Raw genomic sequence first — 57671 nt, 5'->3', positions numbered from 1 at the left:
TTGGCTCTTGAACTGGGGTAGAATAATCGTAATAACTAAAAGGGTTAGAACCGCTACGCGAATCAAAGACTCTTTTTTTAAAGTTGTCATCTGGCAGTTCAATTAGGGAATGGTGCTGTGCAACAGTAACTAAGCTAGCGTTTGGAGCTACCGAACGAATATAGCTACCCTTAGGTTCGCCTTTAAACGTAAGCGTTACATCAAACTCTATATTTTTAGGAAAGGCCTTTGTTCTTTCAAAAGCAAAAGCGCTTTTTGATTTATCTAAACTGTATGAACCTTGTTGCGTTCGTTTTAACCTTCCAGAAACTCCATGCGCATCTCGCATTAGAAAATCAGTCATGTCAATAAGGTAGCTTCCTTTTGATTCTTCTTTGATAGAAAAACCATGTAAAACAGATTTAGCAAATGCTTGTTCTACTGACTTACGCTCTAATTCATTATTGGTTAAAGCTCTAAACTTAAGATTAGGTTGAACTAACAGTAATTTATTTCCTGCTTTTTTAAAAAATACAACTTGCTCATTTCCCAATTGTCCTCGATCTAAACCAATATCATTACTTCCTATTCCACTACTTAACGAATAGACGTATAGAAAGTCTTTGTCTAATTCATCAACTTGTAGGTAAATTTTATCATTTGCATCATCGTAATAGTAATTAAAGTAGCCATTGAATTTTTGAAAGTCCTTGGTCATTTCAAAGTCCTGAGCATTTGCGTAAATAAAAGAGAATAGAGATAAAAAAAGGAGTCTTAGTTTCACAGTCATGATTGGTATATTGAATTCTAAATTTATACAAATTTGGTTGTTCAACAAAAGTGAAACCTTATTTTTGCCCGAAATACTTTGAATGATAACTACAGATCAACATAAAGGTCTTATAGATCGCCTTGGCGCGTTAAGGAGGTATCTTTGACATTGATGCCAAACTTATCGAAATAGAGAATGAAGAAGAAAAAACCTTAGAGCCTGGATTTTGGGATAACCCGCAAGAAGCTCAAAAACAAATGCAATCTATTAAATCGAAAAAAAGATGGGTTGAAGACTTTAATTCGGCACAAACTTTGGTTAATGATTTAGAGGTTTTACTTGAATTTCAGCAAGAAGGAGAAGTCGAAGAAGATGAAGTTACATTGAAGCATAACAATGCGGTTGAATTAATTGAGAATCTTGAGTTTAAAAACATGCTCTCAGATGAAGGAGATGAGCTCACCGCAGTACTGCAAATAACTGCGGGTGCAGGCGGAACCGAGAGTTGTGATTGGGCCGCAATGCTAATGCGAATGTATTTGATGTGGAGTGAAAAAAAGGGTTACAAGGTAAAAGAACTCAATTATCAAGAAGGTGATGTAGCTGGAATAAAAACGGTTACTTTAGAGATTGAGGGTGAATATGCCTTTGGGTGGTTAAAAGGCGAAAATGGGGTACACCGATTGGTACGTATTTCTCCTTTTGATAGTAATGCAAAAAGACATACCTCTTTTGCCTCTGTTTATGTTTATCCGCTTGTAGATGATACTATTGAAATTGATGTAAACCCTTCAGATATTGAAATAACCACCGCTCGATCAAGTGGGGCTGGAGGACAAAATGTGAATAAAGTAGAAACGAAAGTTCAATTGGTCCATAAGCCAAGTGGTATTCAGATTTCATGCTCTGATTCACGTTCACAACATGATAATAGGGCCACGGCTATGAAAATGTTGAAATCGCAGTTATATGAAATTGAGCTTAGAAAAAAACAGGAAGCTCGACAAGAAATAGAATCATCAAAAATGAAAATTGAATGGGGTTCGCAAATAAGAAATTATGTCATGCACCCCTATAAACTGGTAAAAGACGTTCGAACGGCTCAAGAAACTGGCAATGTAGATGCTGTTATGGATGGAGATATTAGTCAGTTTTTAAAAGCATTTTTGATGATGATGGGACAGCAGGAGTCCTAAAAAGTTAATCATATCTTAATTTGTTTAAGAAAAATATCTATTTAACAAACTATTAACCAACAAGGCTTAAACCTTGGGGTAATTTTGAAATCTTAAGAAATCATGAAGGTAATTATTCAAGTCATTTTTTTAATACTTTTTTTGAATGCTACAACTATTGCGGCGCAATACGGTTATGGCAATCAGTACGGACGTCAACGGCAAAGAAGTGCTATTCCACAAACACCGACTCCAACTGAAGAACCTAAACCAAAGACTGCAGAAGAGCTAGTTGATGACCAAATGCCAAGAATATCAGAAACTTTAGAATTAGATCCTTTTGAACAGGCGGTTGTTCGTTCTACGTTAGTAAAATATGTTACAAAACGAATAGAACTTCAAATTTTAAAGCTTGAACCGAAGAAAATGCAGGAAGAGTATGAAAAACTTGCTGACCTGCAAACTGCTGAGCTTAAAGCTGGATTACCTGAAGATAAATTCAACGCATTTGTAGAACTACAAGAGAAACGTTTTCAGACCAAGAAAAAAAAGAAGAAAAAAAAGAAGAAAAAAAACATAGAATAATATGAATAAACTGTTACCAGTAATTTTATTGTTGTCATTAAGTTTTGTACAAGCCCAAAGACCACAAAATCTTAGCCCAATTAAAATCACAGGAACAGTTATTGATAAAGATACTGGCGATCCTTTAGAGTACGCGACCTTCATATTACAAAGCGTTAGAGAGCCGGACAAAGTAACAGGAGGGATTACAAACGAGAATGGTCAGTTCAATGTAGAGACATTGCCAGGTATGTACAACATATCTGTAGAGTACATTTCTTATGCTACCTATAAAAAAGAAAGACAGCTACTTAGGGCCAACACAGATTTAGGTAAGATTGAAATGTCAATCGATGTCGCCCAATTAGATGAAGTGGAAGTTATCGCAGAAAGAACTACAGTTGAACTAAGGCTGGACAAAAAGATTTATAATGTAGGTTCTGACCTAACCGTAAGCGGGGGTACCGTTAGTGATGTCCTTGATAATGTTCCTTCAGTTTCTGTAGATGTTGAGGGTAATGTGCAGCTAAGAGGCAATGATGATGTTAGAATTTTAATCAATGGTAAACCATCCGCAATTACTGGTCTTAATAGTGCCGAAGCTCTACAACAACTGCCCGCGGAGTCTATTGAAAAAGTAGAAGTTATCACCTCACCTTCCGCTAGATATGATGCTGAAGGATCCGGTGGAATCATCAATATTATACTTAGAAGAAGTAAATTACAAGGACTTAATGGTGCCATAACAACCAATTTAGGCTACCCAACTAGAGCTGGTATTAATGGGAACATTAATTACAGAACTGGGGACTTAAATATTTTCACCAATGCCGGCTATAACTATAGAAAAGGTCCAGGAAACTCTTTAACAGATACTGATTTTTTTGATGCTAATGGCGTTTTTACCAATGGTATTACTGAGCTGAGAGATTTTGAAAGATTACGAAAAGGCTTTAATGTGAATTTTGGGGTAGAATGGTACGTAAATGAAACTGCCTCTATTACCCAAACTATTTTCATTAGAAACTCAGATAATAGTAGTGAAACCACGAATAACTTTTCTCAAGAAGATGCCTTAGGAAACATCTCATCAGGTTTTCGATTTGATCCCGAAACTGAAGATGACAAAACTTTTCAATACGGCTTAAACTACGACAAGCAATTTAATGGTAACTCTGACCACAAACTCACCTTTGCATTTCAGTTTGAAACTAGTGATGAACTTGAAGAGTCTTTAATTGTTCAGAATGGATTTGATAGTGAAAGTGTAAGAACTGATGAAGATCAGCAACGGATATTTCTACAAACAGATTATGTGGTTCCAGTTGGCAAATCAGGTCAATTTGAAATGGGTTATAGGGGTGATTTTAATAGACTAGATACTGATTATGATGTCGCTTTTATACAACCTACTATTGACGAGCTTGGCATTACCAATCCAAGTAATGTTCTGAATTTTAAAGAAACTATTAATGCCTTCTATACTCAGTTCGGAACCAAAATCAATAAATTCTCATTTTTGAGTGGTTTACGTTATGAAGCAACGAGATTAATCATCAACCAAATTGAAACTGGTGATTTTAATCGTAACAATTTTGATGGCCTATTCCCAACATTAAACCTAAACTATGAGATAAGCGAAAGAGAAAGTTTTCAATTAGGTTATAATAGAAGAATACGAAGACCACGTTCCTTTTTTCTTAACCCGTTTCCATCAAGATCAAGTCCAACGAACCTTTTTCAAGGCAACCCTAACTTGACACCTTCTTTTTCAAATCAAATTGATTTAGGCTATTTGAAACGTTTTGAAAAATTAACCCTTAGCAGTTCCGTATACTTTCAAAGAGCAACAGATGTTATCACCTTTATAACGGAGGACACCGGTGAAAACACCATTTTTGATGGAGAAGAAGTTAGTATTTTGAGAAGAACACCCGTTAATTTAGCTAAGAACGACAGATATGGTTTTGAACTTAATTCCAACTACCGTCCTTCAAGAAAGTGGAATATTAATGGAAATATCAACTTATTTCAGTTGGTAACACGAGGCGATTTTAATGGTCAAAATTTTGATGCAGAAAATTTAAGCTGGTTCGTACGCTTAAATAATAAAATTACATTACCCTCAAAAATTGATTGGCAAACAAGATTATTCTACAGAGGACCCACGGAAAATGCACAAACTATAAGTCAAGGTATATTTTCAATGAGCTTAGCCTTTAGTAAAGATTTATTTAAAGACAAAGCCTCTTTAGCCATAAACATTAATGATGTGTTTAATAGCCGTAAAAGAGTCAGTGAAACATCCACATCATTCTTTTTAACGGATAGTGAATTTCAACGTAGAGTCAGAAGTTACAACCTTTCTTTTACCTACAGATTCAACCAGAAGAAAAAACGGAGCCAAGGAAGAGAGAACGATGATGATGGCGGTGGAGAAGAATTTGGAGCATAAAAAAAGGAGCCAAATGGCTCCTTTTTTTTATCTATATATTTTCTATTCGTTGCGCTTAGCTTTTCTTTCAGCTTGACGTTCTTTCCACATTTCAAGCAAGTTTCCACCCAACCAATAAGGCACTACAAACGTCAATAAAAATATCATTAACCAAAATCCTATAGTAAGGATGGTTAAAAAGGCTAAAAATCCGAGATATTGGTCAAACTCTACCATGAATATAATTTTATACAACAAAGATACTTTGAAAAGAGGGAAAATTGCAAATCGATTTAAAAAAATTATCAGAATCCGACAAAATCAAGAATTTTAAAAAGGCTAAACTTTACCTTTGTAAATAGAAAACATGCATTATGGATTATAGAATAGAAAAAGATACTATGGGCGAGGTAAAAGTACCTGCTGATAAGTATTGGGGAGCACAAACAGAACGCTCAAGAAATAACTTTAAAATAGGACCTGTTGGATCTATGCCTCTAGAAGTTGTTTATGGATTTGCCTATTTAAAAAAAGCCGCAGCCTATACCAATCATGAACTTGGAGTATTAACGATTGAAAAAAGAGACCTAATTGCTGCGGTTTGTGATGAAATTTTAGACGGTAAACATGATGAACAATTTCCATTAGTCATCTGGCAAACCGGTTCTGGCACCCAAAGCAATATGAATGTGAATGAAGTTGTAGCCAATAGAGCGCATGAAATGGCCGGTAAAAAAATAGGCGAAGGAGATAAGACTATTCAACCTAATGATGATGTAAATAAATCACAGTCTTCAAACGATACTTTCCCAACAGGCATGCATATTGCTGCCTATAAAAAAATAATTGATGTTACCATACCTGGAGTAGAACAACTGCGTGATACCCTTGAAAGAAAATCAGAAGAATTTAGTGAAGTTGTTAAAATTGGTCGTACCCATTTAATGGATGCTACTCCCCTAACCTTAGGTCAAGAATTTTCAGGCTATGTAGCCCAATTAAATCATGGCTTAAAGGCATTAAAAAACACACTTCTGCATCTTAGTGAACTAGCACTAGGTGGCACGGCTGTTGGCACTGGGCTGAACACTCCGAACGGATATGATGTAGTTGTTGCGAAATATATTGCTGAATTCACCGGTCTACCGTTTATAACCGCAAAAAACAAATTTGAAGCACTTGCCGCTCACGATGCTATTGTTGAAAGTCACGGAGCCTTAAAACAATTAGCTGTCTCTTTAAACAAAATTGCGAATGATATTCGAATGATGGCCTCAGGGCCTCGTTCTGGTATTGGTGAAATAATAATTCCAGCTAACGAACCTGGTAGTTCTATAATGCCTGGTAAAGTGAACCCGACCCAATGTGAAGCGCTGACTATGGTATGTGCACAAGTAATTGGCAATGATGTTGCAATTAGTGTTGGCGGTACACAAGGTCATTATGAATTAAATGTCTTTAAACCAATGATGGCATCAAATATTTTACAGTCTGCACAATTGATTGGTGATGCCTGTTTAAGTTTTGACACTAATTGTGCTTCTGGAATTGAACCTAATCATGAAACTATTAAGACATTATTGAATAACTCTCTAATGCTGGTCACTGCACTGAACACGAAAATAGGGTACTATAAAGCTGCGGAAATTGCCAATACAGCTCATAAGAACGGAACAACCTTAAAAGTAGAAGCAATCAATTTAGGCTACGTAACAGCTGAAGAATATGACGAATGGGTAAAACCTGAGGATATGGTCGGTAGTTTAAAATAAGTTAAAACGTTGTAAATAAAAAAGGGCAATCTGTTTAGATTGCCCTTTTTTGTCATATAGTGTGGATAGTGTTTATGCTTACTTCAAAGTAAATTTTGAAGTACCTAATAATTTTAATCCGTCATCATATACGTTCACCATATAATTTCCTTTTTGGAAATCATCAGCTGGTTTATTGATATAATCACATACGTCTAAAGAGCTGTTTTCGTAGTAGAAGCTTGTTCCTTTAGTATAAGATATAGAACCTCCATTATCATTAGTTGTAGTCATACCTTCACCAAGTGTGTTTCCTTGAGGATCTAACACTTCAATAAAAAATTCTCTATCTCCAGCTTCAGCAATAACGTTATCAGCTACAGTAAAGCATACTTTGAACTTATCTGTTGCTTTAGCTCTAGAAGTTGATACTAATTTACCGCTTGATCTTTCTTTTACAGCGTCAATACTTTGACTTGAAAGGTTAAGAGCAGCACCACGCTCTACAGCGTCAGCTAATTGTGTATTTGAAACTACTAAAGAATCATTAAAAACTGTTTGCTTTTCTAATTCTGTAAAAGTACTATCACGTTGCATTGCTAACATAGAGTTAGACTGCGTTAATGAATCTACTTGTTTCAATAATTGCTCTCTTTCAGCTTTTAGAACACCAACTTGTCTTCTATATCTTGATAAAGAAGCAATATCAGCTTTCATACCTTGAACTGAATCTATGTACTGTGCAATATTATCTCTTGCAGCAACCAATTCTTCGTTTGTTGCATTACTTTCTAAAATAGCTTTGTCATATTCAGATTTTAAGCTATTTAAATCTTCAACAACTAATTCTTTCTCTTGTGTAAGAGCATTAGTTGTTTTCTTCTTGTCTTGATAAAGACTTACGGTATAAATAATAGTACCTAACAGGATAACCCCTAAAAGACCTGCTATCACCTTCAATCCGTTGTTACTTTTTGTCTCAGTCATAATCTTAAAATTTAATATACTTTATCTTAAGTATTTACAGTGTTTGGTATATCTACGTGTTAGTTTTAACTTTAGATGTTTTTGAATTTATCTTACGGTCAAAAATCTCGACAAACCCAATAAAAATGTACCTTTATTAACAAATAAAATTTTCAATGAAATACTTCAAACCTATATTTTTATTAGTTGTTGTTATCCTTTCAGGATGCATAAACAAGGAAAAAAAATCTTCAAAAACAGATACCGATGAAGCTTTAGTTGCAAAAAATAACACCCAAGAAGTGGTGATTATTCCAATTGAACATGCGACAACCGTTGTAGAATGGAATAATACTACAATATATATTGATCCCGTTGGAGGTTCGGCTGCTTTCGATAATCAAAAAGAACCAGATCTAATTCTAATAACAGATATACACGGCGATCATTTTAGTTTAGAAACCTTGGAAGAACTTAATACCGAAAAGGCAAAGATTATGGTACCGCAAGCGGTGGCGGATAAAATACCTGAAAAATTCATTCCACAATTAGATGTTCTAAATAATAGTGATAGTAAAGAACGCTACGGTATTACGGTCGAGGCGGTGCCAATGTATAATTTAAGAGAAGAGGCTTTAAATTTTCATACTAAAGGCCGTGGCAATGGTTATGTTTTAAATATTGGAGGTCAACGAATTTATTTTTCAGGAGACACCGAAGATATACCCGAAATGAGGGCCCTTAAAAATATTGACAAGGCATTTGTATGCATGAATTTACCATATACTATGACAGAAGATAGCGCAGCTAGTGCGGTCTTAGAATTTGAACCTAAACAGGTGTATCCATATCATTACCGAGGACGCCCTGATGTTAGTGATGTCGTAAAATTTAAAAAATTGATTAATAACTCGAATCCCGATATCGAAGTAGTACAACTGGATTGGTATCCAGCGGATGATTTTTAATCAAATCAAGTGTAAAACAGAGTCAAGAAGGTTATAATCATTCTTGACTCTAATCTTACCGACATAAATTGATATTGATTAACGTATCAACTTCTTATATTTAATACGTTTTGGCATTATATCGCCACCCAAACGTTTCTTTTTATTCTCTTCATACTCCGAGAAAGACCCTTCGAAGAAATATACTTGTGAATCTCCTTCAAATGCCAATATATGAGTACAAATACGATCTAAAAACCATCTATCGTGAGATATGATAACAGCGCAGCCGGCAAAATTCTCTAGACCTTCTTCTAAGGCTCTTAAAGTATTCACATCTAAATCGTTGGTAGGCTCATCAAGCAGTAAAACATTACCTTCTTCTTTTAAGGTCATCGCTAAATGAAGACGGTTTCGCTCACCACCAGAAAGCATATTTACTTTTTTGTTTTGTTCACTACCAGAAAAGTTAAAACGACTTAAATAAGCTCTAGAATTTACCTGCTTACCACCCATCATAACCAACTCTTGTCCATCACTAAAATTTTCCCAAATAGATTTTTCAGGGTTAATGTTTGAATGACTTTGATCTACATAGGCTAATTTTGCAGTTTCACCAACGGTAAACTCGCCTTTATCAGCCGTTTCCTCACCCATTATCATTCTGAAAATCGTGGTTTTACCAGCACCATTAGGGCCAATAATACCTACAATACCAGCTTGAGGAAGGTTAAAGTTAAGATCTTCATAGAGTAACTTATCACCATAAGCTTTACTCACCCCTTTAGCTTCTATCACATTAGTTCCTAGTCGAGCGCCATTGGGTATGTATATTTCTAATTTCTCTTCTAATTGTTTTTGGTCTTGACTCATTAACTTATCGTAGTTTTTAAGTCTTGCCTTTTGCTTAGTTTGTCTGCCTTTAGCTCCTTGACGAACCCAATCTAATTCACGTTCAAGGGTTTTTTGGCGTTTAGAAGCTTGTTTACTCTCTTGTGCTAAGCGCTTTGATTTTTGGTCTAACCAACCTGAATAGTTTCCTTTCCATGGAATACCTTCTCCCCTATCTAATTCTAAAATCCAACCGGCAACATTATCTAAGAAATACCTATCATGCGTTACGGCAATAACAGTGCCTTTGTATTGTGCTAAATGATGTTCTAACCAATGAACCGATTCGGCATCTAAGTGGTTAGTTGGTTCATCTAAGAGTAACACATCTGGTTCTTGAAGTAACAATCTACACAAAGCCACACGACGTCGTTCACCACCGGATAAAACTCCTATTTTTTTATCCGAATCAGGAGTTCGCAATGCATCCATTGCAATTTCCAATTTGGTATCAAGCTCCCAAGCGTTCGAGGCGTCAATCTTATCTTGAAGGGCAGCCTGTTTATCCATGAGCTTTTGCATCTTATCTGCATCTTCATAGACCTCCGGCAAGCCAAACATATCGTTGATTTTATTGTATTCATCTAAAACAGCAACAGTTTCGGCAACCCCTTCTTTCACAATCTCTAAAACGGTCTTTTCTTGATCAAGATGCGGTTCTTGTTCCAAATAACCAACAGAATAGCCTGGCGAAAAAACTACGTCACCTTGATAATTTTTGTCAATTCCAGCGATTATTTTAAGTAAAGTTGACTTACCAGAGCCATTGAGACCAAGAATACCAATTTTTGCACCATAGAAAAAACTGAGGTAAATATTTTTTAAAACTGGAGTATTGGCATTTTTATAACTCTTAGTTACTCCCGCCATTGAAAAAATGACTTTTTTATCGTCAGACATGTCAAATAATATGATTAGTTGTTAATTAATTCAGGTTCGATTTCAAACATTCTGAAGCGAAACCCAAGCTAAAGCAGTAAAATAAAATGTTTTATACGCGCCCTTTCAAGGCATTAAAAACCCAAGCAACGGCTAAAAATCCAATCCCCACAGCCGCAAATCCATATCCAGCAACCTCATCATACTTAAAAGCCCCTAAGGCTATCGTACCTATACCAACAAATATCATTATGATTGTTGCCCATGCTAAAACTGTATTTTTATCCTTCACTTTTCTTCGTTTTATGTGTAAAATCAAATATCGTAAAAAATGAACAACCTATGTTGTTTTTTAGTCTTCAAAAGGAAAACTAATGCCGTTTTTAGACCGTATTTCATCTAAAAGAGAAATTAAGGTGATACTATCTTGATGCGACCATAAATCACTTTCTAGTTTATTTTCTTCCAGACATTTATTCACCTCTCTAATTTCGTAAGTATACCCTTTACCTATAGTAGGTAATTCAAGATCTTTAGACTCTTCGTCTACATAAAGCGTAAATCCTTGACTTTCATGAAAACGATGTTTTATACTTACGCTACCTTTTGTCCCAGCTATCTGTGCATCTGATTTAGAATCATTAGCGAAACTGCTAAATAGAATGGCTTGCGCGTCATCGTATTGAAAAATAATTGAAGTTTGAATCTCAGCACCGATTTTATTAAAATTTGAAACTGCTTTAATCTCTTTCGGTTTACCTAAAAATAAATAGGCCAAAAAAACTGGATAAATACCAATATCTAATAAAGTTCCACCAGCCAAAGACGGGTCTAAAAGTCGTGAATCAAGAGGCCTGTCGAGTGCATAAAAAGCAAAATCTGCATGTACATATTTTAAATCACCCAAAACACCTTCGTCAGTCAGTTTTTTGACTTTTTGAATGGTAGGATTAAAACGAGACCACAAAGCTTCCATTAAAAAGACATTATTCTCTTTAGCAACTTTTATCATTTCGCTAACCTCCTTAGTATTTATGCCTAAGGGTTTTTCGCATAAAACATGTTTGCCAGCTTGCATAGCACGTATGGCCAAATCTTTATGAAAGGTATGTGGTGTTGCTATATAAAGAACATCAGCAACATCGCCGTCAAATAAGGCTTGATAACTACTAAAAACATTAGGTATTTGAAAAGTAGTTGCAAATTCTTGCGCCCGTTCTTCGTTTCTTGAAGCCACGGCAGTAAGTTCGGCATCTTCAACTAGCATTAAATCATTAGCAAAGTTCTGAGCTATTTTACCTGGTCCAATAATTCCCCATCTTGTTTTACTTTTCATACTTGATTTATTATTGCTATTAGTGCTTATCTTTAAACTTTAAAACAGTTAAAATTAAGCAACCGATTTATGGACCTAAAGTTCAATAAAAACGAAGACCAAAACAAACTAAAAGTATCAGAACTTCGCACTCGATTTGCGAAGGTAAAATTAGGTGGCGGCAAAAATCGTATTGAAAAGCATCATGCCAAAGGAAAAATGACTGCGAGAGAACGGATAAGCTATTTATTAGATACGGATAAAGATAGTATTGAAATAGGTGGTTTTGCAGGTGAAGGTATGTATGAAGAACATGGCGGTTGCCCTTCTGCTGGTGTTGTAATAAAAATAGGCTATGTTCAAAGTAAGCAATGTATTGTGGTTGCTAATGATGCCACTGTTAAAGCAGGAGCTTGGTTTCCCATAACCGGAAAGAAAAATTTAAGAGCTCAAGAAATTGCCATAGAAAATAAGTTGCCGATAATTTATTTAGTAGATAGTGCTGGAGTTTATTTACCAATGCAAGATGAGATCTTTCCTGATAAAGAACACTTCGGACGAATATTTAGAAATAATGCTGTTATGAGTAGTATGGGTATTACTCAAATTTCTGCAGTAATGGGTAGCTGTGTTGCGGGTGGAGCCTATTTACCTATTATGAGTGATGAAGCTTTAATTGTAGATAAAACAGGAAGTATATTTTTAGCCGGTAGCTATTTGGTCAAAGCAGCGATTGGTGAGAGTATTGATAATGAAACCTTGGGTGGTGCAACCGCGCATTGTGAAATTAGTGGTGTTACTGATTATAAAGCTAAAGATGATGCGGCTGCATTAGACACCATAAAGAATATTATGGGTAAAATTGGTGATTTTGATAAAGCTGGTTTTAACAGGATAAAATCTTCTAAACCAAAAGAAAAGCAAGAAGATATCTATGGTATCCTTCCAGCTTCTCGTTCAGACCAATATGATATGCTTGATATCATTAATCGCTTGGTAGATGATTCTGATTTTGAGCAATATAAAGCGGACTATGGAAAATCTATCTTGACAGGTTACGCCAGAATGGACGGTTGGGCTGTGGGTATTGTTGCTAATCAACGTAAGGTTGTTAAAAACGGAAAAGGAGAAATGCAATTTGGTGGTGTGATATATTCAGACTCTGCAGATAAAGCAACTCGGTTTATAGCGAATTGCAATCAAAAGAAAATTCCTTTAGTGTTTTTACAAGATGTTACCGGTTTTATGGTTGGTAGCAAAAGTGAACACGGAGGTATTATAAAGGACGGTGCCAAAATGGTCAATGCAGTAAGTAATTCAGTCGTACCAAAATTCACCATAGTAATTGGCAACAGCTACGGAGCTGGTAATTATGCCATGTGCGGAAAAGCCTATGACCCAAGGCTAATTGTTGCTTGGCCAAGTGCCGAATTAGCCGTAATGGGTGGAAATTCTGCAGCTAAAGTGCTCTTACAGATTGAGAAAGCTTCTCTTAAGAAAAAGGGTGAGACCATCACACCTGAAAAAGAAAAAGCGATGTTTGATAAAATCAAAAGTCGTTATGATGAGCAGGTTTCTCCGTATTACGCAGCTGCTAGACTTTGGACAGACGCGATTATCGACCCGCTAGACACACGCAAATGGATTTCAATGGGTATTGATGCTGCTAACCATGCACCAATTGAAAAGCAATTTAATATGGGAGTATTGCAGGTGTAAACTATTTTAGTCTCAATACCACATTCTGCGTAATCTTATCGGTAATTTCAAAACTGAAATCTTTATATCCTTCCTTTGAAAAGGTTAAAATATCACCTTTGTCAGCGGGAATAATATAGCGGCCACCATCATCTGAAATCGTATCTGCTTTAGTTCTATTATTTAAGACTGAAACCCCAGAAATCATTTTGCCTTTCATAATTACAAAGCCTGACACGGTGCGTTGTTTCTTTTTCTTTTTTTCTTTTTTACGTTCAAAACGTTGCGCCAGTTTTTCTGAAACCATGAGCTCTGATTGGACGTAATAGGCCATATTTGTATCAGACAACGATTCCCAATTGTCTTGACTAGCATATTTTCGGTATGATCCAAATTGATTTAATGAAGCTAATAAAACTAACCCTAATTCTTCATCACCATAAATCTTTAAAAGTTCTAGAGATATTATAAAGTCATTCATGACATAGATGTCGAAAGGCCTTAAGTCAACCTTTACCATTTTATCATCTGTTTTGACAGTAGTTAGAATATTTTTACTAGACGTATTTAGATTTATTCCGGGTTTGTTAGACCCTCCATTATCATCGTAAATATTTACACGTAACAGTAAACTATCTGAGGGGTTATGCCAAACTTCAAATTCAAAATTATTTAATTTACGTAAACCACTTTTGACAACGATTCTAGTTGCTAGTTCTCCTCCTAAGGCTATATTATCTTTCCAATATCCATAATTTTTAACACCATAATTCCTGTAGCCTACATTATCTGGAATAAAACGCTCGCCTTTATTAGAAACCACGATTTCATTCAACTCAAATAACTTTGGTTTAAGTGCTATCTCTGGGTAGTCGTTATACACCAATTGAATCTCAGAAATAGGTATATATAAAGTTTCATAACCAAGCGAAGAAAATATAATTTGTTCATCAGTTCTAAACTTATCTTGTTCCAAATACATATGAAACAAACCTTCTTCATCACTTACAGTGCCAATACCAGCCTCTTGAATACCAATATTTACATAAGCTAAAGGTTCTTTTGTGGTAGCATCAACGACGCGGCCCTTGTAATCTTTTTGTGCACCAACTAAAATTGTATAAAATGAAAAAATAAAGAATAGATAGTTAGTAAGCTTTTTTTTCATTTAATTAGTTTTATGAAATAGAGTTCAAGGCTAATTTAAAAAATGATTTTATCTAACAGCCACCTTTGAAAAAGACTGTAAACGGAACAATTCTTGATTTACATCTTTAAGACTTAACTTAAATACCTTTACTTCTTTACGTTGGTTTCGAGAGCCGTAAGCATAATATATAGTAGCCTTTAGATAGGTTGGGGTCAAACTTTTGTTGCCCAAATAATTTACATTAACGCTCCAATTGCCTGGCAAAGAGCCATCTATTAGATATTCTGTGATATTATAACCAAAGTTCTTTTCTCTGCTAATAGTTTCCTCATTATCTGCCAAACTGTGATTCCAAGTGTAAAATTGTTTCCCAGGATTTACAAATTGTAAGTCAAACTCAGCTTCACTATCATTCCACTCAAACACTAACCGGGTTCCTGCAAAATCTTCTTCAGCGATGTAAAGCTCATTAGCTTTCTCACTATGAACTACTGCACTTTTATCTAAAGTTAACAAGTTGTTGAATTCTCTTTCTATAATTGGTCCAAAACCAATAGTATCTTGCTGCATAAACCCTTCTTCAAGAAGATATTGATAACGCGCATACATTGATGCCGCCATTTTAGGCTCATTTATATCGCGATAGGTATTCGCCATATCTAAATAACTTTGAGCATAATTAGGTCTTAAAAGAAAAGCTTCTTTATATACCGTGTTTGCCATTTCAAAACGTTCTTGAGCATCAAAATGATACGCCAAAGCCTTTAATAAAACAGCGTTATTTTGAAAAAGAGCATAGTTATTTTTAATAATACCATCAGCATATTTTTGCTGCTTCCATTTCTCCGTAAAATACGTGTAAGCATCTAAATGAAAGTAAGGAGAACCTTTATAAGCTTTAGCATGTTTATCAAAAACACCCTTTGCACCTTCGAATGAAGTTGAGGCCTCTAATTCTTTTAGGTATTGTGGCTTATTTTTATCAATATCTTCTTTTGTGAGTATCCTTCCACTAACAAAGTTGTTTCTTAAAAGCGCTTGATCGACTCCATTATTAGTTTTCAGCGTTCCATTAGTTGTATTGATCACAACCACGCCTCCTCTACCAAAATTACCATATTGAGCTGTTAGACCTAAATTAGATAAGATAGCAATACGTTTAAAACTATTGACATCTAGCCAAATAGGTGCGTTCGTGAAAATTTGACCGTCAACATCAAATATGGCCCCGGTGTTGTTCATTATAGAATTCAGTCCCCTAATGGACACTCCACCTCCACTAAAACAATCGCCAGTAACATTCACTCCTGCAAATTTGCCGCGTAATAAATCTAATATGCATAAGCTAACAGGATTGATTTGTTCTTCATTCAAAAACCTAACATTTCCAGCAGCTCTATCAGCATCTAAATAGCCCCAGGCCGTTTTAATAATATTTTCATTGCTATAGTAATCTTCTTCTAAATCTTTCTGAGAACGACGTTTACTGGCTGTAACCTCCACTTCATCTAATTGGGTTACTTCAGGTATTAAAATTGGGTTTAAAATACGAGTGATATCTTCAACTTTAATATTCACAGTTTTTAACCCTACATACGAGTATGATATGATATCACCTTGACCTGCTCTTATCTTATACTTTCCCTTTTCATTGGTTGTAGTAGCTTCATTTGTATTCGAGACGCTAATATTTACATTCGCTATAGGTGCTCTTCCGTCAGAAACAGTACCAGAAATTACTTTTTGATTTTGTTTTCTACGCTTATTCTCAGCATGATATTGCTCGCTTAGATTAGCTTCTTTTATATAATTATCTCTTAATCTGCCTTTATCTACAACTCCTCTTAAAGCATTTAAATCTGTTGTATTAATGATGACTACCCCATTTAAGGCAGCATCCCCGTAATAATTAGCCCAATACCTTCCTTGCACTATTGCAATTCTCTTTATTTTACGCAGATCTAACCAAAATGGAACGTCTTGAAAAACTTGACCATCAATATCAAAAACAGTTATTGGCGAAGCCTTAATTGAGTTTAAACCAATAAAAATTTTACCATCACCCGCACATGTGCCAATCCGAGAAATATCATCAAGTTGTTCGGTCAATAAATCAAGAATACATTGGCTATTATGCTCCAATCCATCCATATTTATCATTCGAGTTTGACCAACAAATCTTTTTGGTTCAAAATACCTAAACACTGATTTAACAATATCCGGATTGTATCTAAATTCTTTTTCAAGAAGTTCTTGTGATTTGTTCAATTTTTTAGTTACTACTACTTCTTCTAAATCAGTAGTTTCCGAAGACATTTCAAGATTTAAAATTCGGGTAACATCTTCCACCATTATAGTAATGGTTTTCATGCCAATAGAAGAAAACTGTACTTTATCTCCTGTTTCAACAGCAATCTCGTACCACCCGCGTTGATTGGAGGCTGTAACAATTTCTTTGTCTACAACGGTCACTTTAACATCGGGTAAAACTTGATAGTCAGATGAAATAGTGCCTGATAGTTTGCGTTGCTCTTGAGCAAAAATGACTAGCGGTACTGCTAAAAAAAGAAAAAGTAATTTTTTCATAGTTCCTAATTTTGAATTAAACCTTGCGCTATATTTAACCGAAACAACTCTTGATTTACATCCTTTAAATCAAGTTTGAATATCTTGATTTCTTTACGTTGTGACCTTTCTCCATAGTTACTATAAATGGTAGCTTTCAAATAGGTAGGGGTTAAGCTTTTATTACCTAAATAATTAATATTTACCTGCCATGTGCCAGGCAGTGAACCATCAATCAGGTACTCGTTGACGTTGTAGCCAAAATTCTTTTCTCTTTCAATTACATCTACATTGTCAAACATACTGTGCTTCCATTTGTGATACTGATTCTCAGGATTTACAAACTGTAAGTCAAATTCTGCCTCACCATCATTCCACTCAAAAACCAAGCGGGTTCCATTAAAATCTTCTTTGGCTATAAATAGTTTTTGTGCTTTTCCATTTTCGACTAAAGCTCTTTTTTCTAACATCAAGAGGTTATTATATTCTCTTTCGATAATTGGTTCAAATCCAATACTATCTCTATCTAAAAAGCCCTCTTGAATTAAATATTCATATCGCGCGTAGATTGATGCGGCTTGCAGAGGCTCGCTAAGATTGCGATATCCGTTGGCCATATCCATATAACTTTGGGCGTAATTAGGCCGGAGTATAAATACTTCTTTATAAGCTGCATTCGCCTTATCAAAGCGTTCTTGAGATTCATAAGTATAGGCCAGTGCTTTTAAAAGTACCGGGTTATTGGTAAATGGCTCAAAATAGTCAGCAATTATAGCGTCGGCGTATTCTAGTTCTTTATGGTTATTCACAAAATGCGTATAGGCATCTAAAAGAAAATAGGGCGAACTAGCATAAGATTTGCTGTACTTTTCAAATATTGCTTTTGAGCCTTCAAAAGAATCACTGTTTCTAAATTCTTTCAAATAGTTCGGAGCATTTTTAGCTACCCCTTCTAAGGTCAGCGTATTAGCATTGGCGTAATTGTTTTTTAATCTAGCACGGTCAACAAATTGATTGTTTTTAGGGCTTCCACCAATGGTGTTGATTACAACAACTCCACCATTACCAAGATTACCGTAGGAAACGGTAGTTGCTAAATTAGCAAGAATGGCCACACGCTTTATATTATTTATATCAAGCCAAAGTGGAACATCAGTAAAAATTTGACCATCTACATCAAAAACGGCTGGTAATTGACTACTTAAGCTATTTCCAGGTCTGATTCTAACCACACCTCCAACTTGTAATCGTTGGTCTCCGACAACTCCTAAATTAGGTGTAGAGCCACCTGTTGTGCATGAACCCTCAACATAAACCCCGGCAAATTCATTTCTTAGTAAATCTAAAATACATAGTGAGACAGGGTTAATTTGATCTTGTGTTAAAATTCGAATATTACCGGCAGCTCTATCAGCATCTAAATAACCCCAAGCTGTTCTAATAATATTTTTATTAATGGTGTAATCTTCCCTCAAATCATTTTGCGAACGACGTTTACTTGCTGTAACCTCCACTTCATCAAGCTCAGTAACATCTGGTATCATAATGGGGTTCAATACTCGGGTTACATCTTCTATTTTAATACGAACTGGTTTTAAGCCTGTATAGGTAAATTCGATAAAATCATTCGTCCCAGCCATTATTTCATAATTGCCATCTGAATCGGTTATTGTCGATGAGTCATTATTAGCGATTTTTACGTTTACATTGGCAATTACACTTTTACCATCGGAAACCTTTCCAAATATTTTACGCTGCTCCTGAGCAGTAAGAGAAGTCAACAAAAAAAAGGAGAACAGAATAGAAAGAAGATTTTTCATAGACGTTTAATTTTTTAAATTTTGATTTAGTTTTTAGCGGGGAACTAGTACAAACTATTATCTCACTGCGATTTTATTACCAGCCTGCAAATTGAACAACTCTTGGTTTACATTTTTAAGACTCAACTTAAATACCTTAACCTCTTTACGTTGGTTTCGTGAGCCATAATCATAATAAACTGTGGCCTTTAAATAAGTAGGTGACAAACTCTTGTTACCTAAATAATTGACGTTTACTTGCCACGTACCTGGTAGTGAGTCGTCAATAAGGTACTCATTAGCATTATAGCCAAAGCTTTTTTCTCTTTCAATCACCTCCACATTATCGAACATACTGTGCTTCCATTTGTGATACTGATTTTCTGGATTGACAAATTGTAAGTCAAATTCTGCCTCACCATCGTTCCACTCAAAAACCAAGCGGGTTCCTTTAAAATCTTCCTCGGCTACAAATAACTTTTGAGCTTTTCTACCTTTAACTACTGCGCCTTTTTCTAACATCAGAAGGTTATTATATTCTCTTTCAACTATTGGTCCAAAGCCAATGGTATCTTGCTCTAAAAAGCCCTCTTGAATCAAGTATTCGTAGCGTGCATACATTGAGGCTGCTTGCTGAGGCTCGCGAAGGTTACGATAACTGTTGGCCATATCCATATAGCTTTGAGCGTAGTTAGGTCTTAATATAAAAACCTCTTTATAAGCCGCATTGGCTTTTTCAAAACGCTGTTGTGACTCATAGATATAGGCAAGTGCTTTTAAAAGTACAGGATTGTTGGTGTAGGTAGCAAAATGTGATTCAATAATAGAATCGGCATATTCCATTTCATCATACGTGTCTGCAAAATGAGTATACGCATCCAATAAAAAATATGGGGAATTGGAATAAACTTTATGATGCTTTTCAAAAATAGCCTTTGAAGCTTCAAAAGATTCGCTATTCATTAATTCCTTTAAATAGCTAGGAGCATTTTCAGCTGCTTCTGCTCTACTTAGGGTTTTGTCATCAGCATAATTATTTCTTAATCTGGCACGATCTACGAATTGATCAACTTTAGGGTTGCCACCAACTGTATTGATTACAACTACACCGCTTTTCCCAAGACTACCATATGTTGCTGTTGTGGCCAAGTTAGCCAATATTGCTACCCGTTTAATATTATTGATATCAAGCCACCAAGGATAATCTGTGAAAATTTGCCCATCTATATCATAGATTGCAGGGGTAGAATTAGAAATTGAAATTGGGCCTCGTATAGAAACAGCACCACCTAAACCATTACAAGTTCCAGAGACACTAACACCTGCAAATTCACCTGCCAATAAATCTAGTAGGCATAAATGACCTGGAGAAATTTGGTCTTCAGCTAAAATTCGAATATTTCCTGCTGCTCTTTCCGCATCCAATAGGCCCCAAGCCGTTCTGATGATACTTTTGTTTGTTACATAATCTTCTTCCATATCTTTTTGTGAACGACGTTTACTTGCAGTAACCTCAACTTCGTCGAGCTCTGTAACATCTGGAATCATTATAGGATTCAAGATTTTAGTGACATCTTCGACTCTGATGCTCACTGTTCTAAGTCCTGTATATGTGAATTCGAGAATATCTCCCGTACCGGCCATTATTTCATAATTGCCATCTGAATCGGTTATTGTCGATGAGTCATTATTAGCGATTCTTACGTTTACATTGGCAATTGGATTTTTACCATCAGACACCTTACCAAAAATTTTATGTTTTTCTTGGGCTGTTAGAGCGTTTAGTAAAAAGAAAGAGAACAGAATTGAAAGAAGATTTTTCATAGCAGAAGATATTCGAAGAATTAAACATTTCGTTTCTAACAAGTTAGCTTAAAAAATCTTAATAGTTAATTAATTTAACACTCATTAACAGTATAACTGAATTTTTCAATAGTTTTACTATCATTATTCTATAGAGAATAACAAAGAAAGATATAAAAACCATGGTTTCATTGTGTAAAAACCCTAATTCCCTAATTGACTTTTAACTCTTGGAATTAGTAAAAGTTCCGTTTGACGGCCATTGACATAGCGAAATCCATCTTCGCCATAAAAGCCCGCCTCCTCTAACATAATGCGTATATCTCTTTTCCATTCAGGAATGGTTATGGTAGTGTTTAACTCAATAGCATATACTGTGTTTGGATTAAGAGGGTAATTTTCCCCATCGTCTTTCATTACCCCCCCTTGCGAGTCCCACATGCCGATTGTGGTACCTGCGGAATGACCGTAAAGCCCTAGCGGATGTGTATAAATGGAAGGCCTTAATCCAGCAGCTTTGGCTTCTGCTAAAGATTTTGCCAAAATCTCATTCCCAGTTCTACCAGTAATCATGTTGTCCGTTAAAAAGTCTTGTACCCTATTCCCATCTTTTAATCCTTCAATTAAGAAATCGGGCGCCTTGGTTTCTTCTGGCTTTAAAATATAGGCTAACTCTTGACAATCCGTATTCATTCTTAAATAAGTGATACCAAAATCACAATGAAGTAGGTCTCCAGGCATGATAATCATATCATCAGGGCTACCAGAAAAAGAGTATAAGTGACTTACCAACTCTTCGCTGGTACGTTGCACATCTACCGTTGGATGAAACCACGTCTCTATACCTAAATCAGTCACCTTTTGACGCATCCACCAAACTACTTCTGACGTTGTAGTTACACCGGGTGTAATAACCTTTTCTGAGAAGGCCTCTGCAATGATATCATGTGTAATATCAACCAACTGATCATAAATAATCATCTCTCTTCGTGTTCTAGTTTCTATCCACCTGACGGCTAATTGCTCCGCTGAAACAATTTTATTTGTAAATTCCTTTGGTAGATTTTGCATAAACTCATCATAGTCTGTTTTATCTAAGCCGTCTGCGATATTATGGTCTTTTGAGAAATTCAAACCGATCGTCTTTGGATTGCGTTCTTCAATTAATTGCATTAGTCTTTTCCATTGATTTGGCTCCTTTTCTTTATCCCAAGCAGATTCAATGTTTTTACCAACATTATAGCGAGCCACAGCGAGCTTTTCAATGGTGTTCTTTGCTTGGTCTCTATAGAAGACTAAAATGGTTCTCCGTCTTGCATTTAACCACTTGGCCGGGAGCATTGTCTTTAATACAGGGTCTTCATTATATTCTCTTGAAATTAAAACCCACATATCAATTTGGGCTTTATCCATTAGACCTGGTAGCAGGTTATTGAATTTATCAGCCAGAATTTCGTCTACCACTTTTGCACGTTCGTTTTCAGGGAGTATTTGTTGGGCAGTTAAATTAAAAGTGAAGAAAAAAAATAGAACTAGGGAAGTATATTTCATGATAACAATTTTTCTACAATGAAAATACCTAAATAGTAATTACTAAAAAAGCTATTAATAACTCTTTTGAATTAGTTTAAGATTTCTAAAATTGTTTCCTCTCTATTAATTTTTCCATTTTTCGTTTTGATAAAATTATCTACTTGAATGATTTCTTTTGGTGTTTCATATTTAGAAAGAATGCCTGTAAAATCAAATTCATCTTTAATTGAATCTCTATTTTTGGTTCTTTCCAAAACTAAAACAACCTTTTGACCTAAGCTATCATCTGGTATTCCAGCAACAAAAAATCGATTTTTAATAAACGTATTTAGTTTTTTCTCAATTTGTTCAGGAATTAGTTTTACCCCGCCAGAATTGATAATAGTATCGTACCGACCTAACCACTTAAAGCGTTTGCTGTCAATAAGTTCAACCATATCATTTGTGATAATGGTTTTATTCGAAATTTTTGGAGCTTCTATTACTAAACACCCCCTTTCATCTTTTGAAATAGAAATATTGGGCAAGGTGTTAAAGTAGGTTTCATCGCGGTCAGAATTGAACCTATTGGCCCTTTTTACGGCAACATGGGTTATGGTTTCGGTCATGCCATAGGTCTCAAAACAATTGGTTTCTACATTTTGAAGATTTTCACTTAACGCATCCGACAGTGGTGCTCCCCCAATAATTAAGGTATCGATTTGTTTTAAATTTCTTAAGGAGTTTTCAACCTGCATGGGGACCATGGCGCAAAAATCATAGCATTTTGTTGCCTTTGAAAGTGGACTTGAACTGGGTTCAACCACATCCAATTCCAAGCCCAAAACCATTGCCCTGACCAGCATCATTTTACCGGCTATAAAGTCGGCGGAAAGGCATAATAATGCTGTATTTTGAGACTTTAAATTAAAAAAGCTTCCTGTAGCTAACGCAGAGTTAACCATGTGCTTCTTTTTTAAAGTAATTTGTTTGGGAGTACCTGTAGAACCTGAAGTTGTTACGTTAACAACATCAGAATTAATAAACCATTCAATTAAAAAAGAACCTACAGATTTTTCAAAAGCATTTCCTTCTTTAACTAATTCTGTAGAAACTTCTAAAAGTGAAGTTTCGTTATACGCGATTCCGTTAAGCTTGAACTGTGGATGAAGCATCATCTTGTAAAGCTACAAATTGCTCTTTGGTCATTACCCGTCCGGTCAATTTTTCTTTCCAATTGGTCCAATTATACTTTCGACCTAAAATGTACAATAGTATCGGGAAAATCACAAAAACAGGAATCAGAACATCATAACTGAGGCCAGGCTCTGAAATATCTTTAAAAACGGAATTCGTCTGAAAAGCTGTCCAATCTGCAGTTACTAATAATGCTGTTATCAAATTATTAGCTGCATGAAAGCCAAGAGCTAATTCTAAGCCTTCATCCATGAGGGTCATTATACCCAAAAAGAAACCGGTGCCGATATAATAGACCATTATTCCGTACCCCAATTTTTCTACCTCAGGGTTGGCAATATGCATTAATCCAAATAGTACCGATGTTACTACTAAAGGCACCCATCTGTTTTTTGCTAATATTCCTAAGCCTTGCATCATATGCCCTCTAAAAAGATACTCTTCAAAACTTGTTTGCAAAGGCACAAGTAAAATTGCAATTACAGCAAGAGGTAAAAACTTAGCCAAATTAAAATTTATCACATAGTCATCTGGTGATAAATAAACATCAAGCAAAGTGAATCCTATAGTTATTAAACCCCACAAAGCGAAAACGAAGAAAACTCGCTTCCAATCAATTCTTGCGCGAGAGGTTGTAAATGCAGTAAAACTCTGCTTTTGTACGACTAGAACCCAAAAAATCAACACTGCTAACATCACTGCGAATTGCAATAATGACTCGGCTAAAAACCTGTTACTACCTTTCTTTTCAATTTCAGAAGCGATAATTGCATCTGTATCTAGAGCTAATAGATTTAAAAGCACTAATGACACAGCAGTTAGTCCAAGAAACAATAGTGGAATTACGAAAAAACTCCAAATACCAATTCTTTGTTTATATCCTTGCTCTATGTACATAATTCATCAATTAAATTATTTTGCCAAGATAGCTGATTTCTGTAAAATAACTTTCCAGTCGAAACCTCCAAAGGACTTTGGAAATTATTGGTAAATAAACATCCAGTACCTAAACCCTGGGGCATTTTGTTTTTTAAAGTAAATGCCCACTGAGCGATTGCATTTAAACCTATATTGCTTTCTAATGCGCTTGTCACCCACCATTTAATATCATATCTGGTTGCCAATTCAATCCACTCATGACTTCCGTGATACCCCCCAATTAAACTTGGTTTTAAAATCACATATTGTGGTTGTATAGTTTGTAGCATTTTACGCTTTTCCGTTACATCAAACACGCCAATTAATTCTTCATCTAAAGCAATAGGTAATGGCGTTTTTAAACAAAGTTCAGCCATAGTCTCCCAATTTTTAGGTTTGATAGGTTGTTCTATAGAATGCAAGTCATACTTAGCCAAGTTTTCTAACTTTTCTAAAGCAGAGTCTAAAGTAAAAGCGCCGTTCGCATCAACTCTAAGTTCTATCTCATCTTTATTAAAGTTATTTCTAATAGCCCCTATTAGTTTTAATTCAGTCTTAAAGTCAATCGCACCAATCTTCATTTTGATACATTTAAAACCTTGAGCAATCTTATCATCAATCTGTTGAAGCATAAAATCTTCTTTCCCCATCCAAATTAAACCATTAATGGTAATGGGTTCATTTTTATTGGTGAAAGACGAGGGGAAGAGCTGAAATGGACTTTTAGAATGTAAAGATAAAAACGCTTGTTCTATACCAAATTGTATGGAAGGGTATTCTTTTAGCCGCTTTAAAAGTGTCGCTAGGCCAAGCTCAATATTCTTTGCTATCCAACGCAATTTATCTTCATAATCGGGTTTATCATCAATACTCAGGCCTCTTAAAATACCACATTCGCCAATCCCCTTTTTACCACTTTCTTCTAAAATTACAAACCAAGTTTCTTTTTGGTGCATTACTCCTCTTGAGGTTCCACTGGGTATCTTGAAATCAAGAATATACTTTTTATAGCTAAATTTCATCTTCGTCAAAATTAGCTATATTTTACGCTTAAAGTTTTTAAACTAGACAAAATGGAAAGTAAAGTAATTTGGATTACTGGCGCATCATCAGGTATTGGAGAAGAATTAGCTTATCAACTCAGTAAAAAAAATTATAAATTGATTTTGTCGGCGCGACGCAAGGAAGTTCTCGAAGCGGTTAAAAATAACTGCATCAACAAAAATTCAGTTACTGTGCTCCCTCTTGATATCACCGAATTCGAACGGTCGGAAACCACAGTACAAAAAGCTATTTCAATTTTTGGAAAAGTTGATATTCTCATTAATAATGCCGGTGTCAGCCAACGCTCTTTAATTGTTGAGACTAATTTTGAAGTTTATAAGCATATTATGGAGATAGACTATCTTGGAACTGTAGCTTTAAGCAAGGCTATTCTACCGCATTTTATAAAAAATAATTTTGGGCATTATGTTGTTGTAAGCAGCCTTATGGGTAAATTTTCATCACCTTATCGTTCTGGCTATTGCGGCGCAAAGCATGCCTTACATGGCTTTTTTGATGCTATGAGAATGGAACATGAAAAAGATGGCGTCCGAGTAACTATGGTGTGCCCTGGTTTCGTTAACACCAATATTGCGAAGAGCTCTTTAACCGCAGATGGCACTGCACAAGGCAGTAATGATCATGCCACTCAAAATGGATTACCAACTAAAGTTTTTTGTAAGAAGATGATACACGCTATTACTAAAGAAAAATTTGAGGTTTATATAGGTGGTAAAGAAGTAAAAGGGATCTATGTGAAGCGTTTTTTTCCAAAACTTTTACATAAACTAGTTCTCAAAAGTGATGTTCGCTAGCTTACTTGTAGTTAAACCAAAAACGCACCCCTTCTTTAGTTTTATCTACGTTTAATTTTGATTGTAGCTGATTAACAAGTCTATTTATCAATCTTAAACCCATTGACGAATTCGTACGTTCATCAGAATCGTCCGGTAGCCCTACACCATTGTCAGCGTATTCAAAATAACCACCCTCTCCATTTTGCCTTAGGTGAATATAGATTTTTCCATTTTCATCACTTTCCGGAAAGGCATATTTAAAACTATTAGATACTAACTCATTTAGAATAAGCCCAAAAGGAATAGCCCTATCAATATCTAACTCCGTTCCCTCAGCATCAACGGTAATACTAATGTTATGACCACCTTTTTTATAAACAGATTGAACACTATTAATTAAACTTTCAATGTAGCCTTGCATTTCAATAACCGAAAGGTCATCATTCTGATATAACTTCTGATGAATTAAAGCCATGGCCTTCACTCTACTCTTACCTTCTTCTAAGGCTTCAATGGCTGCTTTACTTTTTGTGTTTCTTGTTTGCAGACTGAGTAAGCTTGAAACCATTTGAAGGTTATTTTTAACCCTATGATGAATCTCTTTTAGCAATGATTCCTTTTCTTTTAAAGAATTTTCAATAAAATGCTTTTGTTCTGCAATTAAGCGTTGATTTTTAATACTTTTTAAATAAGCATAGACCAATCCAGCAAAACCTAAAAGTGTGAAAACTAAAGAGATGAATACTAAATTAATACGTTCATCTTTTGCCTGAATTTCACTTCTAAATTTATCGTTGGCTAATTTTTGTTGGTTGATTAACTTTCGTGAATTCTCCAAATCTGAAGTACCTACTATAGCCACAAGTTGTTGCTTAAGAATAGAAAGTTCATTAGCCTTTAATGAATCCGTTATTCTTTCATTACGCTTATAAAACAATGAAGCACTTTTGAAATTTTCTATTTTATCATAATAATAGGCCAGTAGTCTATTTCTCTTTAATTCTTGTTGAGCCGTCATTTCCCCAAAAGAACTTTCCAACAAACGTTTCGCAGTTCTATTATTATCTAATTGTAAATGTGCCTCGGCCAAATAGAGTTTATTATCGATAATTTGATCAGCGTATTCTTCATTATTATACTCTGAAAGCACATCAATACTTTCATTTAAATGCGGAATAGACTCAATATAGTTTTTTAATAAAACATATGACTTGCCAATATTTCCTTCAATTTCTGCTTTTAACGATTCGCTTTCAAAAATTTCTTTTTCGGTTTTTTCATTTGAATTATCGTTTATAAAAACCTTTAAAAAACCAGTAGCCTTATTGTATTCTGTTATTGCTGTTGGTGCCGATTTATCTAATCTTAGATAATCACCAACCACATTGTGATGTCTAGCAAGAGCTAAATAATCATTATCCGGTATTGTAGGTTTTACAGCAAGAATGTATTGTTTCATTGCTTGCCTATACAAGCCCATGTTAGCGTAGATATCGTAAAAGGCAACTCCTTCAGTCAGCCCCAAACTTTTCTTTGCTTCACGTATCTCAATCTGCTTATCATACATTTGAAGCTTTCCGTAGTTTTCGTCTAACAAAGTCAGCACCAAAGCTTTTGTATTCTTATCTAAACTGTCTTTATTCGTATAAATATCTTTCGCAATTGCAACACTTTTATCATAGTCCCCGATGTCTTTATACAATTGAGACTGCATAATGCGATAGGTATTAACCGCTAGAGTATCTCTAGTCTTTTCAGAACTATTCAAATAAACATTAACTACCTCTAACCAGTCATATGCTGAGTTCTGAATATACCGGTTAGGCATATCATAAAACAATTTCATTTTTTGTGGTGCAGACTGAGCGTTTTGAAAGTCGTCTAATAAATTAATTTCAATACTATCTGAGTCTTGAGCATAACTAAGCCCTAACCCTACAAAGAGAAAAATTGATAACACAAAAACTATTTTTTTACTCAACATGAAATTGTTCTATCACTAACCTTATTTAGCTACAAAAAAGATAATTCAATATTAAAATTACCTTGTAACCCTTGTTTGCTTAAATTTTTGTTGTAAAACCAACCCAAATAAGTGGTAAAAAGACTTAAAATTAGTTAATGCCACTTTGCCATTTATCAAAACCTCTCACTTTCATCATTACAATAAAAAAGACCGCACCTTTAATAGTACAGTCTTAATTCAATATTTTGAGTGGAAGATTGGGATTGTTTCAACACGTCGTCAAAAGTAAATTGAATCAAATCTTGTTATTGAAATATGTTGTGAAAGTGCTTTTTTTTGTTGTGAAATGACACCTTACCGTTACCAAAATTCATTTAATCGATGTTTTCGTGCATTTCATAGAATTCAAATTCTAGAAGTCTAGAATTGAAAAATTCTTTATCAGCAATTTAAACTCCATTTCAAAAACCAAAGTCTCTAAAAAAGTTGTTCTTGGTAACCACCTAAAAAAGAAAAAGCATCCTAAATTGGATGCTTTTTCTTTTAATATTTAAAACTTTCAGTTAAGAATTCATAGAAGAAATTATAAACTCTTTGAAATCTTTTGAAATTGGAATCAAAGTATTGTTTATCATGATATCTTTAGAATTGATAGCATCAATGTGATCTACATTTACGATATATGATTTATGTGCTCTATAAAACTTGTTCTTTGGCAACTTCTCCAAATAGTCTTTTAATGGGGAACGTACTAAAAACTTTTTATCAACTGTATTAACTTCAAGGTAAACGTTATCAGCTTTAATAAACTGGATATCTCCAAATTGAATTCTATAATATAGATGTTGTTTTTTAACAAAAATAGAATCTTTTAAAACAGAGTTTGACATGAAGCTATCACCTTCATTAGCGCTACCGCTTCCTATTTCTTTGCTATCAGCCTTTCTAGAATAATTGAAATTTGAAAGTGCTATTTCAATAGAGGTATATAAATCTTGTTGCTCAAATGGTTTCACCAAATATCCATCTGGTTTAACTGTTTTAGCATTTTCAACTGTTGCTTTATCTGAGTTCGAAGTGACAAAAATAAATGGAATGTTGTAAGCGTCTCTAATGTGCTTACCTAAATCTATACCTGTTTTATCAGATGCAAGTATGATATCAATTAATACTAAATCAACATGATTATTTTTGAGGACCTCTACAGCCTGTTCATAAACAATAACATTGTCTACGACTTCATAACCAATCTCTTCCAACATGGACTGCATATCATCAGCGATGATTACATTGTCCTCTACTATCAATATTTTAATGGGGTGTTCCAAAACTAACGTGGTTTTTAGATAAGGTTAACAAAATTACGAAAAATAATTTATCGCTATATAAAACGCTAATGCCATGAAAAAAGTGCTTAGCGCCAGTTTTTTTAATTCTGGGTCCAATTTTCTAGGTTCATTTGTTTGCACAACTTTAACAAAATGAATTACGACAGGAATGAAAAAGATAAGGTAAATAAAAGAATGAAATGACTGAAACGTAATTAGGCTGTAACTCAAAAAACAAATAAAACTTCCGCTTAACAAGACGTAATGATACTTTTTACCATTTTCAAAACCCAACTTCACGACAAGAGTATTTTTTCCATGTTTTTTATCAGATTGTACATCTCGCAGGTTATTCAAATTCAAAACTCCAACACATAAAAATCCAATTGCAATAGCAGGTAAAATATCAATTAAATTTATTTGATTACCATATAAAAATTTAGTTCCGATTACTGAAAGAAGCCCAAAAAAAAGAAATACAAAAACATCGCCTAATCCTTGATAACCATATGGCGAGTCTCCCATTGTATATTTTAGAGCTGCCCAAATACTAAATAGCCCTAAAACTAAAAAGAGCAGAATATAGCCTAGATTTTCTATACCAAAGGAATAATAGACTAGAATCAAGGTTAAAACAAAGCTGATTAAAGCAACAATAATTATTCCCAATTTCAATTCAGCTCTTGTCAACAATCCACTTTGCAATGCCCTTTTAGGGCCAATACGCGTTTCATCATCCGTACCTTTTACACCATCTCCATAATCATTAGCAAAATTTGAAGTTATTTGAAAAGCAATAGTTGTTGCCAAAGCCAAAAATAAAATGGTTACATCATTAAAGCCATCTTGATTGGCTAATGCTGTTCCTAATAAAATACCAGAAATAGAAAGTGGTAGTGTTCTAAGTCGTGCGGCGCTTATCCAAGCTTTAAGTTTATTCAATCAAAAAGCGGTATTAGTTTGCGGCTTCTATTTTAACACGTTTGCCGTCTTTGTAAGAAGCTACAAAAGCATCTGAAAAGCCAATATTCACCAATTGCTTTCTAAAAGTTTGAGCTTCTTCTAAAGTTTCAAAATTGCCGAGTGAATAAGCGTAGAAAGGATTTGTTTTAACAAATAGTGTATTTGTCAAAGCCTCTGAAGCAAGGGTCGCATTATTTTCCACAAAAGATTTTACCTGAACAGAATAAATCGTCTCTTTTTCTAAAAACTCCTTCGCTAAATAAAACTCTTTTACCAAACTTAATTCTTGGTTTTGAATTTTTAAATTGTCGCTTCTCATTTTCATAGCTTCAAGACTATCAATTGATACCAAGAGATTGTTCTGATTACTATTAGAAGTGCTTAAACCTGCTGTGAATGAAGTTATAGCCAAAGTTCCAATTAAAAAAAGCCCTGTGATTGCAACAAAAACATTCCGTTGAATCTTTAACTTTTTTAAATCTTTGTTCTTAAATTTTATCTGGTCGAGCAATCGCTCGTTAATAATCTGAGATTTTTCGACATCCTTATGCAGGTCCAACAAATCATTCTCTTCTATAAAAGGCATAATGCTGAGGATTAGTTTAGCGTTTTACTTTAAACACATAACGGTCAGTAGATTAAATTAGGGACTAATGCAAATGTAAAATTTTTAAGCAAAGAAAAAAATATAGCTAACATGAAAATACAAGAGACCTTTGCGATAGTGAAAAGTGTTTATTTTTGAACAACATATATTCCATCATCTTTAATTAAAATTCTTCTTTCTTTATAAAGAACTCCTATTCCCTTTTTAAAGGCTTTTTTACTTATTTGTAATTGGTTTTTTATTAGCTCTGGATCAGACTTATCATTTAATGGCAAAAAGCCATTATTTGCTAATAACTCCTTATAGATTGTCTCAGAAGTTGAATCGAGCATTTTGCTTCCTATTGGTTGCAATGAAATATCTATCTTATTGTCATCTCTTACCTTTTTAACAAAAGCCTTGAGTTTCATTCCAATTGAAATTGGTTTAAAAACATCGCTAAAAAATAAGAGCCCCTTATATTTATCATCTAGTATCACCTCCCAGCCCAAATCTGTTTTTCTAGTCACTATAGCTGATGTTTCATCATTTACTTTCAGGTCAAGATTATCATTATTTAAAAACTTGTCTATTTTGTTCGAAGCTACGAGCCTAAAACTTTGATCATCTAAATAACAGTATACCACGTACCAATTACCCTCCTGCATCTTTAATCGCTGTTCTCTAAAAGGGACAAGTAGATGTTTCTCTAATCCCCACTGCATAAATGCACCAAATTGATTGACTTCGGCAACTTTTAAAAATCCAAATTTATTTCTTTGAATATCAGGATTTAATGTAGTAGCTATTGGCCTCTCCATATGATCCAAATAACAAAAAACATTGAGCTTATCATCCAATTGAATGTTTTCTGGCACATATTTATTGGGTAGCAAAATCTCGGTTCCGTCTTCATCACCTAAAAAAACACCAACACTAGTACTTCTTAAAACGCTTAATGTATTATAATTACCTAACTCAATCATTTTGCAAAAATACGCCAAATAAAAAACCACAGTTAAAAAAATAACTGCGGTTTCCGTTAAAATAAAAATTCTTTTCTAATTGTAAATAGACTCTTTTCCAAAATGTTTAGCCAATTGATAATAAATAACAGCTCTATGCTTGTTTTTATTTGACTTTCCATATTTTTCAATTACAGCATTTATTGCTTCCATCAATTTTGGACTATCAGCCATACCTAGCTTTTTCATTAGGAAATTCTTCTTAACAGTCTCTAACTCCTTATCATCGCTGCCAGACACTTTTGAAGCGTCAAGGTTATAAATTGCAGGGCCTAAACCAATTGCAACTTTAGTTAGTAAATCCATATCTGGCTTTTCACCAAACTTATCTTTGATATCGGCTGCGTACTTCTCTATTAATTCGTCTCTTTTACTCATAATTGTTAGTGTTCTTTTATAATTAATTAATGTTGCTCTAAGATATGAAATCGAAGTAAGCAAGCAAAATTTTGTTATTCACCTTTCGAGGAGTAAATATTTCTAAAATTTTAGGAGTGGTTGAGGGTTCATAAAACTCTTTTAATTCCTGGACTAAAGAACTAGCGTCGCGAGCATCTTGATAATCAAAACCATATTGTTTACTAATATGATAAGCACTTAACTTATGAGAGGTTTCAAAGAATGTCTCAAATTTTTCAGAATCATCATTCCCAGGTAATATTCTAAAAATACCGCCACCTGAATTATTGATGATAATAATTCTAAAGTCTTTTTTAATGTAATTATTCCATAAAGCATTACTATCATAAAAAAAGCTCAAATCGCCACTAATTAATAAAGTTGGTGTATTACAAACAACTGATGCTCCAACAGCCGTGGAAGTAGAACCATCAATTCCGCTTGTGCCGCGGTTACAAAAAACCGTGACAGATTCATCCATGTCAAATAGTTGAGCATAGCGCACACTTGAACTATTTGCTAAATGCACTTGGTAGTCTTTGGGTATTGTTTTAGCCAACTCATAAAATACTAAAAAATCAGAAAAAGGAACTTTTTTTAAATAGTTATTCCTTTTGTTCTGATAGTTCAATTTTACTGTATTCCATTTTTCAAAATAATCACTAAAAGTATATTGGTTGTTCAATACGGTTTTTAAAAACAAATTTGGCTTTGTTTTAAAATGGTGGGTTAATGAAAAATAAGTGTCATAGGCCTTGACCTCATCAACATGCCAATGAAGCTTAGGTTGGTATTGTCTTAAGAACGCTTTTATTTTTTTAGAAACTATTAACCCCCCAAAAGTGAGTAGAATTTCTGGTTGTAAATCTTTAAATAAGTTTTCAGAAAGATTAGACTTTTCAATTGGAAAAATAATACTGTCAATACTAGGGAAAAAATTAGGGTGATGTAAATTTGAGGTTGTTTCTGTAAAAACTATGACTGATGGGTCTTCAGCTAACAAATCAATTAATTCTTTTTCTATTTCATTAGGGTGGTTAACCCCCACTAAAACCATTTTCTTTTTGGCATTATTCCAAGATTCTTGAAAAGATTGAATAGCGCCTAATTCATCATGAGTCGAAACTTGATTAGTTAAGCTATCCTGCTCTTCAACAGTTATATCTATAAGTTCGTAGAGAGGTTCTTCAAACGGTACGTTGATATGTACAGGCAATTGCTCTTTTTGTGCACAATTCAAAGCCTTTTCTAACTCTTGAGTATTATAACTTATAATACTTTGCTGAGACAGCTCTAAAAAACTAGGTGCATACCTTTTCAAACGGTTTATGGCATGATTAACATCCAATTTTAAATTAGCCGAATAACCAATATGTCTATTAAAAACATTGTCTTGACGAATAGTTTGTCCATCTCCAACATCAATCTTATAAGGAGGTCTATCTGCTGAAACCACGACCAAAGGAATACAACTATAAAAAGCTTCGGCCACGGCTGGGTAATAATTCAAAAGCGCACTTCCTGAGGTACATAAAACCGCAACCGGTTCCTTTTGTTGCATTGCCATACCCAAAGCAAAAAAAGCAGCACTACGTTCGTCAACAATACTATAACATTTGAAAAAAGGGTTTTCTGTAAAACTTATGGTCAGGGGGGCATTTCTTGATCCAGGCGAGATTATAATATGCTTTATTCCTTTTGACTTAAAGGCAGAAACGACGACTCTTGCCGATGGTATACTTGATTGCTTCATGCTATACAAAAATAAGGACTCATTGTATGAAAAGCGAATGTTTTGTTAGAACATCAAAGAAGTGATAACATGGTCTGACATTTATTATTGGTTTCTTGCCATTCCATTTCGGGATTAGACGCTTCTGTTATACCCCCGCCAATAAAAATTGTTGCTTGATTTGCATCAAGACTCATACAACGAAGGTTTACGTATAATGAAGTAGAATGTTCTTGAGTTAAATTTAGTTCTCCTAAAAAGCCGGTATAATAATTTCGCCTATACGATTCGTACTCAAGAATGAACTTTTTGGCCAAATCTTTTGGAACTCCACACACTGCAGGACTTGGATGAATTCTTTTTAGAAGAGGCTTTAATTGATCAAAACTCTTTAAATCAGCCGTGATATTTGTCTTTAGATGCCATAGTTTTCCGGCCTTAACAGAAGATACCTTAGTTGTTTTTATATCATTCACAAATTCAGCTATTTCTACTTTTAAAAAATCAGTAACCATTTGTTGTTCTATAAATTCTTTCTGGCTCCATTCTGGATTATTATTATCAATAACCGGCAATGTTCCAGCTAAAGAAGTGGTATGAATTTGATTACCTTCAACTTTTAATAATTGTTCCGGTGAGGCTCCTATCCAAGTACCTACTTTTGGATGATACCATAAGTATCTCAAAGCAGTTGGATATTTATGTAGGGCACTTTTAAAAATCGAAAGTTCGTTTTTTTCTGTTTCTACTTGTACTTGTCTTGATAACACAACTTTCTTAAGCTTTCCTGACCTAATTTCTTGAATACCTTTTTTGACTAGTTCAAGGTGAAATGCTTCATCATTCGTAACAACTTCCTTTTTTCCAGATTCTATTTGATTAGACACCTCAAAATCTGATATGTAGCTTGTATTTGATTTTAAAACTATGGTTTGTAGAGAATTGTCAAAAGGTGCAAAAACGAACCCTCTTTCTTTAAAGTCTTTAATATGATGTAAAACGTCGTCTTTTTGAAAAAGGGCACGAATTACTGTATCACCAGGTAGGCAATACATTACCAAAGGCAGTTTATCATTTTTATGATTTTCAACCTTTTTAATTAAGCTTTCAAACTCAATTTTTCTTGGGGAGTGCAATAGTTGTGAGTTTACAATTTGAAATTAATTCATGAGCTTCATTGGTTACTTTTATTTCCCATAATTGAGTAGTTCTACCTTTATGGATAATGGTGGCTCGAGCATAAACATAACCTTCACTAATGCTTTTCACATGATTAGCGGCTATTTCAATTCCTCTAACATAAAACTCATTACCATCAAGAAATATATAAGAGGCCGCACTACCGACACTCTCGGCTAAAGCTACCGTAGCACCTCCATGTAAAACACCATCAGGTTGATATACTTTAGAGTTTACTGGCATTCTTGCAATCAAAAAATTCTCACCAACATCTACATACTCAATTGACAAAGTTTCCATTAAAGTTCCTTTGCTAATTTGATTACAAACAGCTAAAATCTTCGCTTTATGTTCTTCCATAATGAGTTTTATGTAAAATTACGTATTCCAAATTCAATAAATAGCCACTACTTTTGAATATGGCATTAAATAAGCATCAAGTATCATACGTACATAAAAACTCGTTTGAAACCTTAAATGAATTAAATGAAGAAACGAAGAATGTTTGGTTCGTTTTTCATGGAATGGGCTATCTCAGCCGTTATTTTCTTAAGCACTTCAAGAATTTAAACCCGAAGGAAAATTTTATTATCTGCCCACAAGCACCTTCAAAATATTATTTAAAAGATGATTTTAAACATGTTGGAGCTAGTTGGTTGACTAAAGAAGATACGACGCAAGAAACAGAAAATCTTCTCTCTTATTTAGATGCCGTATATGATTCCATTAAAATTCCCAGTAATATAAATCTCATACTTTTTGGATTTTCACAAGGGGTGTCCATAGCTATGAGATGGATGATATTTAAACAAATTAATTGTAGTAAACTAGTTCTTTATGCAGGTGGAATTCCAAATGAAATAAATGCTAAACAAGTTGAATTTATTGATGCAAAAAAAACTAGAATTACCTTCATTTATGGTAATACAGATAAATATTTAAATGAAACACGTTTAAAATTTGAGCGTGAGAAAATTGAATTACTTTTTGGTGAAAATGCAGAAATTATAAACTTTGAAGGCGGTCATGAAATTAGACCTGAGCTTTTAAAGAACTTATTAAATTAAATTATTCTGGTTTCTCTTCAGTATTTAGTTCTTTAGGGTAATATGTTATTCTTCTTGTAACATAAGTATTGTCAGGCGTAATAATCTTTTTTACCCAGTTTTTGTGCTCACTATCATCAAATTGAAATATAAATTCTTTAACCGCCTCTGTATTTTTTGTTTTTATTGTCAACTTGGTAAGTACTTGTTCTTCATCATAAGTATAACTTCGATTTTCCGATGGTACAAACTCTTTTTCTTCGATACTATGGAGAAAAATTTGTTCTGAGATTAACTTACCATTTTCACTAAAAACCCGTTCAACAGCCTTATTAGGTTCACCATCAACAAATTCTTTGGTTAAAACTAAATTTAGTTGTTTACCAGTCTTCGTTTTTTTTAAAGATTTTCTAATTGATTTCTCAATAACTCCATTTTCAAAAACAGTCTGTGTTGACTCATTTTTATATTCTGAGTAATCGATTAAGACTTCATCAACGGCATTTTCATGTGATGTGATAATTTTTTCTAGAACATCTGTATCATTAAAATAATACTCTTGCTGCTCAAAAAACTCTTTATCAAAAGAGATAATTTTCTCCTTAATATATTTATTATTTGTAGTATCAACTTCATAAAAATTGACCATTGAGGTTGCCTTATCTAGCTCGTTGTCTTTATAACTTTCCATTCTTTTTTCAATCAACTCTCCAGCTTCATAAGTATAGAGAACAATATCTTTATCTAGCTCATTATATTGGGTAGTCGATTTGGCCAAAAAACCATTTTCATTGAATTCGAAAATCTCTTGCCCATAATCTTTTATCACAGTACAAGTTTTTACATTCCCATTCAGATCAAAATCTGAAACAGAAAAAATCTTTATTTCTTGTGCCAGAAGAACGTGAAAAGAAACTAATAACATTAAAAAAGTGAAGCTGTAATTTTTTAACATAGCACGAAATTACGGTGTTATCCTACAACTGAAAAACAAATGGAGTGCCAAACAACGAAAAATAACAAAATAATTAACTATTAAAATCGTCGTTCAGGGTCAAAAGGAGTAATATCCATCACTAAGTCCTTGTCGCAAATTAACTCACTAATGAGTTTACCAGTAACCGGACCAAGACTCCAACCCATCATTGCATGACCAGTTGCAATGGTAAGATTTTTATGTTTTTTTGATTTTCCGATGTAAGGAAGCCCGTCAGGAGTAACCGGTCTTAGTCCGCATTGGGCATTATTTTTATCTTCAGCAGAAATACTTAATCCATCATAAAAATCTACTGCACCTTTTGCAATAGCGTTCACACGTTCTTTTCTTATGTCATGATTAATTCCAGAAAATTCCATCGTACCCGCAAAGCGTGTAAAACCTTTCATTGGAGTTACGGCCATTTTTGCTTCCATTAAAATGGCGGGCATTTTAATATTTGTTTCTTTTTGAACGTTAATTCGGTATCCCTTGCCCGCTTCAATCGATAGTTTCAATCCTAGTTTTTTAGCTAGTTTTCCTGACCATGAACCGGCGGCTAATACTATTTCGTCTGCGTCATAACTTGAAGTTAAAGTTTTTACTTCGCACGGCTTTTTATAGTTCATTATAACATCTGTAACCTCTTGATTCTTTATTAGATGAACTCCAATATTTTCAAGATATGCTTTCATTCGGGCCATAAATTCGGACGGTGTACTATGACCGTCACATTCATAATGAATAGCGCCTTTCGCATTAATATTTATATTTGGTTCAACCCTTGAAATACCTTCTTTATCCAGCTCTTTAACTTCAAGACCCAAAAACTTAGCTTTTTCAGATACGATTAGCTCATGGTCCCGCTCTTTATCAGTCTGATATAACATTAATAAACCTTTTCTCTCCAAATGAAAAGACCCCAAATCTCCTGAATTCTTTATTGCAGTAAAAAGTTCTCTGCTCAAAACATTTACTTCCTTTATAACCGGAATAGCTAAATCCACGTTTTTTTGTGTAGCCGATTTTTTAAAATTCCATGCCCATTTGATAAAGTTGGGATCCAACCTTGGCTTCATGTAAAAAGGACTTGAAGAATTAAACATGTATCGAAGACCTGTGGTTATCATACCAGGGGCGGCCATAGGTATAATATGACTAGGTGTTAAATAACCAGCATTCACGTACGAAGCACCAGCATTCATTGGGGATTTATCAATTACGGTAACCTTACAACCTTCCTTTTGAAGATAATATGCAGAGCATAAACCAACAACACCGCCACCTATTATAACTACTGATTTAGACATATCAAATTACTTGAAAACCATGAGCATAAGGGTCATCATCTGGGTCAATATTAATCGTATTCCTTCCATAAACTTTTGCCCAACCTTTAACACTTGGAATAACTGCTAAATTACCATCAATTTCTACCTCAGTTTCTACTCTACCAATGAAAGTTGAACCAATAAAACTTTCATGAATGTAATCTTCTTCTAAGCTTAATTTGCCTTTAGCATATAGCTGTGCTAAACGTGCTGAAGTACCCGTTCCGCATGGTGAACGGTCAATTGCTTTATCCCCATAAAAAACTGCATTACGGCCGGAAGATTTTTCATCTAAAGGTTTACCTGTCCATAATATATGAGTTACATAATTTATTGCCGGATTTTCAGGATGAACAAATTTATTAGGATACTTTTCATTAATTCTTGTTCGTAATTCTTTTGAAATTTGAACAAGTCGGGTCGCTGAAAAATTGTGCATTCCAGAAAAATTCTTTTGAGGGTCAAATATGGCATAATAATTACCTCCGTAAGAAACATCAAAAACGAGTTCTCCAAGTTCAGGACAATCAATTGTCAAATCAGATGCTGCCAAATAACTCTTGACATTATTTAGTTTCACCCATTCTACTTTGTCATTGGGCTGACTGTATTCAATCTTTACTAGCCCAGCAGGGGTTTCCAGACGAACAAATCCCTTCTTTTTTGGTCGTATCAAATTGTTTTCAATAGCAATAGTAATAGTGCCAATGGTACCATGACCGCACATAGGTAAACAACCACTGGTTTCTATAAAAAGAACAGCAATATCATTTTCGGGGTTATGAGGTGGGTAAAGTATACTGCCGCTCATCATATCATGACCTCTAGGTTCAAACATTAAACCAGTTCTTATCCAATCAAAGTCCCTAAGAAAATGCAGTCGTTTTTCACCTATGGTTTCACCTTTAAGATTTGGTCCCCCTTTGACCACTAACCTCACAGGATTTCCACAAGTGTGACCGTCAATACATTCAAAAGTAGAAATATCCATTATTTAAATTGCTCTTTTAGTCAGTTCACCATTTATAAGTCGTTCAATTTTTAGAGGGTTCTCGTTCATTAGAGCGTTTGGCAGTAAATGATTTGGCCAATTTTGGAAACTAATTGGTCTAACCCACCTGTCTATGGCATGAATACCAACGGCGGTGAAACGACTATCTGTAGAAGCAGGGTAAGGCCCACCATGTTGCATTGAAGGGCATACTTCTACACCTGTCGGAACGCCATTGAATATTAATCTGCCGACTTTGCTTTGTAAAGTGTTAACCAATACTGAGCTATTGTCAACCTCTCCGTTCTCAGAAATAATAGTTCCGGTCAATTGTCCTTCCATTGATTGAATTGCTTTGACCAACTCTTCTTCATCTTTACAACTTACAATCATCGAGAAAGGACCAAATACTTCTTGATGTAATTTCGTGTTCGAAATAAATTTTTCGCCTGAAACTTTCACGACTGCTTGTTTCGCAAAATTTGGTGGAGTATTCGTTTTTAAATCCGCAGTAATACTTAACCCGTCTTGCTCCATCATCTCCGATTTATTTTTACTATAATTCGATTGAATAGTTGGGTGAAGCATACATGAAGCATCAATTTTTAAAAGCTCTTCGGATAAAACAGTAGTGAAATTTTCAAGGCTATCATGTTTTATTGCGAATAACAGACCTGGGTTAGTGCAAAATTGACCTGTTCCTAAGGTTATTGAGCCCGCATAAGTCTTGGCCCAAGCTTCTCCTTTTAATTGAAGTGCTTGCGGTAAAATTATTACCGGATTAACGCTTCCCATCTCAGCAAATACAGGGATTGGCTCTTTACGCCTTGAAGCCATATCAAATAGTGCTCTGCCACCTTGAATACTGCCAGTAAAACCTACAGCCTTTGTTAGTGGATGATTAACTAATTTTTGACCCACTTCAATACCACTACTATTTAAATTAGAAAATACCCCATCTGGCATATTCGTTTTTTTAGCAGCAATATTGATTGCATGAGCTACCAATTCTCCTGTTCCTGCATGCATTGGATGACTTTTTACTACTACTGGACATCCAGCTGCAAAGGCACTCGCTGTATCACCACCAGCTGTGGAATAAGCTAGTGGAAAGTTACTTGCTCCAAAGACAACAACTGTCCCAAGTGGGGCCATCATTTTTCTAATATCAATCTTAGGAAAGGGCTGTCTTTCCGGAATTGCTGTATCAATTGAGGCTTTTACCCATGAACCTTCTTCTACAAGTTTTGCGAAAGATCTTAGTTGACCCATGGTACGCCCACGCTCTCCTTTTGCTCTTCCTTCAGGTAAGCCAGTCTCCGCACAATATGTTGTGATTAAAACATCATCTAAAGCTTCAATTTCATCAGCAATAGTGTTTAAAAAAAGTGCTCTGGATGCACCAGATGCTTTTTGAAAGGTCTCAAAAGCACGGTCCGCAAGCTTGAGGGCCGTCTCAATCTCGGTCTCGTTAGCTTCAAAAAAGTTCCATTCGTTTTCCTTATTTTGTTGAGGATTAAATGTTTTAAAGCTCTTGGTTCCTAAATTTGAAAGTGAATTTCCTAATTGGTTTTTTCCAGTAATCATAAACTAAAGTGATTTGTATTCAGGGAGCACAGGTCTTGTCGCAACACCTTCTTTAATTATTTTTAATACTCTTTCTCTCTCATTGCCTTGCAAAGGTAATCTAGGTGCGCGAACATTCTCAGTTCCTATTTTTGTAGCTACTTCGGCTAATTTAATATTTTGAACCAATTGTGGGTTAATATCTAATTCAAGTAATGGTAAAAACCATCGATAAATGGCAATAGCCTCTTCTGCCCTGCCAGCTTTTGCTAGTTTATAAATAGCAACAGTCTCTGCCGGAAATGCACAAACCAAACCTGCTACCCAACCATCTGCACCCATAAAAACACTTTCTAGACCAAGAGTATCTACTCCAGTAAAAACTTTTAACCTATCACCAAATCTAGATTTAATTCTAGTAATATTTGAAATATCTCTAGTAGACTCTTTTACGGCTTGAATATTATCACAATCTAAAAGTTCTTCTAACATATCTAAAGTAACTTCAATACCATAATCAATAGGATTGTTATAAATCATTATAGGTAGTTCAGTACTATTTGCAACAGCCCTGAAATAAGTAACTGTCTCATAACTATTCGCTTTGTATCGCATTGGAGGCAACATCATCAAACCTTTTGCTCCGCATTCTTTAGCCACTTGAGCAGCCTCGATTGCTCCTTTTGTCGTTTGTTCAGCAATATTGATAATCACAGGTATTTTACCTTCTACAATACGCACAGTTTCAATAATCAGTGTTTTCTTTTCTTCAAAGGACAAGGTGCTTGCTTCACCTAAAGTTCCTCCTAAGATAAGGGCAGAGACTCCTGCATCCATTTGTGCTTTTACATTAACTTCAAACATCTCTAAATCTAACTGATCATCTGAAGTGAATTTAGTTGTTATAGCAGGCATTACGCCTTCCCAATTTATTTGCATTATGATTGATTTTAATATGTGGTATAAAATTAAACCACTCATTTGGTTTTGTTTTATCCATTTTTAGCTATATTTTCCACTATTTTACCTATTTTTTATAGATTTGGCGTAAATACTGTTAATTATTAACTAAATGAAAGTATTCCCTTTTACCATTCCAAAAAAACCAAAAGAGAATATAATTGTTCAAGAGGATATCACTAAAACCTTTTTTGACCGTTTACATCAACATTCAGAAATACAGATAAGCCACATCATTTCGGGAAAAGGAAAACTTGTTGTGGGAAACACTATCTCTAGATATAGCAAAGGAGACACTTTTGCAATTGGAAGTAACGTTCCTCACCTTTTTCAAAGCACTGAAAGTCCAAAGAAGTCGCACATGATTTCCGTATTCTTTTTACCAAACGCTTTTGGTCATAACTTCTTTGATTTACCAGAAATGGAAGATTTAACCGGTCTATTTGAAGTTTTAAATTTTGGTGTTTCTATTAAACAAATTGAACCAGAACTATTTAAAAAAGTTTCAAAAATAAAAAATACGAATAGGTTTTTCTTATTTATGAATTTTCTCGAATTGCTAAAAACAATAGCAACTAAAGAAAAAGAATTGTTAAGTCAAAAGCAGTATCAAAAACCTATCTCCAACAATCAAGGGACAAGACTTCAGGTCATATTTGATTTTGTTATAAAAAATTTCAACCAAAATATCACACTTACGAAAGTAGCTGCTATGGCTCATATGAGTCCGAATGCATTTTGCAGATTCTTCAAACAACGCTGTAATAAGTCCTTTTTCACCTTTGTCACCGAAGTCAGGGTTGCTCATGCTTGTCAACTACTACTCGATGAAAATGATTTTAGTATTGGAGAAATAGCACTTAAATCAGGGTTTAATTCAATATCAAATTTCAATAAACAATTCAAGGCAATTCAGGGACTAAGTCCTTTAAAATATGTTAAGAGTATCTCAGAACCTTAATTTTTTTTACTACAAATTTTGTTTACTTATTTTTGGACAACTACAAAAAACAAAATGAAAAAATTATTTATAATAATCTTTGGATTCGCAATTGCTTGTAATTCGTCACAAAAAACTATCGTTGAAAAAACTGAATCTCAACCTGTTGAAGATTTCTCAATCACTTATGCTTCAACAATTACGGAAGAAGAATTAAAAGAGCATTTATACATTTATGCTTCTGATGAATTTGAAGGCCGTGAGACTGGTCAGCCTGGGCAAAAAAAGGCAGTAGATTACTTAAAAAAAGAATATGAGGCTTTAGGTCTAAATCCTGCAAAAACAAACGGTGATTATCTACAAAAAGTTCCGCTTGAAATTAGCAAAGTACCCAAAGGCACAATGGATGTCAATGGAAAATCATTAATGGTTGGTGAAGATATTTTGACCTTTTCGCGTGCTGCTGGAAATTTTGATAATATCGTTTATGTTGGTTACGGTATTGAAGAAGAGAACTATTCAGATTACAGTAATATTGATGTGTCGGGGAAATTAGTGCTAATGAAATCTGGTGAGCCTAAAAATGATGATGGGACTTATGTTATCTCTGGTAGTTCGGAAAAATCTGTTTGGAGCAATATGTCAGAGGCCTTGGGTAAAAGGGATCAATTGGCAACCAGTAAAGGTGCAATTGGAGTTCTGTATTATGACGCTGATAATTTTGCAAGGTACAATCGGTACTTCGAGTATATGAAAAGTAATGATAGCGGAAGAATGCAATTAAAAGCGCAAGTAAGTGATGAATTTAATATTCTTCTGAACAAAAATGCTGCAATAGCTTTATTTGAAAACATAGAAACCGACGCTACACCAAGAATTTTGGATTCGACTGTTAAACTAGAAATAGTAAGCGATAATAATCAAGTAGATTCAGAAAATGTTGCTGCAATTATCAAAGGAAGCACCAAACCAAACGAGTACCTTATTATATCTTCTCATTTAGATCATATTGGTGTAACTGCTGATGGTCAAATTAATAATGGAGCTGATGATGATGGTTCTGGTACAGTTGCCTTATTAGAAATTGCAGAAGCCTTTAAAAAAGCTGCAGATGAAGGTCAAGGACCTGAACGATCAATAATATTTTTACATGTAACTGGAGAAGAAAAAGGCCTACTTGGCTCACAATTTTATACAGATTATGAACCAATTGTTCCATTAGCGAATACCGTGGCAAATCTTAATATTGATATGATAGGTCGTATTGACCCAAAAAGAGAAGGAGACAGAAATTATATTTATTTGATTGGTTCTGACAAGTTAAGCACGGAACTTCATGAACTTTCAGAAGCAGTAAATACGAAATATTTGAATATTGAATTGGATTACACCTATAACGATGAAAATGACCCTAATAGGTTTTATTACAGAAGTGATCATTATAATTTTGCAAAGAATAATATTCCTATAATTTTTTATTTTAATGGAACTCATGATGACTACCATAGACCAGGTGATACTCCTGATAAAATAAATTATGATTTATTGAAAAACAGAACTCAATTGGTATTCCATACAGCTTGGGAAGTCGTTAACAGATCAGAAAAAGTAATTGTTGATAAGGCTGCAAAATAGTTCGAAAATCCAGCTAAATAACGCAAGTTAAATACTTTAAAAATAATTTAAGTCCATACTTAAAATGAAAAAAGTCCTAACAAATTGTTAGGACTTTTATTTTTCACTTAGGGTGGAAGACCGGGTTCGAACCGGCGACCCTCGGTACCACAAACCGATGCTCTAACCAGCTGAGCTACAACCACCATTTAAAGCGGTTGCAAAGATAATTTTTTTTACCCATCAAACAAAAATCTATGTACAATTCTTCAAGTGTTATTTTTTGCTTATTTTTCTATTTACTATTTTCCTAATAATACTCCATTTTGATTTACATGAAATCATATTGTATAAGCAACAACATTACAAAAAAGTTGACCTTATCAATATTTGTTTTGTTTTCTTTTATTCAATTAACCCATTCACAACAACTGCTTATTGATAGTCTTTTACAGAAAAGAAAGTTCTACGAAGAGAATTTGAAAAATTATGAAATTGACACCAACTACATAAAAAACCTTTACACTTTAGCTAGAACATATGTATACCTTGACCATGACAGCACAAATACAATTGCTCAAAGAGCACTTGGCTATAGTGAAAATATTAAATTTAAGAAAGGAATCGCAGGATCAAAATTAGCATTAGGGGTATCTAAAATTTTCGAAGGTAATTTTGAAGAAGGTTTTAAAGATGCAGAAGAGGCAAGAGAAATTGCATCATTAATTCGTGCTGATACTATTCACTTAAAAAGTTTGAATGCTATTGGTATGGGGCATTTTATGAAATCAGATTATGCTGAAGGATATAAATACTGCCAATTAGGAAGAGAAAAAGCCAAGAAACTCAATAACCTTGAAATGTCAGTCATGTTTAATATGAACTTGGCAACCTCTTTCGCCATAGTGAATGATCCAGAGCAAGCATTACCTTATTACGAGGAATGTTTAAGACTCCTTGAAATAAAGAAAGACCTTGGAGGCCTGGCCCAAGTGAAAAGTAACATGGGCTACATGTTCATTAAAACCAACGAAATACAAAAAGCAAAAAAGTATCTAAAAGAATCTATTGAAGAATTTAAAAAAGTTCAAAATACTCCATGGCAGGCATTCGCTCAAATAAACTTAGGCGAGGTATCACTTATTGAGAAAGAGCTTGATTCTGCCATTCAACAATTTAAAGATTCAAAAAAACTACTTAAAAATATTTATGACCCACAACGTAAAGCCGAAGCTTGCTTAGGTCTTTCTGAAGCTTATTTGTTAAAAAATGATTTAGTCAAAAGTGAACAAAGTGCTTTAATGGGGGATAGTATTTCTAAATCAATAAAATTCTATGACGGTATTATAAGAGCCAATAATCTTTTATATAGAATAAACAAATCGCAAAATAACACAGAGAAAGCCATTGCACATCTAGAAACTTCTAGAAGCCTTTCAGATTCTATTGAAATAGCTGAAAACAAAACAAAATTTTTAATGTTAGATGCTCAAAATAATTATGAAAACGAGCAAGCTAAAATAGCTAATCAGAATATCAAAGAAATTGAAACCCAAAAAATTATTACCTATTTAGCCATTATTTTGTTGATTTCTGCTGCAATAATTTTGTTTTTAATTAGAAGAAATATTCAAACTCAAAAAAGAGCTAACTCTGAACTACTTAAAATTAACGCAGCAAAAGACAAAGTCTTTTCTATAGTAGGTCATGATCTTAAAACACCAATAAGTACGCTTCAAGAATTATTAGAACTTTACAAAAGCGAAGCAATTACTGAGGAGCAAATAGCCGAGATTACTCCAAGACTAAAGAACAACGTGGACCATAGTGCATTTACTCTAAATAACCTTTTGCTATGGGCACAAAATCAAATGAACGGGGTTTCAATAGTAAAACCAGAAACTATAAATATTAAAGAAAAGGGCAAGGAAATTGTTGCGCTCTACCAAGAGCAAATTCAAGCTAAAAATATTACTGTTGAATGTAATTGCTCGGAATCAATGACTGTATTTATGGCTGAAGAGCATTTGAATATCATTTTAAGAAACATTACCTTAAACGCTATAAAGTATTCAATCAAAGGAGGTAAAATAAGTTTTAATAGCCGAGATAGTACTGAAAATCAGATTATTTTTAGCGTTTGTGATAATGGTGTCGGGATGAGTAAATTATTCATAAATCAAATTTTAAATAATCATAGCACCGTTTCAAAACCAGGCACTTTAAATGAAAAAGGAACCGGACTTGGTTTGAAAATTTGTCAAGATTTGCTAGTCGCCAACAATGGAGGTTTAACTATTGAAAGTACTCTTGGTAGGGGTAGTTGTTTTGAAATGAAATTACCTAAGTAAAATTTAAAATTGTTTTTAAGTCTAAAAAGGGATTAAGCTTTTGAAAAATATATTACTCTTTCTAACCTCTTTTTTATTTTGTGTGAGCTCAATTGCACAATTGAAACAAAAGGACAGCCTTTTAAGAAAAATAATCAAACATGAACTCGATAATGACTTAAGCCAAGAATATATAGATGATTTAGTACTTCTCTCTTATGAATATAGGTACAAAAAACCTGATAGCTTAAAATTATTTGCACTAAGGGCCTTAAAAAACAGCAAGGATATAGAATATGATAAAGGAGAAGCCGGGGCATTACTTCGGTTAGGTGATTACTATTCTGATATAGGTGAACTAAATGTTGCAGTAGAATATTTTGAAAAAGCTAAAGAAATTGCTGAAAAGGAAAATTATTTTTCTTTACAAGTAGATATTTTTAAAAGTAAAGCTTCACAAGAACTTTTTAGTGGAAAATATAGAGAGGCTGTTTTGAGCTATTATCAAGGCATTACCCTTGCTCAAGAAAAAAATCTATTTGAACAAGAAGGACTTCTTAGGCACAATTTAGGCTTCTTTTACTGGTCCAACGGACTTTATGATGACGCCGAGAAGGAATATTTAATTGCAGATAGCCTCTGGGTATTACTGGGCGACCAAAGGCACAAAGCCGCTACTATGTCAAATATTGCTTTAAACGCAATTGACAAAAAAGACTATGAATTGGCCAAAAGATATGCTGACATGTCCCTAGCAATTTTTAAAAAAAATCAGCCTTTGTGGTATTCTAGAGCTCAAAGGGTTCAGTCTAGGTGGTATTTGTACCAAGGATTATATGACGAGGCGATATCAAGAAATAAAGAATCTGAAAAGATTTTGAAAAGCTTAAATAACTCTAGAGATCAATTAGAAATTGATATCCTTTTTACACGTATTTACCTTGAAATCAAAGATCTAAAAAATGCATCAATTAGAGTTTCAAATGCCTTTAATATAGCTCAAGAAGTTAATGATGTAAGTAGCATTTTAAAGTGTTATGAATATTTAGAGAAAATCGAAAATCAAAAATCAAATACTCAACAAGCACTGTTTTATTTGGAGCAATACACATATTTAAAAGATTCTTTAAATTCAAAAATTGCCAATAATAGTATAAGATTAGCAAAAGCTAAGCTCGATTTTGAAAGAAGCCAAAATAAATTACTTCTAGAAAATCGAAAAAAACTTGAAAAACAAAAAATCATCGCAGGAACATCTGTGGGACTTGTTGGCCTAATTCTATTAATTTTATTTTTAATAGTTCGAAATTTTAAAACTGAAAAAAACTTGAATTTTGAATTAGTAAAATTAAATAATTCAAAGAATAAAGTTTTTTCAACTATCGGTAATGATTTGAAAACACCAATTGGAACATTACAAGAACTATTAAACCTGTACAAGGATAAAAGTATCAGTCTTGATGAACTTAAAAACATAACTCCTAGGCTCAAAGAGAATGTTGATTACAGCGCTTTTTCACTTAATAATTTATTATTTTGGGCTCAAACAGAGATGAATATAATCGAAGTAAACCCTGAAACTATTGCCCTTAAGGAAGCAGCGGCAAAAGTTTGCGATCTTTATCAACACCAGATACAAGAAAAGAAGATTAAGGTTGAATGTAATATACCTATTGATGCTAAAGTATTTATGGATGTTGATCACTTAAGTATAATCCTTAGAAATGTGATTTCTAATGCGATAAAATACTCTCACCCAGAGCATAAACTCACCTTTAATACTTTAAAAAGTTTACGCACTATTAAAATAGTAATCTGCGATAATGGAATAGGCATGAGTTCGAAGCTCATAAAAGAGATTTTTGATGGACAAAATATTACATCAAAACTTGGAACAAATCAAGAAAAGGGTACTGGTCTCGGAATAAGTATCTGCAGAAAATTATTAGGTATAAATGGCGGTGAATTAGAAATTGAAAGTGAACTTCATAAAGGTACCTGTATTCATATCAATCTGCCGAGTTACCCTCTAAATATTGAGAATTAGGACCCAGAAATGTCTAAAAATATTTTTATTTTTTTTATTCTTCTTACATCGTCTGTTGAATCACAATCTATAACTGTTGCCTCATTAGAAGAAAAGAAAAATAAACTAGAACAAAATTCTCAATTTAAATCAGATACGGCTTATATCAACACCTTAAATGAGATAGCCTTTAAAGTTGCTTATTCTGATACCAAAAAAATGTTTTTATATGCCACTCAGGCTAAGGAACTAAGTGAAAATATAAACTACAATAAAGGTTTTCTAGAAGGAAAAAATAATCTTGCAGATTATTCCATGTTTAAAGGTGAGCTAGATAAAGCATTGTTACAACATGATGAAATACTCAAAAGAGTAAATAATGAAAAACTAATTGCTTTAAGAAGTTTAAATTCTAAAGCCTTTATTTACGAGCAAAAATCTGATTACCCTTCTTCCTATAAAACCTTACAAGAAGGTCTTATAATTGCTGAAGACTTAGAAAATCAATTATATAGGCTTAGGGTTAAAATGAACTTAGGAAATTTAATGGCATACCTTGGTTCGACCGAGGAAGCTTTAAATTATTATCGAGAGAGTCTCGATTTTGAACTGGGAGAATCCTCCTCTTTTGCTAGGGCTGAGGTACTTGCAAATATGGGTTATTCGTATTTAGTTATTAATGAATTAGAATCTTCAATAAAGCATATTTCGGAAGCAATTCTAATTTTTGAAAAAGAAAATATTGAAGACTGGCTGGCCTATTGTTATTCAATTCTTGGGAGAAACTATTTAAAAAAAAATGATCTTAAAACAGCATACTCTTTTCTACAAAAGAGTGATTCCATATATGTCAAAATAGATGATCCAAGAGGTAAATCAGACTTAAACATTACTTATGCTGAGTATCATCTAAAGCAAAATGAAATTAAACAAGCAGAGCGTACAGCAATTACAGCTTACGATACTTCAAAACAACTGTCTTATTTTGATGGTCAAATTTTAAGTGCTGAGGTATTATCAACTATTTATCAAAAAAATAGAAACAATAAAAAGGCATTAGAGTTTAAACTCTTAGCTAACAAATTAAATGACTCCATAGAGCGAGAAAACAATAAAAATAAACTTGCAATTCTCAAAGTAAAAAATGATTTAGAAATAGAAAAAGAGCGAGAAATTTATGACTATAAAGACAAATTATTTCGTCAAAAAACGGTGATTTTCATTACTATTTTGATTATTTCTTTTTTGCTGATAATTATAGTTCTGGTCAAAAGAAATAATAAAATTCAATCTCAAAATAATAGTGAACTTCAAAAAATAAATATTTTAAAGGATAAAGTATTTACCATTATTGGACACGATTTAAAAGCACCAATTGGAACATTACAAGAACTTTTAAGTTTATACGGAAAAGACAATATTACCGCTGAAGAATTCAAAAAAATTACTCCAAGACTTAAAGAGAATGTAGATCACAGCTCTTTCTCTCTTAATAATCTATTAGTATGGGCCCAAACTCAGATGAAGGGAATTTATTCAAACCCTGAGCATATTAACTTAAAAAGTGCTTTAGACAACACTATCTCGCTTTACAAAGAACGATTACTTAAAAAAAATATATCATTAAGTTACGATATTTCTGATTCAATAGCGGTTCATGTAGACAAAGAACATTTAAACATAATCTTAAGAAATATTATCTCAAATGCCATTAAATATTCCTTTCCAAATGAAATAATAAGTTTAAGCGCTTTCGAACAAAATAATGAAATTACAATTGATATATGTGACAAAGGCGTCGGAATGGATTCATTGGTTTTAGATAAAATATTTAAAGGAGGCCACCCGCAATCAACATTAGGAACAGAAAAAGAAAAAGGAACTGGTTTGGGGTTGAATATTTGCCTGGAATTGTTAGCCAAAAACAATGGGAAGTTAAATATCAAAAGTGAAGCCCAGGTCGGCAGCTGTTTTTACATCACCCTGCCTAGTAGTCAAAACATCGGTGAAATACCTATTTTTAACGATAAAACACACAAAAAAACGTAGTTCACAACATTAATTGGTTCTTAGATTTCTTGTAATCTAATTTTACTCCAATTATTTAGGCAAAACGCCATTAATGTGTACCTACAATAAACAAACACTAAAACCATACAAAGTAAATAGTATCATTTTGATATTGTTTATGCTATGCTTTCCTATTATGTACGGGCAACAGTCATCTATTGACAGTATCAAAAGAAAGATAGTTAAGCTTCAAAAAAAAACGCCAAACTTTGAAAAAGATACCTCCTACATCAATCTGATAAACAATTTGGCAGGTAATTATCGCTTTATAAAATCAGATAGTCTGTTATTTTTATCAAAAGAAGCATTGGCACTTAGTAAACAATTGAATTACATCCATGGGGAGACCAAGGCCTTAAATTCTTTAGGAGATTACTTTTCTGATAAGGGTAATGCGTTAAAAGCTATTTCGTATTTAAATAATGCTCTTAAAATTGCAGATTCAGTACAAGACCTCAAATTAAAATTAGCACTGTTAAATGATTTAGGAACGGAATACTCATACACTGGAGATTACGAAAAGGCGTTAAATAGTTATTTAGAGGGTATTGATATAGCAACACCTTTAGACGATAAACTAATGTTATCAATTTTAAATGAAAATATAGCCGCACTTTATGCTGCTCAAAAAGAATTTTCCCAAGCATTAGAATTTTATAAGAAAGTAAAGCGCTACAATGAACAGCTAGGAGACGAAATAATTTCTGCTGAGACTATGAGTAATCTTGCCGAATTATATACAGACATGGATAATTTTGAATACGCCATGTTTAATATAAATCAAAGTATTTCAATATTTGAAAAACATGGGATTTATGATTGGTTAGCCTTTGCTTATAGCGTAAAAGGAGGTATTTATCTGAATCAAAAAAAGTACAAATGGTCATTATATTGGTTTGATCAAAGTAATGTACTGCATGAAAATTTGGAAGATGATAGAAGTAAAATCGAATTACTCAATGGTCTGGCAAAAGCCTATTACGGTTTGAATATAGATTCTACCTCATCAAAATTTGCTCAAGAAGGGTTTGAAATATCAAAAAGAATACAATCCTTACAAGGTCAGAAAGATTGCGCTGAAACATTGTATAAAATTAGCAAGAACAATGATGAATATGAAAATGCTTTAGCTTTTCATGAAGTATTTCAAAAATTATCAGATTCTTTATCTCGAGATGAGAATAAAAAAATTCTGACCTTAACAAAGACAAGGTTCAACTATGACCAACAAAAACAAGAACTGATTGAAGCAAATGAAAAAGCTTTAGCAAAACAACGTAATTTGATAAATTTAGCATTGGCTATACTATGTATTGTTCTTGCTATTTCAATTCCGTTATACTTTAATCAGAAAAAACAAAAACGTCTTTATAAAGAACTAAAAGTAAAAACAAAAAGCCTTAGAGAACGTGAGTCTGAATTAAATGAAATTAATAAGACAAAAGATAAACTTTTCTCCATTATTGGTCATGATTTAAGAGGACCTATCGGTGCCTTACAGGGCATTTTAAAATTATTCTCTTCCGGCGATATTGCAAAGGAAGAATTTCACTCCTTTGTGCCCAAGCTTAAATCAGATGTAGATCACATCCTATTTACACTCAATAACCTACTTTCTTGGGGATATGCCCAAATGAATGGAACTACAACAAGACCTAAAGTTAATTGTTTTAGCAAGTTAGTGGATAATAATATTAATTTATTATCAGAATTAGCGGCGTCAAAATCCATAAAAATCATAAATCAATTACCCGAAAATCCCATGGGTTACTTTGATCAAAATCACATTGATATTGTAGTCAGAAACTTGGTAAGCAACGCCATAAAATTTACACCAAATAATGGCCTAATTACAATAGAAGCTGTAGAAGACAAAAACTCATGGAAAATATCGGTTAGAGATACTGGAATTGGAATGGATAAACCTACCATGAAAAAGATTTTTAATGACAATTCTAATTTAACAACCTACGGTACTAATAATGAGAAAGGTACTGGCCTAGGTTTAAACCTTTGTAAAGAAATGGTCATTAAAAACAAAGGAGAAATCTGGGTAGAAAGTGAACTTCAGAAAGGGTCAACATTCTATTTTACCATTCCTAAAGTGGTTAAAAAATATAAAAAAGCTGGTTAAATCAGATCGCTTATACGAGCTACCGCCGTATATCTTTCAACAGTAAAACCTTCAGCATGTGTTGAGCCAATTAATCGACCTAAATCTCTTGCTCTATAATTTACACTATCAATAAAATTTTTGCTGCTTATTGGAGTTTCAGGCTCGTCACTTTTAGGGTCATAAAATTGAGAACTATAAGCTAATATTGCCTCGGTCTTTTTTTCTATAAATCCGGAGACATCAACAACAAAATCAGGTTCTAGGTTCTTCCATTGAATATAATGATATACCAATTTAGGTCGCCATGGATCTTGCCAAGACACATCCCTATTAAGCCTAGTGTCAATTTTTAGTAATCCACTTAAAAAGCAGGCATCACTCACAAGCTTAGCGCCTTTTCCATGGTCAATATGTCTATCATCAATCGCATTGCAAAGTACGATATCTGGCTGATATTTTCGAACCATTTTAATGATCTCTAATTGATGTTCTTTATCATTAGTAAAAAAGCCATCTGCAAACTCCAAGTTTTCTCGAATAGAAACTCCTAAAATTTTGGCAGCTTCAGCGGCTTCGTGGTCCCTTATTTCTGCTGAACCTCGGGTACCCAATTCACCTCGTGTTAAATCAATAATACCAACCTTTTTACCGTTTGCAACTTCTTTTGCAATGGTAGCTCCTGCTCCTAATTCCGCATCATCAGGGTGTGCACCGAAAACTAAAATATCTAATTTCATGATACCAAAACCGAATTTGATTTTACTTTTACTAGGGCTTGTTCAATATCAAAAACCAAATCTTCAACCTCTTCAATTCCAACAGAAAAACGAATTAAACCATCACGAATTCCTTGTTTTTCTCGATCTTCTTTACTCATCAAAGCATGCGATGTCAAAACTGGAGAAAGCATAGTGCTTTCAACACCGGCTAAACTCATTGACGGTTTAATTAACTGCAATGCTTTCATAAATTGAGAGGTACTAAATTCTTCTTTCAGTTCAAAGGAAAGCATAGCTCCAAAACCATGCATTTGTGATTGAGCTAATTGATAATCAGCATGTGATTTCAAACCTGGATAATAAACCGCATCGATATCATTATGTGCATCTAAAAACTCAGCCATTAATTGCGCATTCGCAGTTTGCGCTTTAACCCTTAACGCCATTGTCTTTAGACTTCTTTCCAACAGCCAAACAGTCTGATCGCTTAAGCTCCCTCCAAAACAGATTGAAGATTGCCAAATGGTATCAATATGTTCTTGAGATGCGGCAACCGCTCCTGCACAAATATCTGAGTGACCTCCCATATATTTTGTTGCGCTATGAATAACAATATCAATTCCAAAATCAATCGGGTTCTGGTTGATAGGGCTTGCAAAAGTATTGTCTATCATAGTAACAATATTATTCTCTTTTGCTAATTCAGAAACTGCTTTTATATCTGTTATTGTCAATAATGGATTAGACGGTGTTTCTATATATATTACTTTCGTATTCAGCTTAATTTCCTTCCCTAAATCTTCTGCTTTCCAGCCTTCAGCAAAAGAATAATCAATTCCATATTTTTCTAATTGAGAAACCGCGAAATTATACGTGCCTCCATAAAGTGTTTGTTGAAAAACAATATGATCACCAGCTTTTAAAAAAGCCATCAATGCATGACTTATTGCGGCCATACCACTACCGAAAATTAAAGCACCTTCAGTATGTTCTAGGGCTGCAATTTTTTTACAAAGACCCTCTTGATTAGGCGTATTAAAATATCTTGGGTAACGCTTGACTTCAACATCTTCAAATGCATATGAAGTACTCATGTATAAGGGCGATACCGCTCCTTTGAATTGTTCATCGTTGACCTCACCAACGTGGGTGCATATTGTATTAATTCCTTTTGATTGCTTCGCCATATCAATAAAATATTAAGGCTTAAAGTTAGTCAATCGAATACTATCATAAAAATTACTGAAATCAATATAAAAATCGTAATATGAAAATTCATTTCGAACATGAACTCATTCCAAAAGACTAAATTGATGAAATTATTTTTTAGCTATTTGTTCTTCTTTACTATACTCTTGACTGCTTGTAAGAGTACTGAAAAACCTGTTGCAACCGAAATTAAAAAAGAAACTGGTTATCAAGGGCAACCAAAAAGTCCTGTAGTACCAACCGTTGATAAACCAGTCCAAAAACAATGGAAAGGAAATTGGGCATTCAACGATAGTACAACCTTTTTTACAAATGATTTTGAAGGTGCACGTTTGAATGGTGTTGCATATGATGGCAATGATCATTACACCATATGGATTACTGCTGAAAATACACCTATAAATGTGAGTCCCTGGTATGCTTTTAAAGTATGGACCAAAAAACCAAGAGAAATAACTGTAAAACTAGCTTATCAAGATTCTAGAAGTAGATATTTTCCAAAAATAAGTGCTGACGGTATTCATTTTAAAGCTATTGATAGTACTGCATTTAAGGGTATTAATATGGGAGAAAGTGATTTTGGAATAAAAGCTGCGCCTGAATTTGCTGAAATAACAGTAGCAATTGGTGAAAATCCAATCTGGATTTCGGCTCAAGAATTATATACCTCAACGACAGTAAAAAGCTGGATAGATTCACTTGCAGCAAAACCATTTATTTCAACTTATGAGATAGGAAAATCTAAAGAAAATAGACCCATGCAACTGCTTGAAATCAATGAAAATAAAAAGTCAAAAAAAGCTTTAATGATAATCTCAAGACAGCATCCACCTGAAGTAACTGGATTTTTAGCTATGAAGTCTTTTATTGAAACCATTTCTTCAAACTCAGAACAAGCTAAAAACTTTAGAAAAGTACACACAGTTTTTGTAGTGCCACTAATGAACCCCGATGGAGTTGACAATGGTCACTGGCGCCACAATATGGGAGGTATAGATTTAAATAGAGATTGGCAAAATTTCAACCAACCCGAAACCAAAAGTGTTCGCGATTTTCTAAAAGAAAAAGATGAAGAAGGTTATGAATTTGTATTTGGTGCAGATTTTCATTCTACTTGGGATGATATTTATTACCCCTTAGATACCGCAGCCACTGGAGCAAAAGGAAAAATTATTTTTGATTGGATTGAGAGTATCAGTAAAAGATTGCCACAAAAAGCTACCAATGTGAGGCCTTCAAAAACATTAAGTCCAACGATGGTTTCAAGAACATACTTTTTTGTCAATCACGGTATGCCGGCCATTGTTTTTGAATTGGGTGATAATACACCTCGTCCGTTCTTAAAAGAAAAAGGCAAAGTAGCCGCAGAAGAATTAATGCGATTGCTTAACTCTAATTAATAGTTATCAAGAATAGTGAACTCGGTTTCTCCAAAAACTTAAACCACCTAAAACGAAAACTGCTAGCACTAAATACCACACAAAAGTCGGAGTAATCACTTGATCACCGCTTGCATAACTATGGAGCCCAACTAAATAGAAGTTAACGCCAAAGTATGTCATCATAATACTACCAAAAGCAACAACACTAGCAAAACTAAACAACCATTTACTGCGCATGCCAGGTACCAATCGCATATGCAGGACAAAAGCGTATATCATAATGGAAATTAAAGCCCAGGTTTCTTTTGGGTCCCAACCCCAATAACGCCCCCAACTTTCATTCGCCCACTGTCCCCCTAAAAAGTTACCAATAGTTAACATTATTAAACCAACAGTTAAAGAAAGTTCATTGATAATTGTCAACTCTTTTAGGTTGATTTCCATGCGTTTTTTATTCTTTTTGGTTGTTAATAAGATGAGAATTAGGGATACTACACCTAAAATCATACCTACAGTTAAAGGCCCATAACTACCTACAATAACGGCTACGTGTATCATTAACCAATAACTATCCAAAACAGGAACTAAATTGGCGATGGAGGGGTCAACCCAACTTTGATGCGCAATCCAAAGTAACATTGCTGTGACAAAAGCACTTGCAGCAATTGTCAATTCGCTTTTTCTACCGAAGGCTAAACCCATACCCATTGTTGCCCAAGAAACATATAGAATACTTTCATAAGCATCACTCCATGGAGCATGACCAGAAATGTACCATCGTAATATCAAACCTGCTGTATGCCAAAGAAAAAAGAGAATAATTATTCCTTTAAAGAAGAAAGAAGCCGCTTTCCAAATTTCGCGATCCTTAAAAATTTTAAAAATTAAAATAAAGAATAAAAAGCCTCCAATTAAAGCATAATACCGATAAAGACGATTAAAAATATCAAGCTTATTATAAATAATCTCCGTCTTGATTTTTTTCTCTAAGGGCAATACTTCGGCACCATGATTCTGTTGGTTTTGTTTAAAAGCTGCTAAAAGTTTATTGGATTCAGAAT

At 34.0% G+C, this 57671-nt stretch carries 46 protein-coding genes and 1 tRNA gene (2 of these 47 cut by a window edge); 15 read left to right on the top strand and 32 right to left on the bottom strand.

The window, feature by feature from the left end:
• A protein-coding gene (locus RM520_RS06925) for a zinc-dependent metalloprotease (RefSeq protein ID WP_311384994.1) crosses the window boundary here: on the bottom strand, positions 1 to 769 show its start. 1637 nt of this gene lie to the left of the window's left edge; the window shows 769 of its 2406 coding nt (coding positions 1–769); it begins with the start codon at positions 767 to 769; its stop codon lies off the left edge, out of view.
• 82 nt (positions 770 to 851) lie between these two features.
• Between RM520_RS06925 and prfB the strand changes: the two genes are divergently transcribed.
• From prfB to RM520_RS06910, 3 genes are all read left to right on the top strand, one after another.
• Positions 852 to 1947 (top strand): peptide chain release factor 2 gene (prfB, locus tag RM520_RS06920; RefSeq protein WP_311384993.1). Its coding sequence is split into 2 segments (ribosomal slippage): positions 852 to 914 and positions 916 to 1947, totalling 1095 coding nucleotides; the frame shifts between segments, so codons are not numbered across the junction.
• Positions 1948 to 2049: 102 nt separating this feature from the next.
• The gene (locus RM520_RS06915) at positions 2050 to 2511 is read left to right on the top strand and encodes a hypothetical protein (protein WP_311384992.1); all 462 of its coding nucleotides are present in this window, start codon (positions 2050 to 2052) and stop codon (positions 2509 to 2511) included.
• Position 2512: 1 nt separating this feature from the next.
• On the top strand, positions 2513 to 4945 hold the full coding sequence (locus RM520_RS06910; RefSeq protein ID WP_311384991.1) for a TonB-dependent receptor: 2433 nt from the start codon (positions 2513 to 2515) through the stop codon (positions 4943 to 4945).
• 42 nt (positions 4946 to 4987) lie between these two features.
• Here RM520_RS06910 and RM520_RS06905 read toward each other — a convergent pair whose 3' ends face one another.
• Positions 4988 to 5161 carry a hypothetical protein gene (locus RM520_RS06905; RefSeq protein ID WP_311384990.1) on the bottom strand — a complete coding sequence of 58 codons (174 nt, stop codon included), beginning with the start codon at positions 5159 to 5161 and terminating at the stop codon, positions 4988 to 4990.
• Positions 5162 to 5298: 137 nt separating this feature from the next.
• On the opposite strand from RM520_RS06905, the gene fumC reads away from it, so the two are divergent.
• The gene (fumC, locus tag RM520_RS06900; RefSeq protein ID WP_311384989.1) at positions 5299 to 6696 is read left to right on the top strand and encodes a class II fumarate hydratase; all 1398 of its coding nucleotides are present in this window, start codon (positions 5299 to 5301) and stop codon (positions 6694 to 6696) included.
• 78 nt (positions 6697 to 6774) lie between these two features.
• Here fumC and RM520_RS06895 read toward each other — a convergent pair whose 3' ends face one another.
• Entirely contained in the window at positions 6775 to 7662 is an 888-nt protein-coding gene (locus RM520_RS06895) for a DUF8428 domain-containing protein (protein ID WP_311387453.1), read from the bottom strand.
• Positions 7663 to 7817: 155 nt separating this feature from the next.
• On the opposite strand from RM520_RS06895, the gene RM520_RS06890 reads away from it, so the two are divergent.
• Positions 7818 to 8609: an MBL fold metallo-hydrolase gene (locus RM520_RS06890; protein ID WP_311384987.1), complete on the top strand. Its 792-nt coding sequence runs from the start codon at positions 7818 to 7820 to the stop codon at positions 8607 to 8609.
• Between the two features lie 78 nt (positions 8610 to 8687).
• On the opposite strand, the gene ettA is transcribed toward RM520_RS06890, so the two are convergent.
• From ettA to RM520_RS06875, 3 genes are all read right to left on the bottom strand, one after another.
• Positions 8688 to 10379, bottom strand: coding sequence for an energy-dependent translational throttle protein EttA (gene ettA, locus RM520_RS06885; protein WP_311387452.1), 1692 nt, complete (start codon positions 10377 to 10379; stop codon positions 8688 to 8690).
• Positions 10380 to 10470: 91 nt separating this feature from the next.
• The gene (locus RM520_RS06880; RefSeq protein ID WP_311384985.1) at positions 10471 to 10650 is read right to left on the bottom strand and encodes a CAL67264 family membrane protein; all 180 of its coding nucleotides are present in this window, start codon (positions 10648 to 10650) and stop codon (positions 10471 to 10473) included.
• 60 nt (positions 10651 to 10710) lie between these two features.
• The gene (locus RM520_RS06875; RefSeq protein ID WP_311387451.1) at positions 10711 to 11694 is read right to left on the bottom strand and encodes a Gfo/Idh/MocA family protein; all 984 of its coding nucleotides are present in this window, start codon (positions 11692 to 11694) and stop codon (positions 10711 to 10713) included.
• A gap of 69 nt (positions 11695 to 11763) precedes the next feature.
• On the opposite strand from RM520_RS06875, the gene RM520_RS06870 reads away from it, so the two are divergent.
• Positions 11764 to 13392 carry an acyl-CoA carboxylase subunit beta gene (locus tag RM520_RS06870; RefSeq protein ID WP_311384983.1) on the top strand — a complete coding sequence of 543 codons (1629 nt, stop codon included), beginning with the start codon at positions 11764 to 11766 and terminating at the stop codon, positions 13390 to 13392.
• A 1-nt stretch (position 13393) separates the two neighbouring features.
• Here RM520_RS06870 and RM520_RS06865 read toward each other — a convergent pair whose 3' ends face one another.
• The 8 genes from RM520_RS06865 to RM520_RS06830 all read right to left on the bottom strand — a co-directional run bounded on the left by RM520_RS06865 (position 13394) and on the right by RM520_RS06830 (position 25337).
• The gene (locus RM520_RS06865) at positions 13394 to 14539 is read right to left on the bottom strand and encodes a carboxypeptidase-like regulatory domain-containing protein (RefSeq protein WP_311384982.1); all 1146 of its coding nucleotides are present in this window, start codon (positions 14537 to 14539) and stop codon (positions 13394 to 13396) included.
• 48 nt (positions 14540 to 14587) lie between these two features.
• Positions 14588 to 17107, bottom strand: coding sequence for a DUF2135 domain-containing protein (locus RM520_RS06860; protein WP_311387450.1), 2520 nt, complete (start codon positions 17105 to 17107; stop codon positions 14588 to 14590).
• Positions 17108 to 17112: 5 nt separating this feature from the next.
• Complete coding sequence (locus RM520_RS06855; RefSeq protein ID WP_311384980.1) at positions 17113 to 18906, bottom strand: DUF2135 domain-containing protein; 1794 nt, start codon at positions 18904 to 18906, stop codon at positions 17113 to 17115.
• A gap of 57 nt (positions 18907 to 18963) precedes the next feature.
• Positions 18964 to 20709 carry a DUF2135 domain-containing protein gene (locus tag RM520_RS06850; protein WP_311384979.1) on the bottom strand — a complete coding sequence of 582 codons (1746 nt, stop codon included), beginning with the start codon at positions 20707 to 20709 and terminating at the stop codon, positions 18964 to 18966.
• 183 nt (positions 20710 to 20892) lie between these two features.
• Entirely contained in the window at positions 20893 to 22239 is a 1347-nt protein-coding gene (locus tag RM520_RS06845) for a M24 family metallopeptidase (RefSeq protein ID WP_311384978.1), read from the bottom strand.
• A 71-nt stretch (positions 22240 to 22310) separates the two neighbouring features.
• Positions 22311 to 23378, bottom strand: coding sequence for an AMP-binding protein (locus tag RM520_RS06840; RefSeq protein WP_311387449.1), 1068 nt, complete (start codon positions 23376 to 23378; stop codon positions 22311 to 22313).
• The gene (locus RM520_RS06835) at positions 23350 to 24294 is read right to left on the bottom strand and encodes a CPBP family intramembrane glutamic endopeptidase (RefSeq protein WP_311384976.1); all 945 of its coding nucleotides are present in this window, start codon (positions 24292 to 24294) and stop codon (positions 23350 to 23352) included. The genes RM520_RS06840 and RM520_RS06835 overlap by 29 nt, the downstream gene beginning before the upstream one ends.
• Entirely contained in the window at positions 24285 to 25337 is a 1053-nt protein-coding gene (locus RM520_RS06830) for an o-succinylbenzoate synthase (protein ID WP_311387448.1), read from the bottom strand. The genes RM520_RS06835 and RM520_RS06830 overlap by 10 nt, the downstream gene beginning before the upstream one ends.
• A 51-nt stretch (positions 25338 to 25388) precedes the next feature.
• Here RM520_RS06830 and RM520_RS06825 point away from each other — a divergent pair, with 51 nt between their 5' ends.
• Entirely contained in the window at positions 25389 to 26174 is a 786-nt protein-coding gene (locus tag RM520_RS06825; RefSeq protein WP_311387447.1) for an SDR family oxidoreductase, read from the top strand.
• Between the two features lies 1 nt (position 26175).
• Here RM520_RS06825 and RM520_RS06820 read toward each other — a convergent pair whose 3' ends face one another.
• The 9 genes from RM520_RS06820 to RM520_RS06780 all read right to left on the bottom strand — a co-directional run bounded on the left by RM520_RS06820 (position 26176) and on the right by RM520_RS06780 (position 35694).
• Positions 26176 to 28116, bottom strand: coding sequence for a sensor histidine kinase (locus RM520_RS06820; RefSeq protein ID WP_311387446.1), 1941 nt, complete (start codon positions 28114 to 28116; stop codon positions 26176 to 26178).
• 569 nt (positions 28117 to 28685) lie between these two features.
• Positions 28686 to 29450 (bottom strand): LytR/AlgR family response regulator transcription factor, encoded by a 765-nt coding sequence (locus tag RM520_RS06815; RefSeq protein WP_311384972.1) that lies wholly within the window; start codon positions 29448 to 29450, stop codon positions 28686 to 28688.
• A gap of 33 nt (positions 29451 to 29483) precedes the next feature.
• Positions 29484 to 30392, bottom strand: coding sequence for a 1,4-dihydroxy-2-naphthoate octaprenyltransferase (menA, locus tag RM520_RS06810; protein ID WP_311387445.1), 909 nt, complete (start codon positions 30390 to 30392; stop codon positions 29484 to 29486).
• A 13-nt stretch (positions 30393 to 30405) separates the two neighbouring features.
• Complete coding sequence (locus RM520_RS06805) at positions 30406 to 30999, bottom strand: SPOR domain-containing protein (RefSeq protein ID WP_311387444.1); 594 nt, start codon at positions 30997 to 30999, stop codon at positions 30406 to 30408.
• A gap of 149 nt (positions 31000 to 31148) precedes the next feature.
• Positions 31149 to 31985 carry a CvfB family protein gene (locus tag RM520_RS06800; protein ID WP_311384969.1) on the bottom strand — a complete coding sequence of 279 codons (837 nt, stop codon included), beginning with the start codon at positions 31983 to 31985 and terminating at the stop codon, positions 31149 to 31151.
• A gap of 75 nt (positions 31986 to 32060) precedes the next feature.
• Positions 32061 to 32402, bottom strand: coding sequence for a DUF2853 family protein (locus tag RM520_RS06795; protein WP_311384968.1), 342 nt, complete (start codon positions 32400 to 32402; stop codon positions 32061 to 32063).
• Positions 32403 to 32439: 37 nt separating this feature from the next.
• Positions 32440 to 34176: a 2-succinyl-5-enolpyruvyl-6-hydroxy-3-cyclohexene-1-carboxylic-acid synthase gene (gene menD, locus RM520_RS06790; protein ID WP_311387443.1), complete on the bottom strand. Its 1737-nt coding sequence runs from the start codon at positions 34174 to 34176 to the stop codon at positions 32440 to 32442.
• A 53-nt stretch (positions 34177 to 34229) separates the two neighbouring features.
• Positions 34230 to 35291 carry an isochorismate synthase gene (locus RM520_RS06785; RefSeq protein ID WP_311387442.1) on the bottom strand — a complete coding sequence of 354 codons (1062 nt, stop codon included), beginning with the start codon at positions 35289 to 35291 and terminating at the stop codon, positions 34230 to 34232.
• A complete protein-coding gene (locus RM520_RS06780; protein ID WP_311384965.1) occupies positions 35269 to 35694 on the bottom strand; it encodes a PaaI family thioesterase in 426 nt (141 codons plus the stop codon). Before RM520_RS06780 ends, RM520_RS06785 begins: the two co-directional genes overlap by 23 nt.
• A 59-nt stretch (positions 35695 to 35753) precedes the next feature.
• On the opposite strand from RM520_RS06780, the gene RM520_RS06775 reads away from it, so the two are divergent.
• Positions 35754 to 36401 carry an alpha/beta hydrolase gene (locus RM520_RS06775; protein WP_311387441.1) on the top strand — a complete coding sequence of 216 codons (648 nt, stop codon included), beginning with the start codon at positions 35754 to 35756 and terminating at the stop codon, positions 36399 to 36401.
• Between the two features lies 1 nt (position 36402).
• Here RM520_RS06775 and RM520_RS06770 read toward each other — a convergent pair whose 3' ends face one another.
• From RM520_RS06770 to RM520_RS06750, 5 genes are all read right to left on the bottom strand, one after another.
• Positions 36403 to 37335, bottom strand: coding sequence for a hypothetical protein (locus RM520_RS06770; RefSeq protein WP_311387440.1), 933 nt, complete (start codon positions 37333 to 37335; stop codon positions 36403 to 36405).
• Between the two features lie 80 nt (positions 37336 to 37415).
• Positions 37416 to 38666: an NAD(P)/FAD-dependent oxidoreductase gene (locus tag RM520_RS06765; RefSeq protein WP_311387439.1), complete on the bottom strand. Its 1251-nt coding sequence runs from the start codon at positions 38664 to 38666 to the stop codon at positions 37416 to 37418.
• A 1-nt stretch (position 38667) separates the two neighbouring features.
• On the bottom strand, positions 38668 to 39678 hold the full coding sequence (locus RM520_RS06760; protein WP_311387438.1) for a 4-hydroxyproline epimerase: 1011 nt from the start codon (positions 39676 to 39678) through the stop codon (positions 38668 to 38670).
• 3 nt (positions 39679 to 39681) lie between these two features.
• A complete protein-coding gene (locus RM520_RS06755) occupies positions 39682 to 41265 on the bottom strand; it encodes an aldehyde dehydrogenase (NADP(+)) (RefSeq protein WP_311387437.1) in 1584 nt (527 codons plus the stop codon).
• Between the two features lie 3 nt (positions 41266 to 41268).
• On the bottom strand, positions 41269 to 42183 hold the full coding sequence (locus tag RM520_RS06750; RefSeq protein ID WP_311384959.1) for a dihydrodipicolinate synthase family protein: 915 nt from the start codon (positions 42181 to 42183) through the stop codon (positions 41269 to 41271).
• Positions 42184 to 42316: 133 nt separating this feature from the next.
• Here RM520_RS06750 and RM520_RS06745 point away from each other — a divergent pair, with 133 nt between their 5' ends.
• Both RM520_RS06745 and RM520_RS06740 read left to right on the top strand, forming a co-directional pair.
• The gene (locus tag RM520_RS06745; protein ID WP_311387436.1) at positions 42317 to 43165 is read left to right on the top strand and encodes an AraC family transcriptional regulator; all 849 of its coding nucleotides are present in this window, start codon (positions 42317 to 42319) and stop codon (positions 43163 to 43165) included.
• A 54-nt stretch (positions 43166 to 43219) separates the two neighbouring features.
• The gene (locus tag RM520_RS06740) at positions 43220 to 44779 is read left to right on the top strand and encodes a M28 family peptidase (protein ID WP_311387435.1); all 1560 of its coding nucleotides are present in this window, start codon (positions 43220 to 43222) and stop codon (positions 44777 to 44779) included.
• A 110-nt stretch (positions 44780 to 44889) separates the two neighbouring features.
• Here the strand turns inward: RM520_RS06740 and RM520_RS06735 are convergent.
• A tRNA-His gene (locus tag RM520_RS06735) sits at positions 44890 to 44965 on the bottom strand.
• A 128-nt stretch (positions 44966 to 45093) separates the two neighbouring features.
• On the opposite strand from RM520_RS06735, the gene RM520_RS06730 reads away from it, so the two are divergent.
• The 4 genes from RM520_RS06730 (at position 45094) to RM520_RS06715 (ending at position 53318) form a co-directional block, all read left to right on the top strand.
• Complete coding sequence (locus RM520_RS06730; RefSeq protein WP_311387434.1) at positions 45094 to 47109, top strand: ATP-binding protein; 2016 nt, start codon at positions 45094 to 45096, stop codon at positions 47107 to 47109.
• 100 nt (positions 47110 to 47209) lie between these two features.
• On the top strand, positions 47210 to 49135 hold the full coding sequence (locus RM520_RS06725) for a tetratricopeptide repeat-containing sensor histidine kinase (RefSeq protein ID WP_311384955.1): 1926 nt from the start codon (positions 47210 to 47212) through the stop codon (positions 49133 to 49135).
• A 9-nt stretch (positions 49136 to 49144) separates the two neighbouring features.
• Positions 49145 to 51163, top strand: coding sequence for a tetratricopeptide repeat-containing sensor histidine kinase (locus tag RM520_RS06720; protein ID WP_311384954.1), 2019 nt, complete (start codon positions 49145 to 49147; stop codon positions 51161 to 51163).
• Positions 51164 to 51236: 73 nt separating this feature from the next.
• The gene (locus RM520_RS06715) at positions 51237 to 53318 is read left to right on the top strand and encodes a tetratricopeptide repeat-containing sensor histidine kinase (RefSeq protein WP_311387433.1); all 2082 of its coding nucleotides are present in this window, start codon (positions 51237 to 51239) and stop codon (positions 53316 to 53318) included.
• Here the strand turns inward: RM520_RS06715 and bshB1 are convergent.
• Both bshB1 and RM520_RS06705 read right to left on the bottom strand, forming a co-directional pair.
• Positions 53315 to 54037, bottom strand: a complete 723-nt coding sequence (bshB1, locus tag RM520_RS06710) for a bacillithiol biosynthesis deacetylase BshB1 (protein WP_311384952.1) — start codon at positions 54035 to 54037, stop codon at positions 53315 to 53317. The genes RM520_RS06715 and bshB1 overlap by 4 nt on opposite strands.
• Positions 54034 to 55206 carry a trans-sulfuration enzyme family protein gene (locus RM520_RS06705; protein ID WP_311384951.1) on the bottom strand — a complete coding sequence of 391 codons (1173 nt, stop codon included), beginning with the start codon at positions 55204 to 55206 and terminating at the stop codon, positions 54034 to 54036. The genes bshB1 and RM520_RS06705 overlap by 4 nt, the downstream gene beginning before the upstream one ends.
• 126 nt (positions 55207 to 55332) lie before the next feature.
• Here RM520_RS06705 and RM520_RS06700 point away from each other — a divergent pair, with 126 nt between their 5' ends.
• Positions 55333 to 56628, top strand: coding sequence for a M14 family metallopeptidase (locus tag RM520_RS06700; RefSeq protein WP_311384950.1), 1296 nt, complete (start codon positions 55333 to 55335; stop codon positions 56626 to 56628).
• Between the two features lie 6 nt (positions 56629 to 56634).
• Here the strand turns inward: RM520_RS06700 and RM520_RS06695 are convergent, their stop codons facing one another.
• A protein-coding gene (locus RM520_RS06695; protein ID WP_311387432.1) for a cytochrome c biogenesis protein CcsA crosses the window boundary here: on the bottom strand, positions 56635 to 57671 show its final stretch. It continues 2125 nt past the right edge of the window; only the last 1037 of its 3162 coding nucleotides appear in the window; its start codon lies off the right edge, out of view; it ends in the stop codon at positions 56635 to 56637.

Source organism: Croceitalea vernalis, from assembly GCF_031846405.1.
In the GTDB taxonomy this organism is placed as follows: domain Bacteria; phylum Bacteroidota; class Bacteroidia; order Flavobacteriales; family Flavobacteriaceae; genus Croceitalea; species Croceitalea vernalis.
The sequence above is the reverse complement of the archived record's forward strand: the minus strand, read 5'-3'. Positions and strand labels throughout refer to the sequence as shown.

Excerpts from the sequence above, each read along its gene's own strand:
- RM520_RS06915 (WP_311384992.1), top strand. The coding sequence starts at position 2,050 with ATGAAGGTAATTATTCAAGTCATTTTTTTAATACTTTTTTTGAATGCT.
- RM520_RS06910 (WP_311384991.1), top strand. The coding sequence starts at position 2,513 with ATGAATAAACTGTTACCAGTAATTTTATTGTTGTCATTAAGTTTTGTA.
- RM520_RS06905 (WP_311384990.1), bottom strand. The coding sequence starts at position 5,161 with ATGGTAGAGTTTGACCAATATCTCGGATTTTTAGCCTTTTTAACCATC.
- fumC (WP_311384989.1), top strand. The coding sequence starts at position 5,299 with ATGGATTATAGAATAGAAAAAGATACTATGGGCGAGGTAAAAGTACCT.
- RM520_RS06895 (WP_311387453.1), bottom strand. The coding sequence starts at position 7,662 with ATGACTGAGACAAAAAGTAACAACGGATTGAAGGTGATAGCAGGTCTT.
- RM520_RS06890 (WP_311384987.1), top strand. The coding sequence starts at position 7,818 with ATGAAATACTTCAAACCTATATTTTTATTAGTTGTTGTTATCCTTTCA.
- ettA (WP_311387452.1), bottom strand. The coding sequence starts at position 10,379 with ATGTCTGACGATAAAAAAGTCATTTTTTCAATGGCGGGAGTAACTAAG.
- RM520_RS06875 (WP_311387451.1), bottom strand. The coding sequence starts at position 11,694 with ATGAAAAGTAAAACAAGATGGGGAATTATTGGACCAGGTAAAATAGCT.
- RM520_RS06870 (WP_311384983.1), top strand. The coding sequence starts at position 11,764 with ATGGACCTAAAGTTCAATAAAAACGAAGACCAAAACAAACTAAAAGTA.
- RM520_RS06865 (WP_311384982.1), bottom strand. The coding sequence starts at position 14,539 with ATGAAAAAAAAGCTTACTAACTATCTATTCTTTATTTTTTCATTTTAT.
- RM520_RS06860 (WP_311387450.1), bottom strand. The coding sequence starts at position 17,107 with ATGAAAAAATTACTTTTTCTTTTTTTAGCAGTACCGCTAGTCATTTTT.
- RM520_RS06855 (WP_311384980.1), bottom strand. The coding sequence starts at position 18,906 with ATGAAAAATCTTCTTTCTATTCTGTTCTCCTTTTTTTTGTTGACTTCT.
- RM520_RS06850 (WP_311384979.1), bottom strand. The coding sequence starts at position 20,709 with ATGAAAAATCTTCTTTCAATTCTGTTCTCTTTCTTTTTACTAAACGCT.
- RM520_RS06845 (WP_311384978.1), bottom strand. The coding sequence starts at position 22,239 with ATGAAATATACTTCCCTAGTTCTATTTTTTTTCTTCACTTTTAATTTA.
- RM520_RS06840 (WP_311387449.1), bottom strand. The coding sequence starts at position 23,378 with ATGATGCTTCATCCACAGTTCAAGCTTAACGGAATCGCGTATAACGAA.
- RM520_RS06835 (WP_311384976.1), bottom strand. The coding sequence starts at position 24,294 with ATGTACATAGAGCAAGGATATAAACAAAGAATTGGTATTTGGAGTTTT.
- RM520_RS06830 (WP_311387448.1), bottom strand. The coding sequence starts at position 25,337 with ATGAAATTTAGCTATAAAAAGTATATTCTTGATTTCAAGATACCCAGT.
- RM520_RS06825 (WP_311387447.1), top strand. The coding sequence starts at position 25,389 with ATGGAAAGTAAAGTAATTTGGATTACTGGCGCATCATCAGGTATTGGA.
- RM520_RS06805 (WP_311387444.1), bottom strand. The coding sequence starts at position 30,999 with ATGCCTTTTATAGAAGAGAATGATTTGTTGGACCTGCATAAGGATGTC.
- RM520_RS06800 (WP_311384969.1), bottom strand. The coding sequence starts at position 31,985 with ATGATTGAGTTAGGTAATTATAATACATTAAGCGTTTTAAGAAGTACT.
- RM520_RS06795 (WP_311384968.1), bottom strand. The coding sequence starts at position 32,402 with ATGAGTAAAAGAGACGAATTAATAGAGAAGTACGCAGCCGATATCAAA.
- menD (WP_311387443.1), bottom strand. The coding sequence starts at position 34,176 with ATGAAGCAATCAAGTATACCATCGGCAAGAGTCGTCGTTTCTGCCTTT.
- RM520_RS06780 (WP_311384965.1), bottom strand. The coding sequence starts at position 35,694 with ATGGAAGAACATAAAGCGAAGATTTTAGCTGTTTGTAATCAAATTAGC.
- RM520_RS06775 (WP_311387441.1), top strand. The coding sequence starts at position 35,754 with ATGGCATTAAATAAGCATCAAGTATCATACGTACATAAAAACTCGTTT.
- RM520_RS06770 (WP_311387440.1), bottom strand. The coding sequence starts at position 37,335 with ATGTTAAAAAATTACAGCTTCACTTTTTTAATGTTATTAGTTTCTTTT.
- RM520_RS06765 (WP_311387439.1), bottom strand. The coding sequence starts at position 38,666 with ATGTCTAAATCAGTAGTTATAATAGGTGGCGGTGTTGTTGGTTTATGC.
- RM520_RS06760 (WP_311387438.1), bottom strand. The coding sequence starts at position 39,678 with ATGGATATTTCTACTTTTGAATGTATTGACGGTCACACTTGTGGAAAT.
- RM520_RS06755 (WP_311387437.1), bottom strand. The coding sequence starts at position 41,265 with ATGATTACTGGAAAAAACCAATTAGGAAATTCACTTTCAAATTTAGGA.
- RM520_RS06750 (WP_311384959.1), bottom strand. The coding sequence starts at position 42,183 with ATGCAAATAAATTGGGAAGGCGTAATGCCTGCTATAACAACTAAATTC.
- RM520_RS06745 (WP_311387436.1), top strand. The coding sequence starts at position 42,317 with ATGAAAGTATTCCCTTTTACCATTCCAAAAAAACCAAAAGAGAATATA.
- RM520_RS06740 (WP_311387435.1), top strand. The coding sequence starts at position 43,220 with ATGAAAAAATTATTTATAATAATCTTTGGATTCGCAATTGCTTGTAAT.
- RM520_RS06730 (WP_311387434.1), top strand. The coding sequence starts at position 45,094 with ATGAAATCATATTGTATAAGCAACAACATTACAAAAAAGTTGACCTTA.
- RM520_RS06720 (WP_311384954.1), top strand. The coding sequence starts at position 49,145 with ATGTCTAAAAATATTTTTATTTTTTTTATTCTTCTTACATCGTCTGTT.
- RM520_RS06715 (WP_311387433.1), top strand. The coding sequence starts at position 51,237 with ATGTGTACCTACAATAAACAAACACTAAAACCATACAAAGTAAATAGT.
- bshB1 (WP_311384952.1), bottom strand. The coding sequence starts at position 54,037 with ATGAAATTAGATATTTTAGTTTTCGGTGCACACCCTGATGATGCGGAA.
- RM520_RS06705 (WP_311384951.1), bottom strand. The coding sequence starts at position 55,206 with ATGGCGAAGCAATCAAAAGGAATTAATACAATATGCACCCACGTTGGT.
- RM520_RS06700 (WP_311384950.1), top strand. The coding sequence starts at position 55,333 with ATGAAATTATTTTTTAGCTATTTGTTCTTCTTTACTATACTCTTGACT.